General features: G+C 62.8%; 47 protein-coding genes (1 of these 47 running past the window's edge). 17 read left to right on the top strand and 30 right to left on the bottom strand.

From position 1 onward, the window contains the following. The 3 genes from AB4Z51_RS10525 to AB4Z51_RS10515 form a co-directional block, all read left to right on the top strand. Positions 1-870, top strand: partial view of an efflux RND transporter permease subunit gene (locus tag AB4Z51_RS10525; protein WP_441497383.1) — the 3' portion only. 2274 nt of this gene lie to the left of the window's left edge; only the last 870 of its 3144 coding nucleotides appear in the window; the start codon falls outside the window, past its left edge; its stop codon occupies positions 868-870. Further along, positions 857-1273 carry a thioesterase family protein gene (locus AB4Z51_RS10520; RefSeq protein WP_441268480.1) on the top strand — a complete coding sequence of 139 codons (417 nt, stop codon included), beginning with the start codon at positions 857-859 and terminating at the stop codon, positions 1271-1273. Before AB4Z51_RS10525 ends, AB4Z51_RS10520 begins: the two co-directional genes overlap by 14 nt. A gap of 168 nt (positions 1274-1441) precedes the next feature. After that, positions 1442-3406, top strand: coding sequence for an ATP-binding protein (locus AB4Z51_RS10515; RefSeq protein WP_441497382.1), 1965 nt, complete (start codon positions 1442-1444; stop codon positions 3404-3406). A 6-nt stretch (positions 3407-3412) separates the two neighbouring features. On the opposite strand, the gene AB4Z51_RS10510 is transcribed toward AB4Z51_RS10515, so the two are convergent. Beyond that, positions 3413-5704 carry an FdhF/YdeP family oxidoreductase gene (locus AB4Z51_RS10510; protein ID WP_441497381.1) on the bottom strand — a complete coding sequence of 764 codons (2292 nt, stop codon included), beginning with the start codon at positions 5702-5704 and terminating at the stop codon, positions 3413-3415. A 240-nt stretch (positions 5705-5944) separates the two neighbouring features. Between AB4Z51_RS10510 and AB4Z51_RS10505 the strand changes: the two genes are divergently transcribed. Then, positions 5945-7192, top strand: coding sequence for an oxalate decarboxylase family bicupin (locus AB4Z51_RS10505; RefSeq protein WP_085401753.1), 1248 nt, complete (start codon positions 5945-5947; stop codon positions 7190-7192). 95 nt (positions 7193-7287) lie between these two features. Here AB4Z51_RS10505 and cydB read toward each other — a convergent pair whose 3' ends face one another. The 13 genes from cydB to AB4Z51_RS10440 form a co-directional block, all read right to left on the bottom strand. Next, on the bottom strand, positions 7288-8274 hold the full coding sequence (gene cydB, locus AB4Z51_RS10500; RefSeq protein ID WP_441268483.1) for a cytochrome d ubiquinol oxidase subunit II: 987 nt from the start codon (positions 8272-8274) through the stop codon (positions 7288-7290). Between the two features lie 2 nt (positions 8275-8276). Further along, a complete protein-coding gene (locus tag AB4Z51_RS10495) occupies positions 8277-9686 on the bottom strand; it encodes a cytochrome ubiquinol oxidase subunit I (RefSeq protein WP_441268484.1) in 1410 nt (469 codons plus the stop codon). Positions 9687-9704: 18 nt separating this feature from the next. Further along, positions 9705-11243, bottom strand: a complete 1539-nt coding sequence (gene mqo / locus AB4Z51_RS10490) for a malate dehydrogenase (quinone) (RefSeq protein ID WP_441268485.1) — start codon at positions 11241-11243, stop codon at positions 9705-9707. Positions 11244-11285: 42 nt separating this feature from the next. Further along, positions 11286-11690 (bottom strand): hypothetical protein, encoded by a 405-nt coding sequence (locus AB4Z51_RS10485; RefSeq protein WP_166351885.1) that lies wholly within the window; start codon positions 11688-11690, stop codon positions 11286-11288. Then, positions 11687-12112, bottom strand: coding sequence for a hypothetical protein (locus tag AB4Z51_RS10480; RefSeq protein WP_441268486.1), 426 nt, complete (start codon positions 12110-12112; stop codon positions 11687-11689). The genes AB4Z51_RS10485 and AB4Z51_RS10480 overlap by 4 nt, the downstream gene beginning before the upstream one ends. Positions 12113-12125: 13 nt before the next feature. Continuing rightward, positions 12126-13562 carry a class II fumarate hydratase gene (gene fumC, locus AB4Z51_RS10475; protein WP_247308975.1) on the bottom strand — a complete coding sequence of 479 codons (1437 nt, stop codon included), beginning with the start codon at positions 13560-13562 and terminating at the stop codon, positions 12126-12128. A 164-nt stretch (positions 13563-13726) separates the two neighbouring features. Beyond that, a complete protein-coding gene (locus AB4Z51_RS10470; RefSeq protein WP_441268487.1) occupies positions 13727-14392 on the bottom strand; it encodes a YoaK family protein in 666 nt (221 codons plus the stop codon). Between the two features lie 18 nt (positions 14393-14410). Continuing rightward, positions 14411-15247 carry a formate dehydrogenase accessory sulfurtransferase FdhD gene (gene fdhD, locus AB4Z51_RS10465; protein ID WP_247308970.1) on the bottom strand — a complete coding sequence of 279 codons (837 nt, stop codon included), beginning with the start codon at positions 15245-15247 and terminating at the stop codon, positions 14411-14413. 3 nt (positions 15248-15250) lie between these two features. Further along, on the bottom strand, positions 15251-15850 hold the full coding sequence (locus tag AB4Z51_RS10460) for an HdeD family acid-resistance protein (RefSeq protein WP_441268488.1): 600 nt from the start codon (positions 15848-15850) through the stop codon (positions 15251-15253). A gap of 137 nt (positions 15851-15987) precedes the next feature. Further along, complete coding sequence (locus tag AB4Z51_RS10455) at positions 15988-16611, bottom strand: histidine kinase dimerization/phosphoacceptor domain -containing protein (RefSeq protein ID WP_441268489.1); 624 nt, start codon at positions 16609-16611, stop codon at positions 15988-15990. 38 nt (positions 16612-16649) lie between these two features. Next, entirely contained in the window at positions 16650-17150 is a 501-nt protein-coding gene (locus AB4Z51_RS10450; protein ID WP_063986515.1) for a Dps family protein, read from the bottom strand. Between the two features lie 125 nt (positions 17151-17275). Next, on the bottom strand, positions 17276-17839 hold the full coding sequence (locus AB4Z51_RS10445; protein WP_441268490.1) for a cytochrome b: 564 nt from the start codon (positions 17837-17839) through the stop codon (positions 17276-17278). Then, entirely contained in the window at positions 17836-18888 is a 1053-nt protein-coding gene (locus AB4Z51_RS10440; protein WP_085401765.1) for a catalase family peroxidase, read from the bottom strand. Before AB4Z51_RS10440 ends, AB4Z51_RS10445 begins: the two co-directional genes overlap by 4 nt. A gap of 357 nt (positions 18889-19245) precedes the next feature. On the opposite strand from AB4Z51_RS10440, the gene AB4Z51_RS10435 reads away from it, so the two are divergent. Next, complete coding sequence (locus AB4Z51_RS10435) at positions 19246-20139, top strand: SDR family NAD(P)-dependent oxidoreductase (protein WP_441268491.1); 894 nt, start codon at positions 19246-19248, stop codon at positions 20137-20139. A 230-nt stretch (positions 20140-20369) separates the two neighbouring features. Further along, positions 20370-23273 (top strand): ATP-binding protein, encoded by a 2904-nt coding sequence (locus tag AB4Z51_RS10430; protein WP_441268492.1) that lies wholly within the window; start codon positions 20370-20372, stop codon positions 23271-23273. A gap of 258 nt (positions 23274-23531) precedes the next feature. Here AB4Z51_RS10430 and AB4Z51_RS10425 read toward each other — a convergent pair whose 3' ends face one another. Continuing rightward, the gene (locus tag AB4Z51_RS10425; protein WP_441497380.1) at positions 23532-26387 is read right to left on the bottom strand and encodes an ATP-binding protein; all 2856 of its coding nucleotides are present in this window, start codon (positions 26385-26387) and stop codon (positions 23532-23534) included. A gap of 124 nt (positions 26388-26511) precedes the next feature. After that, positions 26512-26793, bottom strand: a complete 282-nt coding sequence (locus AB4Z51_RS10420) for a hypothetical protein (RefSeq protein WP_028153535.1) — start codon at positions 26791-26793, stop codon at positions 26512-26514. Between the two features lie 313 nt (positions 26794-27106). On the opposite strand from AB4Z51_RS10420, the gene AB4Z51_RS10415 reads away from it, so the two are divergent. From AB4Z51_RS10415 to AB4Z51_RS10405, 3 genes are all read left to right on the top strand, one after another. After that, positions 27107-27349 (top strand): hypothetical protein, encoded by a 243-nt coding sequence (locus AB4Z51_RS10415; RefSeq protein ID WP_063984300.1) that lies wholly within the window; start codon positions 27107-27109, stop codon positions 27347-27349. A gap of 380 nt (positions 27350-27729) precedes the next feature. Next, positions 27730-28977 (top strand): ABC transporter substrate-binding protein, encoded by a 1248-nt coding sequence (locus tag AB4Z51_RS10410; RefSeq protein WP_441268494.1) that lies wholly within the window; start codon positions 27730-27732, stop codon positions 28975-28977. A 153-nt stretch (positions 28978-29130) separates the two neighbouring features. Beyond that, the gene (locus AB4Z51_RS10405; protein WP_063984302.1) at positions 29131-29364 is read left to right on the top strand and encodes a hypothetical protein; all 234 of its coding nucleotides are present in this window, start codon (positions 29131-29133) and stop codon (positions 29362-29364) included. 302 nt (positions 29365-29666) lie between these two features. Here AB4Z51_RS10405 and AB4Z51_RS10400 read toward each other — a convergent pair whose 3' ends face one another. Continuing rightward, positions 29667-30560 (bottom strand): helix-turn-helix transcriptional regulator, encoded by an 894-nt coding sequence (locus AB4Z51_RS10400; RefSeq protein ID WP_441497379.1) that lies wholly within the window; start codon positions 30558-30560, stop codon positions 29667-29669. Positions 30561-31156: 596 nt separating this feature from the next. Here AB4Z51_RS10400 and AB4Z51_RS10395 point away from each other — a divergent pair. Next, positions 31157-34057, top strand: coding sequence for an ATP-binding protein (locus tag AB4Z51_RS10395; RefSeq protein WP_441268496.1), 2901 nt, complete (start codon positions 31157-31159; stop codon positions 34055-34057). A 79-nt stretch (positions 34058-34136) separates the two neighbouring features. Continuing rightward, on the top strand, positions 34137-35345 hold the full coding sequence (locus AB4Z51_RS10390) for an ABC transporter substrate-binding protein (RefSeq protein ID WP_441268497.1): 1209 nt from the start codon (positions 34137-34139) through the stop codon (positions 35343-35345). 87 nt (positions 35346-35432) lie between these two features. On the opposite strand, the gene AB4Z51_RS10385 is transcribed toward AB4Z51_RS10390, so the two are convergent. The 7 genes from AB4Z51_RS10385 to AB4Z51_RS10355 all read right to left on the bottom strand — a co-directional run bounded on the left by AB4Z51_RS10385 (position 35433) and on the right by AB4Z51_RS10355 (position 44249). Further along, on the bottom strand, positions 35433-36134 hold the full coding sequence (locus AB4Z51_RS10385) for a hypothetical protein (RefSeq protein ID WP_441268498.1): 702 nt from the start codon (positions 36132-36134) through the stop codon (positions 35433-35435). Positions 36135-36144: 10 nt separating this feature from the next. Continuing rightward, a complete protein-coding gene (locus AB4Z51_RS10380; RefSeq protein ID WP_441268499.1) occupies positions 36145-37416 on the bottom strand; it encodes an efflux RND transporter periplasmic adaptor subunit in 1272 nt (423 codons plus the stop codon). Continuing rightward, positions 37413-40595, bottom strand: coding sequence for an efflux RND transporter permease subunit (locus AB4Z51_RS10375; protein WP_441268500.1), 3183 nt, complete (start codon positions 40593-40595; stop codon positions 37413-37415). The genes AB4Z51_RS10380 and AB4Z51_RS10375 overlap by 4 nt, the downstream gene beginning before the upstream one ends. 139 nt (positions 40596-40734) lie before the next feature. After that, positions 40735-41655, bottom strand: a complete 921-nt coding sequence (gene rpoH, locus AB4Z51_RS10370; protein WP_441497378.1) for an RNA polymerase sigma factor RpoH — start codon at positions 41653-41655, stop codon at positions 40735-40737. 179 nt (positions 41656-41834) lie between these two features. After that, positions 41835-43256: an ATP-binding protein gene (locus tag AB4Z51_RS10365; RefSeq protein WP_441268501.1), complete on the bottom strand. Its 1422-nt coding sequence runs from the start codon at positions 43254-43256 to the stop codon at positions 41835-41837. Positions 43257-43311: 55 nt separating this feature from the next. Next, on the bottom strand, positions 43312-43992 hold the full coding sequence (locus AB4Z51_RS10360) for a response regulator transcription factor (protein ID WP_014496376.1): 681 nt from the start codon (positions 43990-43992) through the stop codon (positions 43312-43314). Positions 43993-44069: 77 nt separating this feature from the next. Further along, positions 44070-44249, bottom strand: coding sequence for a hypothetical protein (locus AB4Z51_RS10355; RefSeq protein ID WP_247308935.1), 180 nt, complete (start codon positions 44247-44249; stop codon positions 44070-44072). 232 nt (positions 44250-44481) lie between these two features. On the opposite strand from AB4Z51_RS10355, the gene AB4Z51_RS10350 reads away from it, so the two are divergent. Both AB4Z51_RS10350 and AB4Z51_RS10345 read left to right on the top strand, forming a co-directional pair. Beyond that, positions 44482-44730, top strand: coding sequence for a hypothetical protein (locus AB4Z51_RS10350; RefSeq protein ID WP_441268502.1), 249 nt, complete (start codon positions 44482-44484; stop codon positions 44728-44730). 291 nt (positions 44731-45021) lie between these two features. Next, positions 45022-45420 (top strand): hypothetical protein, encoded by a 399-nt coding sequence (locus AB4Z51_RS10345; protein WP_441497377.1) that lies wholly within the window; start codon positions 45022-45024, stop codon positions 45418-45420. A gap of 119 nt (positions 45421-45539) precedes the next feature. Here the strand turns inward: AB4Z51_RS10345 and AB4Z51_RS10340 are convergent, their stop codons facing one another. From AB4Z51_RS10340 to AB4Z51_RS10330, 3 genes are all read right to left on the bottom strand, one after another. After that, on the bottom strand, positions 45540-45740 hold the full coding sequence (locus tag AB4Z51_RS10340; RefSeq protein WP_063984312.1) for a hypothetical protein: 201 nt from the start codon (positions 45738-45740) through the stop codon (positions 45540-45542). A 513-nt stretch (positions 45741-46253) separates the two neighbouring features. Beyond that, entirely contained in the window at positions 46254-48077 is a 1824-nt protein-coding gene (glmS, locus tag AB4Z51_RS10335) for a glutamine--fructose-6-phosphate transaminase (isomerizing) (RefSeq protein WP_441497376.1), read from the bottom strand. Positions 48078-48377: 300 nt separating this feature from the next. Then, positions 48378-49364 (bottom strand): aldo/keto reductase, encoded by a 987-nt coding sequence (locus AB4Z51_RS10330; protein WP_175618099.1) that lies wholly within the window; start codon positions 49362-49364, stop codon positions 48378-48380. Positions 49365-49740: 376 nt separating this feature from the next. On the opposite strand from AB4Z51_RS10330, the gene AB4Z51_RS10325 reads away from it, so the two are divergent. Continuing rightward, positions 49741-50748: an NAD-dependent epimerase/dehydratase family protein gene (locus AB4Z51_RS10325; protein ID WP_441497375.1), complete on the top strand. Its 1008-nt coding sequence runs from the start codon at positions 49741-49743 to the stop codon at positions 50746-50748. A gap of 392 nt (positions 50749-51140) precedes the next feature. Next, positions 51141-51377: a DUF6894 family protein gene (locus AB4Z51_RS10320; RefSeq protein WP_028147263.1), complete on the top strand. Its 237-nt coding sequence runs from the start codon at positions 51141-51143 to the stop codon at positions 51375-51377. A 115-nt stretch (positions 51378-51492) separates the two neighbouring features. Here AB4Z51_RS10320 and AB4Z51_RS10315 read toward each other — a convergent pair whose 3' ends face one another. After that, a complete protein-coding gene (locus tag AB4Z51_RS10315; RefSeq protein ID WP_084795225.1) occupies positions 51493-52185 on the bottom strand; it encodes a LuxR C-terminal-related transcriptional regulator in 693 nt (230 codons plus the stop codon). Between the two features lie 581 nt (positions 52186-52766). On the opposite strand from AB4Z51_RS10315, the gene AB4Z51_RS10310 reads away from it, so the two are divergent. After that, entirely contained in the window at positions 52767-53573 is an 807-nt protein-coding gene (locus tag AB4Z51_RS10310) for a LuxR C-terminal-related transcriptional regulator (RefSeq protein ID WP_205124608.1), read from the top strand. Positions 53574-55221: 1648 nt separating this feature from the next. Here the strand turns inward: AB4Z51_RS10310 and AB4Z51_RS10305 are convergent. Then, the gene (locus AB4Z51_RS10305) at positions 55222-56301 is read right to left on the bottom strand and encodes an ATP-binding protein (protein WP_441497374.1); all 1080 of its coding nucleotides are present in this window, start codon (positions 56299-56301) and stop codon (positions 55222-55224) included. Further along, a complete protein-coding gene (locus tag AB4Z51_RS10300) occupies positions 56244-57449 on the bottom strand; it encodes an MHYT domain-containing protein (RefSeq protein WP_441497373.1) in 1206 nt (401 codons plus the stop codon). Before AB4Z51_RS10300 ends, AB4Z51_RS10305 begins: the two co-directional genes overlap by 58 nt. A 24-nt stretch (positions 57450-57473) precedes the next feature. Between AB4Z51_RS10300 and AB4Z51_RS10295 the strand changes: the two genes are divergently transcribed. Then, positions 57474-57671 (top strand): hypothetical protein (locus tag AB4Z51_RS10295; protein WP_441497391.1); only part of this gene is annotated, 198 nt, incomplete at its 3' end.

Raw genomic sequence — 57671 nt, 5'->3', positions numbered from 1 at the left:
CCAGCCTTCCAGTATGGGCCTGACGCGCTCAAGGATATCTACCTGAACTCGGCCACCGGCCAACAGGTACCTCTGAGCACGCTGGTCCACAGCGTCATCATGCCGGCGCCGATTCTGATCAATCACCAGGGCCTGTTTCCCTCGGTGACGATCTCGTTCAACCTGCGACCGGGCGTAGCGCTGGGCGATGCGGTGACGGCGATCCAGAAGATCGAGAAGGACACCGGTAAGCCCGCCTCGCTGTCGACCTCGTTCCAGGGCAACGCGCAAGCTTTCGAGTCGTCCCTGTCCGGCACACCGCTGCTGATCGGGGCGGCGCTGATCGTGATCTACATCATCCTCGGCGTCCTCTATGAGAGCCTGATCCATCCGATCACGATCCTGTCGACGCTGCCTTCCGCCGGCATCGGCGCGCTGCTGCTGCTGCTGGCAGTCCACATGGATCTCAGCGTCATCGCCATCATCGGCATCATCCTGCTGATCRGCATCGTCAAGAAGAATGGCATCATGCTGGTCGACTTCGCCCTCGAGGTGGAGCGCAATCAAGGGCTGAGCCCTGAGGAAGCGATCTACCAGGCCTGCACGCTCCGCTTTCGTCCGATCCTGATGACGACCATGGCCGCGCTACTCGGCGGCGTGCCTCTGATGCTCGGCAACGGCACCGGCGCCGAACTGCGCCAGCCGCTCGGCTACACGATCGTCGGCGGCTTGATGCTCTCGCAGATCCTGACGCTCTACACCACGCCCGTGGTCTATCTCTATCTCGACCGGCTCGGCAATTGGTTCACCAACCGCAAGCCACATGCGGTCGAGACACCCGCCCCCTCCACGAGTGAAGCAGATGCCGGATTGGGCCATGAGTCCGCTTGATCAGGTGAGCGTCGGCATGACGGCGGAAAAGCTGGTGACCGTCACGGCGGAGATGACGGTCGGCCACGTGGTGCCGGGAATGCCTGAGGTCTACGGCACGCCGATGATGATCCTGCACATGGAGATGGCGGCGGGATCGGCGATCCAGCCGTCCCTGCCGACCGGCTATGTCAGCGTCGGGATGATGGTCAACGTCCGTCATCTGGCGGCGACGCCGGTCGGCCGCACCGTGCGCGCGGTCGCACGGGTCGTCGCCGTCGAAGCCAGGAGCGTCGTGTTCGAGGTCGAGGCCTGGGACGGCGGCCGCAAGATCGGCGACGGGACCCATCGGCGCGGCGTTGTCGATGTCGCCGAGTTCGAGAGGCGTTTCGGCGTGACGAGGCCCACCGCGGCGTTGGCTTAAGGTCGCGGAATCCTTCCCGCGGCAACATCCCGGATCTGCGCGCAGGCTCGCATCGCGACGCCGTGCGTTTTGACAAAGGGTCCGCGAAAAAGCAAAAGACCGGTTTTCCACGCTGCGGTACATCGCTTGCATCCCGCGTCCGGACATCCGGGCTCGGGAATTGGTCTCATGCCCGGCGAGTATCTCTTGGACCTCTTCAATCTGCTGGCCCAACTCGGACTCGCTCACGAAGGCAAGGAACCCGCGACGGTCCGTCACACGGGTATGGTCTGTCGCGCATCGTGGCCCGACCATTCGCGCTACGCTCATCCCGCCCTTTGGGTCCTGGGAGGCGTCGCGCTCGGCGTGTTGTCATTCACGTGCTTCCTGCTCGGGATCGACCTCACCACCAGCGCCCTCGCCCTGCTGGTCGTCATTGTCGTGTTGTCGTTGCTTGCGATCGCGAGCCTGGTCAGGCGGCAGCACCGGCTCGAGCGCGAGGACGTCTTGCGGCGGCGTCAGGTCGCCTATCTCGCCGAGGCCCAGAAGCTCAGCCACACCGGCAGCTTTGGCTGGAACGTCGCCAGCGGCGAGCTGTTCTGGTCCGAAGAGACGTTCAGGATCTTCGATCTCGAGCCGACCTTGCCGCCGTCGCTCGACACTATCCTGAAGCGTACGCATCCCGACGATCTCAATGCCGTACGCGAGGCGCTCGATCGCGCCACGAACGACAGGAACGACTTTTCCCTGGAACATCGGCTGATCCTGAGCGATGGCTCGATCAGGCACATTCGCGTGGTCGCCCGTGGAACGTCGGAAGAGCGCGGACAATTTCGGTTCATCGGCGCGGTCATGGATATCACCGCCCAGAAGAAGGACCACACCGAGCTGGAGCGGAGCGAGCAGCGCTACCGCCACCTGTTCGGCCGCATGCCGATCGCCCTCCGTCAGCTCGACGCCAGCAGACTGGTGGTGCTGTTCCGAAAACTGCGAGCCGAGGGCATCAAGGACCTCGGCAGCTATTTCGACAGCCATCCCGACTTTCTCCGGACCTGCATGGACGCGCTCTCGTTTCAGGAAGCCAACGAACGGGCCATCCAGATGTTCGGAGGAGGCGTCGACGGCTATGTCGGGCGTTCCATGTCCGACACCTGGAAGGCACGCCCGGATACGTTTCGGCGGGCCATGGAGTCCCGCTTTCGCGGTGAAACGAACTTCGAGGAAGAAACCAAGATGGTGACGTGGGACGGCCGCGTCGTCGACGTTCTCTTCACCACGGCCCGCGTCGGTCCAATCAATGATCTCGAAATAAGCCTGGTCGCCACGATCGACATCTCGCAACGCGTCCGCGCCCAGGAGAGACTTCGGCAGGTGCAGGCGGAGTTCGCGCATGCGGCGCGCGTCTCGATGCTCGGTGAGCTCACCGCCTCCATCGCGCACGAAGTCAACCAGCCTTTGGCCGCCATCGCGACCAACGCCGCCGCCGGGCTGCGCTGGCTGAACAGGCCCATTCCCGACATGGCCGAGGTCCGCAGCGCAATCGAGAATATGGCCACGGATACGAGGCGGGCCGCGAACATCGTGGCGCGTGTTCACGGGATGGCTTCAAGCAAGGCGCCGGAGCGTGCCGTTCTGTCGCTTGACGATGTCATTCGCGAGGCGCTTCTGTTCCTGCGCCACGAGATGGAATCCCGAGGCGTAACGATCCTGCACCGGCCCGACGCGGAAGCTGCACTCGTGCTCGGCGACCGCACCCAGCTCCAGCAGGTGATCGTCAATCTGGCCATCAACGCCGTGCAAGCGATGGCGCAGGCGGGACGCGACCATGGCAAGATCGTCATCACCACCGCCGCGCAGGACGTGACAACCCTGTGCTGCTCCGTGGAGGACAACGGTCCCGGCATCTCCGCCGAACATGCCGGCCGGGTGTTCGAAAGCTTTTTCACGACCAAGGAGTCCGGCATGGGCATGGGGCTGCCGATCTGCCGGTCCATCGTCGAAGCGCATGGCGGCCGGATCGACGCCGAAGGACTTAGCACCGAAGGACTTGGCGCCGAAGGCCTTGGCACCGATCGCGGCGCCCGGTTCTGGTTTACGCTGCCGATCGCGACGCCGGCGTCATCGCCGCCATCCGGTCGGGACGCCGACGCCTGACCCGCTCTATTGCGCCGGGGCGGTCGAGCGCACCAGGCGGATCGGGATGCCCTTGAATGACGGCGTAAAGCTGAGGGGATCACGGGCATAGAGCGGCACCAGCGGATTGGTCTCCGGATAGTACGCGGCACAGCAGCCGGTCGGAAACGAATACGCCACCACGCGGAAGTTGCGCACGATCCGCTCGGCGCCATCGGTCGACTCCGTGATCAGGTCGACGCGATCGCCGTCCACGAGCCCGCGCTTCTTCAGTTCATATTCGTTGAGGAAAACCACGTCGCGCTGGCCGAAGACGCCGCGATAGCGATCCGACAGCGAGTAGAGCGTCGTGTTGTACTGGTCGTGGCTGCGTATCGTGCTGAGCCACAGGAAATCCGGATCGGCCTGCGGCGGGTCCTCGCCGCAGCCCTCAAACACCAGGAAATTGGCCTTGCCGGACGGCGTTGCCCAGATGCGCTCCCGCGCGGTCGAGGTCAGATGGAAGCCGCCGGGAATGCGGATACGGGCATTGTAGCTCTCGAAGATAGGGAAGACGGCCTCGATCGCATCCCGGATGCGATCGTAGTCGCCCACAAAGCCGTCCCAATCGACCACCGTGCGCTCGCCGAGCGTCGCCTTGGCGAGGCCTGCGACGATCGCGACCTCGCTGAGAAGGTGCTCGGACGCCGGCTTGTTGCGACCGCCCGAGGCGTGGACCATCGACATCGAATCCTCGACCGTGATCGACTGCGGCTCCGATTCCTGAATGTCGATCTCGGTTCGCCCGAGGCACGGCAGGATCAGGGCGGCGCGGCCATGGATCAGATGGCTGCGGTTGAGCTTCGTGGAGACGTGGACGGTCAGATCGAGCTTGCGCAGCGCGGCCTGCGTCGCCTGCCAGTCGGGTATGGCCGCGGCAAAGTTGCCACCCATCGCGAAAAAGACCTTCACTTCGCCGCGGATCATTGCCTCCAATGCCGTCACGACGTTGTGTCCCGGCGCGCTCGGCGGCTTGAAACCGAAGCGGTGCTCGAGGCGCTCGAGGAAATCCGCCTTGGGGGTCTCCGTGATCCCCACGGTTCGGTCGCCCTGCACGTTGGAATGACCGCGAACCGGACAAACGCCGGCGCCGTCGCGTCCCACATTGCCGCGCAAGAGCGCAAGATTGGCGATCTGCTGCACGTTGTGCGCGCCACGCTGGTGCTGGGTAATGCCCATGCCGTAGACAAGGATGGCGCGCTCCGCCTTCATATAGGCGCCGGCGGCATATTCCAGGTCCTCGCGCGTCAGGCCGGACTGACGTTCGATGTCGGGCCATTGCGTTCGCTTGAGATCGTCGATCAGCGCGTCGATGCCCGCGGTGTGCCCGCGAATGAAATCCCAGTCCAGGATCTCCGGCTGCTCGGCCGCAYGGGCGGCCTCGTCCGTTTCGACGAGGATCTTCATGATCCCCTTGAGGACGGCGACGTCGCCACCGACACGCACCTGGAAAAGCTTCGAGCTGATCGTCGTCGACGACAGCGTGATCATCTCAACCGGGCTCTGCGGCGCCTGGAAGCGCTCCAGCGCGCGCTCGCGGAACGGATTGAACGAGATGATCGAGGCCCCTCGGCGGGCCGCGTTGCGCAGGCTGGTCATCATCCGCGGGCTGTTGGTGCCTGGATTCTGGCCGAAGATGAAGATGCAATCGGCCTTGTCGAAATCCTCCAGCAGCACGGTGCCCTTGCCGACGCCGAGCGATTCCGGCAGGCCGACGCTGGTCGCCTCGTGGCACATGTTCGAGCAGTCGGGAAAGTTGTTGGTGCCGTACTCGCGCACGAACAGCTGATAGAGGAAGGCGGCTTCGTTCGAGGTTCGCCCGGACGTATAGAACTCCGCCATGTTCGGATCCGGCAGCGCATTCAGCTCGCGGCCGATCATGGCGAATGCGTCGCTCCATTGCACCGGGAGATAGCGGTCGGATGCGGCGTCATAGGCCATCGGATGGGCGAGCCGACCTACCATTTCGAGATCGTAATCGTTCCAACTCGCGAGCTCCGTGACGGTATGCTCGGCAAAGAATTCGGGCGTGCAGCGCTTCGATGTCGTCTCCCAGGCGACCGCCTTGCCGCCGTTCTCGCAGAATTCGAATGACGAGGTGTGCTTCGGATCTGGCCAGGCGCAGCCGGGGCAATCAAAGCCCTCCGGCTGATTCATCCTGCTGAGCGTCGCTGCACCCTTCAGCGGCGCCCGCTGCACCAGAAGCGCCTCGCTGAGCGCCTTGAGTGCGCCCCAGCCGCCGGCGGGTTCACGGTAGGGACGAACCGATTTCGTTGTCATCTCGATATCTCGCGATATGGCAATTCTCCGGGCCAGTTAAGGATCGTGCGGGCAGAGCCGTCTTTTCAAAACGAAGCCGAATTTCGCAATTGCACATGTTCGGAGCCGGCCGCAGCAGCCAGTGCATTCCGGCAAAAAGAGCGCGTTCACGGAAGCTGAATCGGCGACCGGAAACTAGGTTTGTCAGTTGGAGCCCCGTCGCTACGGAGGGCTTTCGACATTTTTCAGGAGCGACCCAAGATGTTCTCAAGACGTGATTTGCTGGCCATGTCCGCGGCAGGCGCCGCCATGGTCGGCTCCAGCGCGCAGGCCGCAACTTTCGGCAATCCGGACGAGCCGCCGCAAGGCGCCGTGAACGCCAAGAGCCCGGGAAGCCTGTCCGATCCCGGTCCTCAAGATCCGGACCTTGCCAAGCACTTCCCCTCAGCCCAAACCCCGCCCCCGACGGACGTCGGCGGCCTGCCGATGGATTGGGCCTCGTTCAACAATGCGCCGAGGCGCATCCAGAATGGCGGCTGGGCCCGTCAGGTCACGGTCGAGGATTTCGCCATCTCGAAAGAGATCTCCGGCGTCAATATGCGGCTGGCTGCCGGCGGAATCCGCGAGCTGCATTGGCACCAGGCTGCCGAATGGGCGATCCTGACCTACGGCTCCTGCCGCGTCACCGTGCTCGACACGCAGGGTCGTCCCTATGTCGGCGACCTCAAAGTCGGCGACCTCTGGTATTTTCCGCCGGGCGCGCCGCATTCGCTGCAGGGCTTGGGCCCCGATGGTTGCGAGTTCGTGATCTGTTTCGACGACGGCCACGCCAATGAATTCAACACGCTCCTGGTGACCGACTGGTTCGCCCACACGCCGCCCGAGGTGCTGGCGAAGAACTTCGGTGTTCCGGCCGACGCGTTCGCAAAGATCCCGCTGCACAACCGCTGGATCTTCCAGGGGACCGTGCCCGGCGATCTCGCCGCCGATCGCGCAGCCGTTGCGAAGCACGCCGAAGCGCCGCCCTACCCCTTCGTCCACTCGCTCGGCGGCTCGGCCCCGGTCAAGGAGAGCTCCGCCGGCAGCATCCGCGTCGCCGACAGCACGACCTTCAAGGTTGCCACCACCGTCGCTGCGGCGCTGGTGTCGATGCCGCCGGGCGCTGTCAGGGAGATGCACTGGCATCCGAATGCCGACGAGTGGCAGTACTACATCAAGGGCAAGGCGCGAATGACGGTGTTCGACACCGGCCCCAATGCGTTCACGACGGACTTCGCGGCCGGCGACATCGGCTATGTCCGGCGCAATCTCGGCCACTATGTCGAGAACGTCGGCGACACCGAGCTGCAGTTCGTCGGCGTGTTTCGAGCCCCTCGCTACGAGGAGGTGTCGCTCTCCTACTGGCTGACGCACACGCCACCCAAACTGGTCGCCCAGCACTTCAACATCGACGAGAAGCTGATCGCCCAATGGCCGGACAACAGCCCCGGCGTCATGCCCAAATCCTGAACCAGCCTCGCAAGAGTTCTGAACGAGAAAGGCGCCGAAACCGGCGCCTTTCTTTTTATCCGTGACAGCTCACGGCAACTTCGAGCGTGCAGCCGTCAGTAGTGATCGGCAGCAGGGGCCGACTTGCCGCGGAAGACGCGATAGCCGATCGCCACATAGAGCAGCATCAGCGGGAATACGAACAGGCCGGCGCCCCAGAACATGAATGCGAGACTTGCATGGGGCGCCGCGGCCTCGTCGATCGTGACGACGAACGGAATCATGTAGGGCCAGAACGATAAGGCCAGCGTGGCGAAGGCCGCGACGAAGATCAGGGCGACCATATGGAACGGCCAATAGTCGTCATGGCGCAGGATGCTCTTGGCCAGCATCGCGGCCGCACCGGCACCGATCACGGGAAACACGAACAGATAGGGCCGGTCGGTCCAGCGTTGTAGAATCGGAAGATGTTCGACAAGCGCATACGCAAAGACGACGACCAGGAAGACCAGGACGCCGATTGCCAGCGGCGGGATCTGGCGCCGTGCGACATCCCGAACGGGACCGTCGCACTTCCGCACCAGCCAGCAGGCGCCGAGCAGCGAATAGCCGAAGCAGAGCCCGATCCCGCACAGGGCGGAAAAGGCGGTCAGCCAGCCGAGCGTTCCGCCTGTATAATCGCCGTTGGAGAACTCGAGTCCTTCGACCAGAGCGCCGACCATCGCGCCCTGCATGAAGCTGGCGGCAAACGAGCCCACGACGAAGCTGACGTCCCAGACCCAGCGCGAACTGAGCGCCTTGCCGCGAAACTCGAACGCCACGCCGCGCAGGATCAATCCGAGCAGCATCACGAGAACAGGGATATAGAAGGCCGACATCACCATGGCGTAGACCACGGGAAACGAGCCCCACATGATCACGCCCGTGACGATCAGCCAAGTTTCATTGCCGTCCCAGACCGGAGCGACCGTGCTCAGCATGGCATCCCGTTGCGACTCACCCCCGGCCGCCCCGAACAGCATGCCGACGCCAAGATCGAACCCGTCGAGCAGGAGATAGATCAGGATGCTGATGGCAAGAAGGGCAACCCAGTACATCACCATGGCTATTCTCCCGCCCCGAGATAGCTGCGTGCAGCCGGCACCTGATCGGCGAGCGACATCGGCCGATTGGGGACGGGAACGTGGAGCGGCCTGCCGCCGAGTCCCGCCGGGCCGGCACGCAGCAGCCGATAGATGTAATACGTCCCGAACGAGAAGATGAAGGCGTAGACCGCGACGAACAGGATCAAGGAAGTCATCGCAGCCGACGCGGTCAGGAACGGCGTCACGGCGTCCGCAGTCCGCAGCACGCCATAGATCGTCCATGGCTGGCGCCCCACTTCCGCGGTGTACCAGCCGGTGAGGATCGCGACCCACGGCAGCGGGAAGCTGAGGAAGATGCCCCACAGCAAGAGGCGGTTCCGATCGAGCCGGTGCTTGAGGCCGAGCCAGGTCCCGAGCCAGGCCAGCCCCAGCATCACGAAGCCGCAGCCGACCATGATGCGGAAGGCAAAGAACGGGATCAGCACCGGCGGCCGGTCCTGCGGCGCGAAGCTGGTGAGGCCGACCTCTTTCGACGTCAGGCTCATGCTTCCGATGATGCTCCCGAGCACGGGAATCGATATCGCGTATTTGTTCGATTCGGTACTCGAATCCGGGATCGCGATCAGCACCTCCGAGGCCGGCTGCTCGTCATGCCAGCGCGCCTCGATCGCGGCGAACTTGGCCGGCTGGTAATCGTGAACATAGTCGCCGACGAGATGCCCGATGAAGAGCTGGACTGGCAGCAGCACCGCCGCAAGCGCAAGGCCCATCCGCAGCATGACATGAGCTTCGGGGCGATAGGTCCGCCGCAGCAGATACCACGCGCCGGTTGCCGCCACGCAGAACGCGCCGGTCAGGTAGGACGCGAGCAGCATATGCGGAAACCGGACCCAGACCACGCGATTGAAGATGATCTGCGTCCAGTCATCAGGCACGAACTGGTCGTTCTGCAGGACGTAGCCGGTCGGCACCTGCATCCAGCTGTTGTTGACCATGATCCAGAACGCCGAAAGCGTCGTCCCGAGCGCGACCATCGCCGTCGAGAACAGGTAGAACCACGGCGGCACCCGGGGGCGACCGAAGATGAGGATGCCGAAAAAGGCCGCTTCCAGCATGAAGGCGGTGAAGGTCTCGTAGGAGAGAAGCGGGCCCTGGATCGGGCCCGACATCTTCGAGAGCACGCTCCAGTTCGTTCCGAACTGAAACGCCATCACCACGCCGGATACGACGCCCATGCCGAACGCCACGCCGAAGATCTTCAGCCAGAACGCGAACAGGGTCCGGTAGACGGGCTTGCCACTGTACTGGTGCATCGCTTCGAGCACGGTGAGCCAGGCGGCAAGCCCGATCGTGAACGCCGGGAAGATGATGTGGAACGAGATGGTGAAAGCGAATTGCAGCCGCGACAGAAGGAGCGCCGTCGGGTCCATCGAACATTCTCCGTTGGTTCACGCCCGCTTCGCGGCCGCCGGCGCGCGTGCGGCCGGCTGCGGAATGTTGTCGACCTTGAGGACCGCAGCGGTCGCTGCACGAATCTGGCGACAGAAATCCGCATCGTCGATCAGCGACACGCCATAGGACGGGATGATCTGCTTCAGCTTGGGCAGCCAGGCGCTTGCCGTCAGCTCCCCGGCGAAGCACTTCTCGAGCACGCTGATCGCGATGAACGCGGCGGTGGAAGCCCCCGGTGAAGCACCGAGCAGGGCCACCAGCGAATGATCGTCCGCGCCGACGAGCTCGGTCCCGAACTCGAGCAACCCACCACGCTTGACATTGGGCTTGATGATCTGGACGCGCTGGCCCGCGACCTGCAGCCTCCAGTCCTTCGGGTCGGCCTTCGGGAAATATTCGTCGAGTGCGGCGAGCCGGTGTCCCTCGGATTGCAGCACCTGCCCGACCAGGTATTCGGTGAGATCGAAATTGTCGCGCGCCACCGAAAGCAGCGGCTTGACATTGGCGGGACGAATGGACTCGAAGAGATCCAGCAGCGAGCCATGCTTGAGGAATTTGCTCGAGAAGCCGGCATAGGGACCGAACAGCAACGAGTGCTGGCCGCCGATCACCCGCGTATCGAGATGCGGCACCGACATCGGCGGCGATCCGACCGCCGCCTTGCCGTAGACCTTGGCATGGTGACGCTTGTTGATCTCGGGATCATCGCAGCGCAGCCAGATCCCGCTGACCGGGAAACCGCCATAGCCGCGCCCCTCCGGGATGCCGGATTTCTCCAGCAGCGGCAGCGCACCGCCGCCGGCACCGATGAAGACGAACTTTGCGCGCACCGACCGCGTCTCGCCACTCGCGGTGTCCCGCACTTCGACACGCCACCGGCCACCCTGCTCCCGGTCAAGTCCGGTGACACAGCTGTTGTAGTGGACCGCACAGCCCGGCTGGCTGACCAGATGCTTGACCAGCAGATGCGTCAACGAGCCGTAGTCGACGTCGGTGCCGGTGATGATCCGTGTTGCGGCAACCGGCTCGTCGCCACTCCGTCCGTCCATCACCAGCGGCGCCCATTCGGCAATCTGCCTGGGATCCTCGGTATGCTCCATCCCCTCATAGCAATGATGGGCCGACATCGCCTTGAACCGCTTCCGGAGAAATTCGACGTTCTCCGCGCCGTGCACGAAGCTCATATGCGGCACCGGATGGATGAACGCTTGCGGATCCGCGATCGCTCCGCGACCGATCAGGTAGGACCAGAACTGCCGGGACAGATCGAACTCCACGTTGACCTGGAGCGCCTTGGAGATGTCGATGCTGCCGTCGGGCCGCTGCGGCGTATAGTTCATCTCGCAGTTCGCCGCGTGGCCGGTCCCGGCATTGTTCCAGGAGTCGGAGCTTTCCTGCGCGCAATCCCCGAGAATCTCGTACATCTGGATCGACAGGGAGGGCTCGAGCTCCTTGAGAAAGACCCCGAGTGTCGCGCTCATGATGCCGGCGCCAATGAGGACGACATCAGTTTCGCGGTCGGAAGCTGCTGACATGGCTATTTCCTTCGTCGGGTGTTGCTGCTTTGGATGGCTCGATCAGGCCCGCACCGATTGCCGCACCTTGGCGCGGAACGGCACGTCCGCTCCCGGACGCAGGATCACGTAGGCACGGCGCCAGGATGAATCGTCGGTCAATTTCCAGCTATGCCCCGAGCCGGCGGTGTCCTCCGCCAGCAGGATGTTGCCGGGGTGGAGCAGGAAGTGGTGGCCGTCACGCGTCTGGAAATCGAGCGTTCCGCTGAGCGTGATCACCAGCTGCCGGATCGGCGCGGTGTGCCAGGCGAAAGCTCCGCCCGATTCCGTTTCCTGAAAGGAGACGCTGGCGGCATCGATCTTTCCGGTCAGGAAGTCGCCGCGCTGTCCCGGCTCCAGCTCGAGGAAGCCTTCCTCGAAATGCGAGTTGTTGTCCTCTCCGGTCCATAGGCGCACACAGCGGATCATCGTGTCTCTCCTTGCATTGTGGTTGCGCCGCCTGCGCGGCGTCGTTCGGACCGGAACGGCACCTCGGCGTCCGGCTCGAGAACCGCGTAGAGGCGCTGCCATGGTGCCTCGTCCGTCATGGTCCAATTGTGGCCCGTCCCGCCGGTATCTTCCGTGAACAGGACATCGCCCGGGCGCAGCGTGAAGCTTCCGTCCGCCGTTTCGAACCGTAGCGTCCCGCTCAGGGACATGACGAGCTGGCGCGCTGCGTCGGGATGCCAGCCGAGTTTCGGATCTGCATCCGTTTCGTGGAACGAAGCGGCATCGATCCGAAGCTTTGCGCTGAGCGCATCGCCCCTCGCCCCGCGCGCGAGCTCGACGACGCCATCCTCGAAGTGCGACTTGCCATCCGCACCCGTCCAGAGCCTGACGCACCGGATCATTGCCGCCGCCCCTTCAGCCGGCCTTCGCGCCGATTGCGAGCGGCACCTTGATCTCCGCCACATAGGGCTTGACCATCTTTGCGGGATCCACGATGCGGTCGAACTCCGGCTCGGTCACGAAACCGAGCTTGAGCGCCGCCGACTTCAGCGTGAGGTCGTTGTCCATCGCATAGTGCGCGATCCGCGACGCCTTGTCGTAGCCGATCACGGGCGCCAGCGCAGTCACGAGCATCAGCGATCTCTCGACATACTCCTTGATCTTCCTGTGGTTCGGCTCGGTGCCCTCGACGAGGAAGGTGCGGAAATTGGTGCAACCATCGGTCAGGATGGTGACGGACTGCGCGATGTTGTGGATGATCAGCGGCTTATAGACGTTCATTTCCAGATAGCCGCCGGCTCCGCCGAACCCGACGGCGACGTCGTTCGCCATCACCTGCACGGCGATCATCGTCAGCGCTTCGGCCTGCGTCGGGTTGACCTTGCCCGGCATGATCGACGAGCCCGGCTCGTTCTCGGGGATCAGCAATTCGGCAAAGCCCGCGCGCGGGCCGCAGGACATCAGACGGATGTCGTTCGCGATCTTGTAGAGCGACCCCGCGAGCGTGCGGAGCGTGCCGGATAGCTGCACCAGCGCGTCATGCGCACCCTGGACGGCAAACTTGTTCGGTGCGCTGACGAAGGGCAGCCCGGTCAGCCGCGCGATTTCCGCGGCGACCGCCTCGGCGAAGCCCGGCGCGGCATTGATGCCGGTGCCGACGGCCGTGCCGCCCAGGGCGAGCCGGAAGACCCCCTTGAGCGCGTCGTCGATGCGGGCCAGATCGTCGGCGAGCATGCCGGCATAGCCGGACCATTCCTGCCCGAGCGTCAGGGGGGTCGCGTCCTGCATGTGGGTCCTGCCGATCTTGACGACGTCGTCCCACTGGCTCGATTTTGCCGCGATTGCGTCGTGCAACGCCTCGACCGCCGGAACGAGCCGCTCCGTCACGTTCATCGCGGCTGCGATGTACATGGCCGAGGGAAAGCTGTCGTTCGAGGATTGCGACATATTGACATGATCGTTCGGGTGAACCGGGTGCTTGCTCCCGAGCGGCGTGCCCGCAAGCTGGCAGCATCGGTTCGAGATCACCTCGTTCACGTTCATGTTGAATTGCGTGCCGCTGCCGGTCATCCAGACGTGAAGCGGAAACATGTCCTGATGCTGGCCGGAGAGGATCTCGTCGCAGACATGCGCGATCAGCTTGTGGACCTTRCCGTCGAGACGGCCGCCGGCGCAATTGGCGTTCGCGGCCGCCTTCTTCAGGATCGCGTAGGACTGGATCATCTCGCGCGGCATCAGGTCCTTGCCGATGCTGAAATGCTCGAGCGAACGCTGCGTCTGCGCCCCCCAGAGCTTATCCGCGGCAACGTCCACTTCACCCAGGCTGTCCGTCTCTTTGCGAAGGTTGTTCATCCGTGCCTCTTGGCAGTTGACGTCGAAAGGCCATCTCGGCGCTGTTAGAAAGTGTATGCACCGCATGACGCGCATGCTTCCGTGAATGAACGTCCTTTTGCCGAATGGCATGGTGCGCGCTCCGCACCGTCAACGAGCAAAATCATGGGACGTGGATCGACGGTTCAGCTTCGCAGCTGTGGCCGGCAGAGCCAAAGAACGCTCACCGAAGATGCGATCGGCAGGACAAGGCCCCAGGCGTGCAGCCATTTCGTCACGCAGGCCCCGATGGCAGCCCCCGACAGGAACATCAGGCAGACCAGAAGCATGACTGCGGTGCCGCGCGCCGCATCGCGATCGGACGCAACTGATTGATCGAGGGCACGGAGCATGTTGCCGGTGACGGTGACGGTGAGATATTTCCAGCGCTCGACCTGCCTGAAGCTGGCCGACTGCAGCGCGGCGCCGAAGGAGATTCCGAGGATCGTGATCATGTCCGGAATCTGATGATACAACAGCATCACCGCGACCAGGCAGACGATCTCTCCGGCGAGGCAGAGCAGCGGCGACTTGAGGCGGATTGCCAGCGATGCGCCGAGCAGAAAGGCGGCAAGCGGAAGAAGATGATGGGTTGCCTGCCGCCATTGCCCGGACATGGCGTCGATGCCGAGGAAGATAACATTGCCGGTTTGCGAGCTTGCAAACACGCCGCCGAGCGAGAGCCACGTAAAGGCGTCGAGAAAGCCGCCCGTCATGCTCAGAAGAGACGCCACGAGAACCGATCGCTCCGGAGCATGGACGACGCTTCCGGTCTCGGCGACCGGTTCCGGAGATACGGCTTGCATCGCCATGTGCGTCGGCCCGCGAGGTCAGCAGCCGGCGTGCGTTGCGGCCTCATCCGGCAGCAGAACGCGACGCGGGTGCGTGAATACGCCGTATCCGTCATCGCGAGCGATCGCGAGCAGCGTGATCCCCGCTTCATCCGCGGTCTTGATCGCGAGTGCGGTGGGTGCGGATACGGCCACGATGACCGGTGCGCCGAGCATCGCCGCTTTCTGCACCATCTCGACCGAAACGCGGCTGGTCAGCAGTACCGCGCCATCGCACGCCGATCTCCCCTCGCGTACGATCGCGCCGGCGAGCTTGTCGAGCGCATTGTGCCGGCCGACGTCCTCTCTGACCAGGCCGATGCCGGCCCGCGGATGCCAGAAGGCCGCCGCGTGGACGGCCCGCGTTTGCTGATTCAGGATTTGGTGCGGAGAAAGGGCCTGCATGGCGCCCAGCAAGTCGCGCGCGTGAAAAACGATGCCCCGGCCCTTCACCCGCGCCGGCGCGCGGCGAGCCTGTTCGAGGCTCTCGATGCCGCATAGCCCGCAGCCAACGGGGCCGCTGATGGTTCGGCGCCGTGCAGCCAGGGATGCCGCGCGGTCACCATCGAGCCACATCCGAACCTCGACGCCGAGATCGTTCGGGATCAGCTCGATGCTGCTGATCTCGCTCGCACGTTCGACGATGGCCTCGGTGAGGCTGAAGCCGATACCGAAATCCTCCAGATCTCCCGGCGTGCCCATCATCACCGCCTGGGTCGAGCCGTTATAGGTGAGCGCAATCGCGGTCTCCTCGGCAACCAGCCGCGAGGTCGACTTCGTCTGACCGCCGCGCCAGGCAATCTCCCAATGCCGGGTGAATGTCGAGCCTTTCGCCATGACTCATACCGTCGCCGGCTGGGACGAATGGCGGGACGCGCGGCTCTTGAGCGCGACCCCGAATGCGATGAATCCCCATCCCTGGAAGATCAGGTCGACGACCAGCATCACACCAAGCAGCCACAAACCGATGGCGGGCCAAGCCGCAACCAGCATGACACCGACGCAGAAGGTCAGGACGCCCGCAGCCACGATCCAACGCCAGCCCGCGGCCGGCCGGATATGGAAACCGGCCCAGATCCTTGTCACCCCGGCTACGACCAGGAAGGCACACACTGCGAGAGACAGCGTGAACGAAGCCAGGATCGGATCGTAGAGTATGATGGCCCCGGCGGCCGCATAGACGATCCCGGCCAGCAGCCAAAGCAGGAATCCCCGCAAGCCGCGCACCGAAAACGCTTGCACGATCTGGAAGATGCCGGCGACCGCCATGGTGGCGCCGATGACCAGTACGGATGCGAGGGTCGCCGCCATCAGATTGGCAGATGCAACACCGCCGAGGATCAGTTCGCCGACACCCAGCGCAACGAACCAGCCCCATTTTCCGGTGATGGCGTGGATGGCCCATCCGAGCGAGGCCTTCGAGTTCGACATGTCCGTCATGGCTTGACCCTTGTTCGCACGACGATCCGCAGATCATGAATAGGGCAAGCGTATCGAGATCTGTCCCAAGTCATCTTTCGAGGACGCAGCGATATTATTTGATCCGCACGATACGGACCGTTGCGCGAGGATCGCGACTAGCGCGGGATGGTCACGACGGTCCTGAACCCGTCGGAGCCGCCGCGGACGTCGATGGTCCCGTGCAGACGCGCCGCAAGCGTCTCGACGATGGAGCGGTCCTCTTCCCGGTACCGACTTTCGTCGGACGAGCCGTTGTCCATGATGCTGCACGCAACCGACGTCGCAGTGAGCCATACTTCGAGACGAATGGCGCCTGCTCCGCAGTGGGATACGTGGCGCACCGCACCGGTGATCAGTTCGAAGACGATCATCCCCAGCAGCCAGCAGCGCTCGGAGCTCATCTGCAGTGGATGCAGCAGCAGCGAGAGCGCAATACCCTTGCCTTCGAGGCTCGAGCGGCTGATCGAGCGGCACAATTGTTGAAGATAGGCCGCCAGATCGACGGTGGTGGTGAACTGCGGCATTTGCAGCGCATGGTGAAGTTGCGCGTGACCTTCCAGCCGGTCCTGCACGGAAGCGAGGGTCGCCCTCGCTTCGATGCCGTCGCAACGATCGGCCGCCTGCGCCACCAGATCAATGGCCGAGGCGAGCTCGTCGTCGATCCGGTGCGCGAGCTCACGCAGCAGCAGGCGCTCCGCCTTGACGCCGCCATCCGGCAGGAGTTCCGAGAGGCTGCTCATCCTTCACCCGCCTCCCGGCCCAACGGCGTGCTTTGCACTTACGGGTTCTGGCCGCTTCGGCCGGTCTCGTAGAGGAACCAGATGCGCCGTTCCGTTTCGTCGATCCAGTTTTCCAGCACGCTCGCGGTGGCGACATCGCCGTATTCGTCGCAGAGCTCGTGGACCCGGCGCATTTCCCGCGTTAGCTGCTGGTTGTCGCTGCGCAGCTCGGCGAGCATGTCCTGCGGATCGACATAGTCGGCATCGTTGTCGAGAATGCGCTGCTCGCGCGCGATGTGGCCGATCGAGCGTAGCGTCGTGCCGCCGATCTTGCGTGCGCGTTCGGCGATGTCGTCAGTCATGGCGAAGATTTGGTCGGCCTGCTCGTCGAGCATAAGGTGGTAGTCGCGAAAGTGGCTGCCCGACACGTGCCAGTGGAAGTTCTTGGTCTTCAGGTAGAGAGCGAAAACGTCGGCGAGCAGCGCTCTCAGCGCGGCTGGAACGTCCCGGTTCGCATTCGCTCCGAGATCCGTCGGGCTTTGGAGGTCTGCTTTGGTCATGGTCGGCATCCTTGTGTTGGAGGTTGGAAACATCTAACCGCGCGGTGCGCGAGGAATCTTTCCAGCGCGAAAGATCCTTTTGGGATCGCACGCCTGCGAGGGGCGCCCGCCGGCGCGTAGCGGGTTCATTTCGCTTGTGTCACCCTGTCCCACAGCGGCAGAAGCGACATCGATGCGAATACGCCATCGCGACGGATCAATGCGTGGAATAGCCCCGCCGCCAGATGCAGCAGCACGAGGGCAAAGAACGCGAAACCCAGATAGACGTGGGCATTCCAGAGCAGCGTGTGCATCAGGTCGCTCTGCGGCAGCAGCGCGGGAATTCGGATCCCGCCATACAGGACGACCGGATAGGCCGCGGCCCAGAGCATGCCGAGACCGAGCAACGGCATGACGATCATGAGGGCATACAGGAGCTGATGCGACAATCTTGCTCCAAACTTCATGGGTCTCGAAAGATCGGCCGGCAATGGCGGCGCACCGTAATGCAGCCGCAACGCCAGCCTGATGAGAACGAGGACCAGCAGGATGACGCCGATCGTCTTGTGGACCAGGATGAGCGGCAGATATTTCGGCGCGACCGTGGAGACCATGCCGACGCCAATGAACAGCATGGCGAGGATGCAGACCGCCATCAGCCAGTGCAGAACCCGCTGGATCAGGGCAAAACGATGAGGAGCGCTGGTCATGGCTTGGCGGTCCCGGTTCGCGGATAGTCCCTGGCTTCGGCCGCGCGCAGATCGTAGGATTTGCGGTAGACCGATGAGCGTGCAGCCGGGAACGGATCGTCCGACACCCGGATTCCCTGTGGCAGGACCGCCGGATCGAAATTGATGTCGCGGCACGGTCCATCGCGCTCCGGCTCGATCCGCTGCACGATCAGCGTTCCGACCTCCACTTTGCGACGGTTCTCCGGCCAGGCCTTGCTCGGATCCGCGGTCGGGTCGCCCGGATCGGCGACGGTCGTGACCATGGTCCATCGCAGTGGACCGGCGGTCCGGACCCGTTCGGTGATCTCCTGCTCGAGATAATCCGGCCCGCGCTTTTCGAGGTCGGCCTGCGAGATCGGAATGGGTTGCGCCGAGGGCAACAGCGACCATCGCACGGTGTGGTCGCCGCCTCCGGCGTCCGTGAAGACGAAGCTGTTGAGACCGTTATAGGGCTCCTCCGCATAACTGCCGGTCCAGGGCGCCGTCTTGGCCCAGGCCGCGAAGGGGCCGAATTCCGGGTTGGCCTGAATGAATGCCTTCATCGCCTCCGGATCCTTCTTTCCGGATGCGATCAGCAGGTCGTGAAATGCTTGCGGCGTGGAAACCGCAAAGACCGGCGGGTTGATCATCGCCATGCGCCACTCTTCGCCGTCTGCCGTCGTGATCTGCAATCCCAGGCCGCGGACGCGCACGGTCGCATCAACCGCGTTCGGATCGGCCGTGCCGAGATTGAAACGGCCCAAGGCCGGATAGTGCCCCTGCGCGAAGACCTTGGCCCGGGAGAGCTCCGCACCGTTTCCATTCGCCTCGAATGTCCCGGTGAAGCAGATTCCCTTGGCATGATTTCGCCGGTGCCCGAGCGGCGGGCCGCTCGGAGGCGTCAGCGCCGCGATCATCCGTTCCGGCGTCAGACGCCCCGGCGAGAGCCATCCCGCAGTGTATGCGAAGGCAGCCGCGCCGCCGCCGACCACGGCCGCAATCAGGACGAGGGACCCAAGCCCCGAACGTGGTAGCTTGCCTTGATTCATCCGGTCTCCTTTGCGATGCGCAGACCGCCTGGCGATCGGGTGCGCGCGGCGCTCTTTCGAGCGACGCAGCCTCCTTGTAGCCGGCGGCCAAGGCCCGATCTTTTCGAACCCACCGCCAATTTCGCGAAGGCACGCCTGAACTGTCTTCGGCGTTCGCCGGACCGGATCCAGCTTCGGGCATTCTCGAAATTTTTCGTGCAATTTGACAATCGATCGTGATGCCCGAAAAGACCCACCCTGCGCCCCGCCCTATTCCAGATGCGCTTCGCACGATGGCGGCGGTCGACTCCCGAACGATGGACCGTGTCGCGACGGGGCCGCCAGCGCCGCAGTGGCTGGAATGCGATTGGGAATCGAATGAGCAAAGTGATCATCGTCACGGGTGCTGCAAACAGCATCGGACGAACCACCTGCCGGCAACTGATGCAGGCAGGCCACACGGTCTACGTTTCAAGCCAGGAAATGAGGGGCCCTATTGCGCAAGGGATCGAGGAGGCTGGATCAAATCCCGGCCAGCCCGGCGCCGATCTCCGCACGATCGAGTTCGACGTCTCTTCGGAATCCTCAGTGACCTCGGCCGTTGAGACCATCATCGCCGAAAACAGCCGCCTCGACGTGGTCGTGCACAATGCCCGGCAAGTCGTTTACGGACCCGCAGAAGCCTTCACGCCGGAGCAGCTCGCCGAGCTCTACGATACCAACGTCCTGATCGCACAGCGCCTCAATCGCGCGGCGTTGCCACAATTGCGCAAGCAAGGTCAGGGCTTGCTGATATGGATCACGTCAAGCAGCGCACGGGGCAGCTCGGTTCCGTTCCTCGGCGCCTGTGCTTCAACGGAAGCCGCCCTGGATTCGCTGGCACTCAGTTACGCCGGCGAACTCGCGCGTTGGGGCGTCGAGACGACTATCATCGCTCCCAGCGCTCTCGGACCCGGCCACTATGTCCGATCCGGCCGGCCGCAGGATACTGTTCGAGCGGAAGAATACGCGGATGGTCCAACCGCCGACGTGAGTGAAATCGCGCTTGCGGGACTCGCGCAGCTTTCGCCGAAGGATACGGCTCCACAAGATGTCGCAAGCACAGTTGCGAATGTCGTGAACATGCCGTTCGGACAACGTCCGCTGAAAGTTCATTTCGGCCCGGATGACGATGGGGCGGCAGCTGTCGACGCCGTCGCCGACCGCGCTCGCACGGAACTGTTCCGCCAGATCGGCCTGGAGGATCTTCTCAAGCCCGTGTTGATCCGATGAGATCACCCATTGGCGGAGATTTCCCCAATCGACGGTCGTTTCCTGAAAAATCAGGACTCTCCCCGGAGTTCCCTGCCCTCCGGACGAAAGTGATCGGCGACATCCATCGGTGATCCTTTACCGCGATACGGCCGGATGTTACGTTTGAAGCTGCCACCGCGGTCACACGTTTCGGCCCGAGTTCAAGTCATAGAGTACGACGAGTCGGTCGTCGGATTTGATATTTCCAAATGGTCCACCGCTGGCAGAGCAACGCCACAACAAGCACGACCGGACCCTCTCTCCAGGAGAGCTCCGCTCAAGAGATTTTCGTCTTTGGGCCGTTTCGTCTGGACGCCTCGCAGAGACGGATCGAGAAAGATGGCCATCCGGTCCAACTGTCGGCTCGCGCATTTGACCTTCTGCTGACACTGATCCGGCATGCGGGCGACGTCGTCAGCAAGAGCGATCTGATAGCCAGGACATGGCCAGGCTCCCGCGTCGATGACAACAGCCTGCGCGTCCATATCGCAGCACTCCGCAAGGCGCTCGGGGACGGCAATGCCGGCGCCAAATATCTGAGCACGGTCTCGGGACAGGGTTATTGTTTCGTCGGTTCGGCCGCGAGCCCGGAGCAGAATCAACCTGCACCGACCAAGCCTGTTCGCGCGCACAACCTGCCGGCACATCCCTGGCAGATGGTGGGCCGCGAGCAAACCATCCAGGATATATCGGAAAGGCTCAAAGCCCAGCGTTTCATCACGGTCGTCGGCCCAGGCGGCATCGGCAAGACGACGGTCGCAGTTTCCGCGGGCCACGCCCTTCTCGCGGAATTCGCCGGCCAGGTTCACTTCGTCAGTCTCGGCGAGACTCGCGATGCCGCTCTGGTGCCGGCCATTGCAGCATCTTCGCTCGGGCTGCGGGCGCGATCGGACGATCCCTCAAACAACCTTGTGGCATTCCTGCGCGACCGGCGGATGCTGCTCATTCTGGATTGCTGCGAGCATGTCGTCGACGCCGCGGCGGCGCTGGCCGAACGGCTCTACCAGGAGGCACCGCAGCTGCACATCATGGCCACGAGCCGGGAGCTGCTGCGGGTCGAAGGCGAGCACACATATCGTCTCTCGCCTCTGACAAGCCCGCCGGAAAATGCCGTTCTGACGGCCGAGAGCGCGATTGCCTACCCCTCCGTAAAACTCTTCGTGGAACGCGCGGCCGCAGCTGGAGGTGGGTTCGGATTGACGGATGCGAACGCGTCGGACGTCGGCAACCTCTGCTGTCGGCTCAATGGCATCCCGCTCGCGATCGAGCTCACCGCCGGCCATGTGACCGCCTACGGCGTCAAGGCCATGGTCCAACTCCTCGACAAGCACTTCAATCTGCTGTGGGAAGGACGACGCACGGCGCTGCCCCGGCACCGGACGCTTCGCGCAACCATCGAGTGGAGCTACGATCTTCTATCCGGGCCCGAACGGGTGGTTCTCAGCCAGCTATCGGTGTTCGTCGGCAGCTTCACCGCCGATGCCGCCCGAGCGATCGCCGGCAGCGATCCGACCAGCGACGACACGACCATGGCTGGGCTCGACAACCTCGTGGCCAAGTCGATGCTTGCCCTGAACCAGGGCTCGCAATCGATCCGCTACAGGCTCGCGGACGCGACGCGGGCCTACGCGCAGGAGAAGCTCGCCGCCAGCACCGACGCCGAAATCGTGCCGCTACGCCACGCATCCTACTTTCGGGATTTGCTTGAAAAGACGGCCGACGAGCCGAATGAAGGCCTGTCGTCGATGGCCGATCAATTCGGCGACATACGCGGCGCGCTGGCGTGGTGCTTCTCGGATCGAGGCGACCGCAGAACCGGCGTCGGCCTCGCTGCCGCAGCGATCCCCCTGTTCTTCAAGCTGTCGCTCTTCACCGAATGCCAGCTCTGGGTCACGCGCGCAATCGAAGCGCTTCATGAGACGGGCGGAAGTGTCAGGCACGACCTCGCACTTCATGCCGCGCTGGCGTCTGCCCGGATGCTGACGGGACAAATCGACGAATTGGGCGTCGGCTATCTCGACAGAGCGGTCGGGCTGGCCGAGACAATTGGCGATGTCGCCGGCCAAATCCGTCTGATTGGCCGACTGCATCTGCTCCAACTGCTCGTCGGCAATTTCGACGATGCGCTGGCCACCGCAAAGCGCGGCGAAGCGATTGCCCTCGCCGGCAACGATTCCGTCGGGGTGGCGCGCATGCGCATGTTGCTCGGCACGTCGTGCCACTATCTGGGCGAGGTTGCCGCGTCTCGCTCGTACGTCGAAGCGGCGCTGTCCCATCCGGGCCTGGAAGGCGACTCCCGTGGCGGCCTGACGTCCGATTACCCGAGGCGTCCTCAAATCACCCTCGCCCGCATCTTATGGCTCGAGGGACATCCCGATCAGGCCACGGCGACGGCGCGCCAAGCCATCTCCGATGTGATCGCCATCAACCATCCAACCATATTGTGCATAGCGCTGCCCTGGGCATTCGGCGTTTTCCTTTGGAACGGGGATGTGGGTGTGTGCGAAGAGCACATTGACAGGCTCCTCGTGGAGACCCGCAAGCACAATCTCGCCACCCTCCAGACGGTCGGCGACGCCATGAAAGGGATTGCGCTGTTGGCCCGCGGCGAAAGTGATGTCGGGCTGGCCATGCTGAACAGCTCCGTCAAGAAGCTGCAGAGCCAGCGCTACGGCGCGGCGGCCGGACTTTGCGTGCCGCTCGCGGAAGCTCTGGCGGCGACGGGTCGTGGAGATGAAGCACTCGACATCCTCGATCAGGCGATTGCCCGGGGTCGGCGTCGCAACTTCATGGTGGAGATGCCGGACATGTTGCGGGCAAGGGCAGAAGTGCTGATCCGTAAGGACAATCCCGACTTCCTGGAGGCGGAGCGGAGCCTGGCGCAGTCACTTGACCTGGCCCGACATCAGGGGGCGCTCGGTTTTGAGTTGCGCACGGCAATCGGTCTTGCAGGGCTATTGCGGCGGCGGGGCCGCCGCAGTGAAGCGCAAGACGTGCTTGCGCCCATCTATGGACGATTCACCGAGGGGTTCAATACGCCCGTCCTGAAAGCGGCCAGCGAATTGCTGGCCGAATTGGCGTCCCCGCCTTCGGGCTCGCTCGCCGCGAGTTGATGGCTCTGACAAACTCGCGAGGGGTGCGCCAACCTGCAGTGGCCAGGTCGCGCGGCTGGCCGCGATGCCGTGCAATCCGAATAGAAGCGCGCGGCGTGGAAAGACCGCGTCGAGGGGCCGGCGCATTCTACGTCCGGCAATAGGACTTCGAAGCCAACGTTCTGGAGCACGGGGGATGCGGCGCTCGCCGAGGCCGCACCTGCGTCCGATGACATGTATCGGACGCCCCCCCCGGGGCATCCTGGAGCACCGCCCGTACTATGAGGTCGAAAACTCCGTCATCATCGCTCTCGCGAGCCTGAGATCCGTGGTCTCGAAACCCTCGGTGAATTTGCCGTACACAAGAGCCAGGATTTGGTGCGCATCGGCGGGACGGCCCTGACTCGTCCTCAACCGTGCCAGGCTGATGGCCGCCCTCAGCTCCCAGAACAGCGCACCTTGGCCGCGCGCGACTTCGAACGCCTTGTCGAAGCACTGCTCGGCGGCGATAGCCGAGCGACGCTCGCCGGGATGCCGGAGCAACTCGCCCTTGATGCGCCAGAGCTCGGCCGCGTACCACCGCTCATCCCTCGCCTCGCAGCGCGCAAGCGCCTCGTCCGCGGTCGCAAGCCCCAGCGATACTTCGCCGACCTCTCCGAGACATGCCGCCAGTTCGCCGAGAGGAAGCAGGAAGCGCGGCAGGAAACGCGCCTCGCCCGCAAGCTCGAGCGCCTTGCGCAGCAACGTCAGTCCGGCGGCGACATCGCCACGCCGCGCCATGACCATGCCCCTGAAGGCGCGCGCCCACACGTTCCACAGACGGATCGGATGACGTTCGGTATGCTCCAGCAGCATGGTGCAATAGCCTTCCGCGGCATCGAGATCGCCGGCCAGGAAGGCAATCGGACAGGCACCCTGGCCAAGCACGCTGCAGAAGGTCAGAGCGTGACCACTCGCACGGCCCTCCTCGACATTGCGCTCGACGACGCTGAGTGCCTGATCCGCCAACCCGAGAAGCCACAGGATGCGCGCCTGGAAATAGCGTGCCGAGGCTCGCAGGTCGAACCTGAAACGGATCACCTGCGGCTTCGCCGCCAGATCGGAGAGGCGAGACAAGGTTCGCCCGATGTGATGATGCGCCAACCGCTGGTCACCGAGGTAGTGCAGCGTGGTGGCAAGCAGCCGATCACCCATCATCCGGTCGACCGAATTTTGGGAATCGGCCACGATATCCGCGAAGCGGTGCGCGAATTCCAACGCCTTGCGGAATTCGCCGTTGTTGAATTGATCGATGCAGAGCCCCCAAAGCGCACGCAACAGATAGTCGCTGTCGCCGAGCTGCTCGGCCAGCTGCAGGGTCGCCGCCCAGGCCGGACCGGCCTCTCGAGCCCTGCCAACGCCGTACATCAGTGACCAGCCAAGCGCGGCCGATAATTGCATGCGGAGCCGCAAAGCGCCCGCGGCGCTGCCGTCGAGGCTGGCCAACGCCAGTTCGGTCCGCTCGCGGCACTCGGCGAGGAGCGACAATTGTACCCATAACGGGACGGCCCCTGCGGTCAGCGCCACTCCGATCTGCGCATCTCCGTCGGGCGAGAAAGCCCAATCGAGGCTGGATCGTACGTTGTCGATGTGCTGGCCATAGAAGCCGAGCCACTCCGCCTGCGGCTTCACTTCGCTGTCAGCTTCCGCATTCGCAAAGAACCCGCCATAGTATCCGGCCTGGCGGCGCGCGACGCCGGGAAATTCGCCGCTGGCGTGAAGCTTTTCCAGCGCATAGGCGCGCGTGGTGTCCAGCAGGCGATAGTACGGGCGCTCGCCGCGAATATCCGCAAGGACGAGCGACTTTGCCACCAGGTTGGCAAGCTCCGCGGTGACATCGCCCATCCCTTCGCCGGCGACCGCGATCACGGCATCGAGTAGAAACTCTCCGGCAAACACGCCGAGCCGCCGCAGAACCCGCGCCTCGGCGTCCGGCAGTAGATCGTAGCTCCAGTCGAGCGTCGCACGAAGCGTTTGCTGCCTGGGCAACGCAGTACGCCGGCCGGTCGTCAGAAATTTGAACCTGTCGTCGAGAAGTGCCGCGATCTTCGGCGGACTGAGCATCACGGCGCGTGCCGCCGCGAACTCGATCGCGAGCGGAATGCCATCCAGCCGGCGGCAGATGGCTGCGACGGCATCGAGGTTCTCTTCGTCGAGCGCGAAGCTGGAGCCCAGCGCTTTCGCTCTGGTCGTGAACAATTCCACCGCCGTGTAGGCCGATGCGGCGTCAGACCCGAGCCGGACTTCGGGCGGCACCCCCAGGGGCGGAACGCGATAGACATGTTCGCCGTCAATGCGCAGCGCTTCGCGACTTGTCGCCAGGACGATCGTTCCGGAACACTGGCTGACGATCGTCTCGGCCAGTTGGGCCACGGTATCAACGACGTGCTCGCAATTGTCGAGAATGAGCAACAACTGCCTGGCTCCAATCGCGCGCGCTATGGAGCCCGGGGTGATCTCCTCCCCTTCGAGCTTGATACCGAGCGTGCTGGCGACGGCCGAGCACACGAGCTTGGGATCGGGCAGCGAGGCCAATTCGACCAGCAACCGGTCGGCCGCAAAACCGGCTGGCGGCGTCCTGGCAGCTTGTAGTGCAAGGGCCGTCTTGCCGATCCCGCCAGGCCCGACGAGGCTCACGACGCGATAAGCCGACAGAAGCTCCCACAAACGCGCGACCGCGGTGGTGCGGCCGATGAGAACGAATGATGCATTGGGAATGTTGGTCGACGGCAGTGGCTGGGGTGCGGCAGATTGTAGCGGGGCATCCATCTGCCGGGTCCGCCATGAACCCAGCAGGCGATAGCCCCGGCCGACCGTTGTCGCCAGCATGTCACGATCCGAACCAAAGGCCTTCCGGATCGCCGCGATATGGACCCGAAGTGCACTCTCCTCGACGAAGACGCCGCGCCAGACACGCTCTGTCAGGTCATTCTTGGTGACCAGCCCGCCTTCGGCCTGAGCCAATTCCGCAAGAATCTCAAAGGCACGACCGCCCAGAGGAACGGACTCTCCCATCGAGCGCAGTTCGCGTCTGGCAAGATCGATCTCCCATTCAGCGCAGGCGTAGACGGGGCGCTGGTTTGGCTCGGCCATCATCGGCATAGCCCCAGGCGGTTGTTTGATCTTGCGCCCAGCGTATCACCAACGCTTTCAAAATACACAATCTGTCCGGCGACCAAGGCCGCCAGACACTCGCCGCAAATATCGCAATGCTCGCACGTCAGCAGCCGCGACAGATGGATCCTTCCAGCATCTTCTCGACCCGTGCGTCCTCCTTGTCGATGGTCGCATCCGAGCCGAGCAGCGGTCCCTTCGTCGGATGACCAACCCCCTCCGATGACGGGAGCGCGGTGCCGAGCGAGTTCGTTCCCGGCGCAGCAGCGCTGGTACCGAGCGCGCCGCCGCTCTCCATCGACATGTGAGATCCCATGCCGCCGCGGGCAGATGCAACGCCCGAGAGCGCAAGGCTGGCAACGACGCAGAGAAACCAGAGCAGTCTCATGGCTCACACTCCTCATGTTGTATGACCTGCACCTTGAACTGGGCGTCGCACACGATTCGACCATGCACGATCGCGCGAGCAACTATGACAATTGTGACAGAGTTCGGCTTCGAAGACGCATCAGACCTTCGTAACCGCGCGCTCTGCCTGATATTCCCGTCATCTTCTCGCAAGAGTGATGCGTGACAAGCAGGGTTTTCCGGCCGGACTGCCTATATAGCCCGGTATAGAAAGCAATTCCGGAAACGCCATCAGCCGAGCAGCGATCATCGCCAAGCGACTCTCCGCACGTCACGAACAATGGAGATTCGCTATGAGTGCATTCAAAACCCTGATCGCCGCAGTGCTGCTCTCAACGGCAACGATATCATCCGCCTCCGCGGCCTGGTCCTTTGCCGATCAGGAGCCCGCCGCATTTGCATCAATGTATCCCAATCGCGACGTGCTGAATGGCGGCGCATTGACGCCGGCAGGGCGAATGGGTCTCGAGCGGTCCGGTGGCGCGGCTCCGGTGTTCGGAGCGGGCCACATCTACAACCGCCACGGGCATCGGTGAGCGGCGGCAACACGCAAAGGCAAATTGCCGCGTAACCATGCCTGTCCGTGACCCCGCTCGGCGTGCGACCGCGCCACGCGGCGCACCCCGCGGGTCCGGAGCCTCGATCGATATCATCAGCTCCGAACGTTTGTTCGCGACGACGGCGTAGAACGCTCCCCCAGATCGGGCGCCGGTGACGGGTCAATTCTACGCACACCATTGTAAAACTTCACAGTTCTTCAGCTTCTGTAATCCGGCTCGCGTCGGGTCCCGCGCTACACTCCGGCTATCGACTGTTGGACGAGCAGGCCCCCCATTGGCGCCATACCGCCGCCCGGCAGGCACGATGACCAGCAGCGCTATGGAGGCATCGCTTGATCACCGGTGGAAGTGGCCATTTGAGTCCCGACATTGCGAGGCGCCTGCGAAAACTGGCGATCGTCGCCGTCATATTTGCGGCCGGCGCAGCCAGCGCCTCTGCGCAACAGCGATACGATCCCGGTGCGAGCGACACCGAGATCAGGATCGGCAACATCATGCCCTATAGCGGCCCGGCATCGGCTTACGGCATCATCGGCAGGACGATGAGTGCGTATTTTCGCATGGTCAACGACAATGGCGGCATCAACGGCCGGACAGTCGAGTTCATCTCCTACGACGATGGCTACAATCCGTCCCGAGCGGTCGAGCAGGCACGGCGGCTCGTCGAGGCCGACGAAGTGCTCGCGATCTTCGCCCCCTTCGGCACCGCGAGCAACGCCGCCATTCAAAGGTACATGAATAATCGCCACGTGCCGCAATTGTTCGCCATTTCGGGAGCATCTCGCTGGGCTGATCCCGTCCACTTTCCGTGGACGATCGGCTGGCTACCGAGCTACCGAACCGAGGCACGCATCTACGCGGACTATGTCCTGACGCATCACCCTGGCGCCAGGATCGGCATCCTCTACCAGAACGACGACTTCGGACGCGATTATCTGGCTGGCCTGAAGGAGGTGCTGCAAGACAGGTACGCGCAAATGGTGGTTGCGAGCCTGCCATATGAAATCAGCGAGCCGACAATCGACTCGCAGATCGTGGCGATCAAGGCGGCCGCCCCCGACATTTTCATCAATGTCGCCACGCCAAAATTCGCGGCTCAGGCGATCAGGAAGCTCGCCGAGCTGGACTGGCATCCCGTCCACATCATGACGAACGTCTCGGTTTCGGTCGGCTCAGTGTTGAAGCTCGCAGGACTGGACAACGCGAAGGGAGTCCTGAGTGCCGGGTACCAGATGGACGTGACCGACCCGCAGTGGGACTCATACCCGGGCATGCAGCATTTTCGCGCGTTCATGGCGAAATACTATCCGGACGCAGATCGATCCGAAAGCGGCCCGCTGGTGGCATTCAATATGTCGAGCGCGCTCGTTGAGGTGCTTAGGCGCTGTGGCGACGATCTCACGCGCGAGAGGATCATGCAGGTGGCGACGAATCTCGACATCGAGGGGGCGGCCTATATTCCCGGCGTCCGGGTCAAGACATCGCCGACGGACTTTCGCCCGATCGAGCATCTCCAAATGATGCGTTTCACCGGCGAGAAGTGGGAATGGTTCGGTCCGCTCATGAATGGCCATTCGGACCGGATAACGCTTTCGCCCGACTAGCGAGCAATCGCTTTCGAGATGAAGCGCGGGCGCCAACTTCGTGCAAAGGCGAAAATGATCGTTCAATTGATACTGCTCATCCGACACACGCGTACACATGTCTGGCAGGCGAGCCGAGGCGTTCCCGGCGTCGCTTTGTCAAGGAGACGTGCAATGACTACACTGAAGCTCTTGTCGGCGGGACTGATGGTTTCGGCCATGATCGCCTCCCCCGCGATGGCTCGCGAAGGCAACAACCAGGCGCGCCGGACCAATGACGACGCCTATGCGTCGGTTCAGCGCGTTCCGGTGACGTCCAAGCGCAACTGTGTTCGCGCTCCCGACGTCGGTGCGTATGCGAGCGACCCCTGGCGTCGGCCTCCGTGCGAGCCCAAGTCGGGCTATTGAGCACGCCAACCGGAGCGAGCCCCCTTGCCGCAAGGCAATCGTCAGCGCGGACTTGAAGAGGTTCATCTCCGCGCTTCGGGGGCTTCCATCTCACGGACGTGACTGGAGGAAGAATGGCGGCCCTATGAAGCCCCGTTCTTCCGACCGGCCATGTCTGAGACGCATTGATCCGTACCAACGCCGCGGCCCGGCATCTGCAGCGGATCCGAGAGCGATGCCAGCTCCATCGCAGAATTCACCAACCTCGCCACTGCAGTCTCAGGCCCCACGGGGGCGAGGCCTACTCGCTCGAGGCAAGGGCATCAAAGATCGAATCCAGCCGCAGCGGCATCTCGCCATCGACTCGGCGTGTCACCCGCGAAGCGCCTGAACGTCGTCGTGAAGTGGGCCTGGCTCTGAAAACCCACTGTGAGCGCGACCTCAACAATCGGCATCTCCCAGTCCCGCAGCAGATCCTTGGAGCGCTGTATCCGGTGCCGCAAGATATATTCGTGAGGCCTGCAACCCGTCGCGGCGCGGAACTGGGCGGCGAAATGCATCCGGCTCAGGCCCGCGGCCGCGGCAAGATCCGCCAGCACGATTTTCTTGCGGAAGTGAGTCTCGATATAGTCGAGCACCCGCTTGAGCCGCCACTTCTGCAATCCCTGGACCGGCCTTTCAGAAGTGCATTGGCCGACGCGGGCTCGCTCGTCGAACCTCGGCTGCGCCTCGGACCGCAAGGCAAGGAGTCGGGCAATGACGGCAAATCGCAGGGCGTCGACGCAAAGGGCGCTATCGGTGGCTTTCAATCGCTCCATCGCGACGAGAGCTTCGGACAGGCGCTGAACTACCGGATCGTCGTCACAAATGGGCGCAGTTGTCAGAGAGCTAGGTGCAGTCATGGCCGCGCGTTGCCACGGGATTTCGACGCGCAGCCAGCCGGTGTCGCGCGCCGGATTACACGAGGATATGCTGGAGCTGCGCCGTGGCTGCCCTTCGATCGCAATGACCAGGCCGAGCCGCTCGAAGGCAATCGTCGTTGCATCAAGGGGGGACAGATCGTCCCTGCGCGAAACGGTGGTAGGCGCGATGACCTTCGGAAGCGGCGCGATCGAGGCCATTGCGATGGCCGCGCGGAAATCTGTTTCGTCCGCGGTGACGGTCGCCTGGGTGTCGCCATGCTTCGGTTGTGGCGACAGTAATAATGGCTGAGACATGATCTTACTCTGGCAAGGACAATCCAAACGATGATGCCCCATTCCGGCGAAGCGCATCGATCGCAGAGTAAGGTAGCAAGCTATGGCCCGATCGCGAGTGAAGAGGCGCAAAATCAGGAAACTTCAGGCTCTCCGTCGCCGACATGCCGACACCGTCGAAGCGATGCGTCGTGCCATCGCTTCAAGCGAGATGCCGCGCGATATCCTGTAGCTCGCGATGTGAACAGGTGTCGCTTCGACCGTTCGATAATGAAGAGACCAAGCAGGCCGCCGAGCTTCTGAACCGTCGCGACGCGAAATCCCCTGCCCTGTGTTGCTGTCGGGATGTGCTGCACGCTCCTTCCGGCCCGCTCTCCCATTTTGGCACTCCCATTCGTCCTCACGAATTCGTGTGCAAGCAACGAGCGTTTCGGACGCCTGCATCGAGCCATGGCGAACAGCCGGCTACTGAGAAGGTCGTCTTGACACCCCAACGGCCTCCCTTGTACGACACCTGGGCATACTGACGCTTTCAGAATCTTGCCAGGGGCGGTGATCTTTGGGGGTCACGTCACTCTCCTAGATTGCGGCAGTGAAGCTGATCCACGGACCCCCTTATGTCGCCTTCGCCCGCTGTACGAACCTACTCTTTCGGTAACTGGCTCATCGATTGCCAGCGGAGAGAGCTGAAGTGCGACAACATCACGGTCCCGATCGGAAGCCGCGCATTCGAGATTCTCGAGAAACTGGCGGGTTGCGCCGGTCACCTGGTGACCAAGGATGATTTGATCGGAAGTGTCTGGTCAGGCCTGGCCGTCGAGGACAACACGCTACAGGTCCATATCTCCGCCGTCCGCAAGGCGCTGGGCAAAGATCGCGATCTCCTCAAGACGATCTCGGGCCGTGGATATACCCTCGCCGGGACCTGGCGAAGCGGGCATTTGGATCAGCCCGCAGCGACATCGGTATCCGTCCCGGCCATCGAATCCTTTTCGAACAACCTACCGAACACGCGCGCTCCTCTTATCGGGCGCGAGGATTGCCTGAGCGAAATTGCCGAACTTATGTTCGCATATCGGGCCGTGACTTTGGTCGGCCCGGGAGGCATCGGGAAAACAAAGCTGGCCATCGAACTTGCGCGCCTGGTCGCATCCTCATTCGATGGTGCGGTGGCGCTGGTCGAGCTCGCGACCTTGCATGATCCGGCACTTGCGACATCGACCACCGCGCGTGCACTCAAGCTTGCCCTGAGTGACAAGGAGGTTTCGGCCGCCTGCATCGCGCAGGCTATCGGGTCACGGCGTCTGCTTCTCATCTTGGACAATTGCGAGCATGTCATCGACATCGCTGCACAGATCGCGAGTGCTGCACTTCGCTATTGTCCCAATGTCACTATTCTTTCGACGAGTCGGGAAGGCCTCCGCATCGATGGCGAATACGTCGCGGCCATCCCGCCGCTGTCGGTCCCGGACTCTGGTTTGCGTGATCCCGGTGTGCTGTTGCAGGCAAGCGCCGTGCAGCTCTTCGTCGCTCGCACACAGGCGCTACGCGCGAACTTCTCTCCAGGCGCGGACGATCTGCTGAAAGTGGCTGCCATCTGTCGCCGGCTCGACGGAATTCCGCTCGCGCTGGAATTCGCCGCGGCTCAGACCGCGAATCTTGGGGTAGACACCGTCTTGCTGCGCCTGGACAGGCGAATGGAGTTGCTGAGCGGCGGCCGCAGGGACCAACTGCCGCGGCACCAGACCCTGCGAGCGACGCTGGACTGGAGCTACGATCTGTTGTCGCCCGACGAGCAAAGGCTGTTGTGCTGGCTCGCGGTGTTTCCGGCAGGTTTCACACTCGATGCGGCCATTGCAATGATGGACGACGCGTTGTCCCGGTCGGACGTCATCGAAACACTGTTCAATCTGGTCGGAAAATCGCTGGTCTCGCTCGATCCCTCCTTCGAAGGGCGGTGGCGTCTGCTGGAGACCACCCGCGCCTATGCTCTGGAGAAGCTGGCAGAAGCAGGGCTCTGCGCGCAGGCCAGCAGACGGCATGCGGGCTTTCTCAGGCAGCTCATCATGCCACCTGGCGATGCCTCCCCCGCCTCCGACGATCTCACTCGCCTTGCCCAGGAAATTGGAAACGTGCATGCGGCGCTCGACTGGGCCTTCGCACCCGGCGGCGATGCCGCGCTCGGCGTAGAGCTGACAGCCGGCTTTGTGCCGGTGTGGATGCAACTGCTGTCCTTCATGGAATGCTCGACCCGGATCGAGCACGCTCTCGCCCATCTTGACGGAGAGCTGACCTGCAATCCAAGGCTCAAGGCGCAGCTCTATGTCGCGCTGGGGTTCGCGCTTCTCAATACGACAGGCTCGGCGGAGCGCATGAAGGCGGCTCTGAACATCGGCCTTGCGCTCGGCGAAGAGCTGTCCGATCTCGAGCTTCAGCTCAAGGCTGTTTGGACGCTGTGGAGCTATAATCTCAACTCGGGCCAATACGACGCGGCCAAGAGTGTCGGAGAGCGATATCTGGAGATCGCCCTTCGCACGGGAAACCCCGCCAACGAGACGGTCGGCCGCCGCCTGATCGGCGCCGCCACCCATTTTTACGGCGCGCAGGAGGAAGCTCGACGCGAACTGACCCTGTCCCTGGACCACTCGGCTCACGGATTGAAGGACGGCGCGAACCAGATGTGGTTCCTGCTCAACCAGAGCGTCCTGGCAAAGGCCATGTTAGCCCGCGTGCTGCTGCTCCAGGGAAAGATCGCCCAGAGCAGATCCCTGGCCGCGGAATGCCTCGAGGAGGCGCAGCGTGAGAAGGACAAGCTCGCGATCGCTTACGCGCTGCGGAACGCCGTGTGCCCCATTGCGCTGATGACGCATGATGTCGCCACTGCCGATCAGGCGATAGCGTCTCTCCTCGAGCTCGTCACGCGCGAGGGAATAGCTTTCTGGACGAGCTGGACGTCCTGCCTGAAGGGGCAGTTGCTCGTCCTGCAAGGCAGACATCACGATGGAATAGAGCTGCTGCGCAGCGGACTGAAAGCGCGGGCCGAGAACGGCTGGCTGATGCGCAATCCCGAATTTCTCGGATCGCTCGCCGAAGGACTGTTCGCGGTCGGCGAGACTGCGCAGGCCTTGGCCGCCGTGGAAGATGCCCTGGCCATCTCCCGGCAAGGCCAGCAATTGTGGTGCCTTGCTGATCTGCTGCGGATCAAGGGCGAGATCCTGCTGGCCGATGGCTCGTCAGATCGGTCCCGCTCGGAAGTCCTGTTCTCCGAGGGCCTGTCCGTTGCCAGAGAGCAGCAATGCCGCTTCTACGAGCTGAAGGTCGCGGCAGCCTGGGCAAGGATCATGGCAGCGTCGGACCGCCAGCAGACCGCGCTTGATCTCGTCGGTCCGGTCAGCGCGCTGTTCGATCGGGAGGTCGATCTTCCCGCGCTCGCCTTTGCGCGCGGTCTCGCTGCAAGTCCCGGCATCTCGATTTCGACATGCGGCGACGACCGGCCCCCGTCCTGCACCTGCCACTAGGTTGCTGATCTTTCGACCGGCACGACATGTCCTGCAGCGCTGGACCAGCCCTCACAATCAATCCTCCGGATCGTACCAGATGAGTATCTCTCGACGACAGGTCTTAGGCAGTGTTGGCGCGTCGGTGTTTTCGCCCGGCATCATCCGCGCCCAGGGCACGAGACCGATCAGGATCGGCGAGATCAACTCCTATAGCAGCGCGCCCGCGTTTACCCTGCCCTATCGTCGCGGCTGGCAGTTGGCGGTCGAACAGCTGAATGCGAGTGGAGGCCTGCTCGGGCGAGAGCTGCAGGTCATCAGCCGGGACGACGAAGGCAAGCCGAGCGTCGCGCTGCGTGCCGCCGAAGAACTGGTGCGGCGGAATGAAGTCGATCTTCTGGCCGGCGCATATCTGTCGAATGTCGGACTGGCGATCAGCGACTTCGCCCGGCAAAACCGGATCCTCTTCGTGGCGAGCGAACCGCTCACCGACGCCCTCGTTTGGGAGCAAGGACATCGATATTGTTACCGGCTCCGCCCCTCGACATACATGCTGGCAGCCATGCTGGTGGAGGAGGCAGCTCAATTGGAGGCGACGCGGTGGGCGACGATCGCCCCGAACTACGAATACGGGCAGTCGGCCGTAAGATGGTTCACGCAGCTTCTGAGCCGCCGTCGTCCCGACGTCGAGTTCATCAACAGTCAGTGGCCGCCGCTGGGTGCCATTGATGCCGGCGTGGTCGTCAACGCTCTCGCGCAGCAGAAGCCCGAAGCGATCCTCAACGCCACCTTCGGACCCGATCTCGCCAGATTTGTCCGGCAAGGCAATGATCGCGGCCTGTTCGAAGGGCGACACGTCGTGTCGTTCACGACCGGCGAACCCGAATACCTTCTTCCCCTCGGGCAGGACGCACCGGAAGGATGGATCGTGACCGGCTATCCGGTGACCGAGGTCTTGGATCACGCCAACAACGCCTTCATCTCGGCCTATTCCGCACGATATGGCGAGGCTCCCACGATGGGATCCGTGGTCGGTCACGCCTTGATCAGCTCCATCGTGGCGCCGATCGCGAAGCTCGGGAGATTCGATACCGAGGCGATGGCCGACGGCTTTGGCAACGTCGGCTTCGAAACGCCATTCGGCCCGGCGATTTGGCGTTCCATCGACCATCAGAGCACCATGGGGACCTTCGTCGGCCGCACCACTGTACGGGGCAACAAGGGTGTGATGGTGGACTGGAAATACCGGGACGGTGGAACGATGCTGCCGCCCGACGCCGAAGTTTTGAAGCTACGCCCGGCAACGTGAAGCGCTGGTACGGCCAAGGCTACGCCAGCCGACGTGTCATCCCCCGATCCGCACCCGGTGCGACGAGAGTCCTGTAGCGGCGTCGTCTCAGCATCCCGGCGGCAAGATCGGCGACACTCCCGGCGTTGGCGCCGCGCCTGAGGCGTTGGCCGGCAACACAGTCGCAGGCGCTGCGAGGTTCATCGAGACTCCCTCCGCGCAGGCCGTGCTGTTCGGGCTCGGCATGACGGCGGCATTCGGATCGATGCCGGTGCCGCCGGCGGCGCTGGTGTCCGCCAGGATCGTGCCGGGCGCGAGACTGGACGGCACTTGCGGGATCGAGAGCGGCAGGGACGCAGCGCTTGTCGCGAGCCCTCCCGGCGTCGAGCTGCATGCGACCGTCGTCCCCGTTCCCGCCGGTGCCGCTGCGGGAATCGTTCCGATGGAGCTGCCGGTTTGGCCTGTGACCGGCAATAGCGGAGCGCCGATGCCTGACGCTGACGAGCCGATGCTCGATACGATCGGGGTCGCCGGCACCGGCATCGGAGACGTCGATGGCGTGGCGCAGACGACGACCGTACCCGGCGTCGTCGGATCCGAGGCGAGCGGAACAGGCGCCAGCGTCGTGTCGGGAGTGCCAGGCTCGGTTGTTGCGGAAAACGGACCCGGACTATTGAGCGGCGAGGTGACGATCGCACCCGGTACGGTTGGAAGGCCCATCGCCGTGGTGCCCATCGTTGAGACCTGCGCCTCACTCGAAGAACAGCCCAACAGCAGGGCGATCGTTGTTGCGAGCACGATCCGGATCATCTCTATGCTCCTAACTGACCTCGACCTTGCGAATGGTGACCTTGCTGCCCTCCGCCAGGTTCACCGCCGGATTGAGCACGACCTGGTCGCCGGGCTGTAGCCCCTCGCGCACTTCAATTGTGGTGCCCAAGTCCCGCGCGATCGAGACGTGCTGCAGATGAACGGTGCCATTCCGCACGACCGCGACATGAAGACCGTTCTGATCGAAGACGAGCGCATCGGACGAGACGGTCATCGACGGCGTCTTGCGTGGGATCGACAGCTCGACCGTGCAGTAAATACCAGGACTTAAGGCACCGTCCGGATTGGGCACGTCGATCTCGGTCAGCAGAGTTCGGCTTCCCGGCTGCAATGCGCTTGCGATGCGCGTGACTTTCCCCGGAAACGTCCGCCCCGGAATCTCGGGGACGCGAATATCCGCGTCGACGCCCGGTCCAACTCCGAAGGCCTCGTCCTGCGGCACGAAAACCTGGGTTCGGATCACATTGGAATGCATCAGCGTGAACATGAAGGTCGACCCGGCCTGCACCAGGCTGCCATTGTCCACGTTGCGCTGTGTGATCACGCCGTCGAACGGCGCCACCACGCGCTGATAGGCCTTCTCCTGCTGGAGCACCCGAATCTGGGCTTCCTGCGCTGTGATGTTCGACTGGGCGACACCGACGGCCGCCTGCTGTGCACGCAGGGTGAGACGATCGTTGTCGCCCTGCTGTGCCGTCAGCCAGCCTTGCTTGACCAGATTGCTGTCGCGCGCATTGGTGACGTCGGCAAGCTCCCGGCTCGCTTGCGCCTGCTGCAAGGCGGCCTGGTTTTGGGCCAACGTCGCCTGGGCCTGGGCGATCTGCTGGTCGAGCTCCGGAGCGGTGATTGCCGCGAGAAGATCGCCTTTCTTGACCCGATCGCCGATATCCACGTAGCGCTTTTCGATATAGCCACTGGTCCGCGCGAAGATATTAGCTGCCTCGAACGCGGTCGTCGTCGCCGGCAAGGTAACCTTCATCAGATCGCCGCTGGGCCGGACCGCCGCCACCCGCACTTCCGGAATGGCGGTTCTCACCTGCTCCGCCACTGCAGCGACCTCACGCGCCGCCTGATAGTGCCGCCAGCCGCCAATGCCGAGACCGCCCGCGAGCAGCAGAAGCATCCCTCCTCCGAGCAGCGCGCCGCCGTAACGGCGTCCGGATGGCGCGGCCTTGCCGGGGAGCTCGACGATGCGGCGGCTCTCCGCATCGGGCGGGTCCCTCGCCTCGTCGTCATTGGTCCGCACACGAACGTCGCTCATTCCGGTTGCTCCTCGAATACGCCGTGGTGAGGCTTGCCATCGTTACCTTTGCGCAGCATGGCAAAGAGGTACGGCACGATCAGCAAAGTCGTCGGGGTCGCGAACAGAAGTCCGCCGATCACCGCGCGCGCGAGCGCGGCGTTCTGCTCCTCGCCCGGACCTCCGAGCGCCATCGGGATCATGCCCACGATCATCGCGGCAGCAGTCATCAAGACTGGACGGATCCTGGTGCGGCCCGCGCTCAGCGCCGCCTGGAACGCGGAATGTCCCTTCAATTGCTCATCACGCGCGAACGTCACGAGCAGGATCGAATTCGCGGAGGCAACGCCGACCGCCATGATCGCCCCCATCAGCGAAGGCACGTTCAGTGTCGTTCCGGTGATGAACAGCATCGTCAAGATGCCGCACAAGGTCGCCGGCAGCGCCATGATGACGACGAAGGGATCGCCGAAGTTCTGGTAGTTCACGACCATCAGCAGGTAGACCAGGATGGCGGCAAACAGCAGGCCGATTCCGAGATTGCGGAACGACTGATTCATGCTCTGGATCTGTCCCAGGACCTGGATCGAATTACCCGGCTGGAGCTGCTTCTGGAGTGTGGACGTGACCTTGTTGATATCGGCCGCGACGCCGCCGAGATCGCGACCCTGGACGCTCGCATAGACGTCAAACACCGGCTGGACGTTTGCCTGGTTCGAATTGGTGGGGACACTCCCCCGCTTGAACGTCGCGACATTGCTGAGGAGGCCGGGCACCGTCTGCCCGCTCGCGGCAAGCGAGGCCGACACCGGCGTATTTCCCAGTGCGTTCAGCGAATTGGCCCTGTATTCGGGCGTCTGCACGGCCAGATAATACGGGATGCCCGACGTCGGATCGGTCCAGAAGTTCGGCGAGACCTGAGCCGACGAACTGAGGCTGACATTGATATTGGTCGCCACCGTGCTGGCGTTGAGCCCGAGCTGCGCGGCCCGCGTGCGGTCGATGTCGGCATAGAACGCCGGAGCATCGACTTCCTGCTGCAGATGCGCATCGACGACACCGGGGATCGCCGCGAGGCTCTTCTGCAGCTCCTTGGCCACGGCCAGATTGTTCGCGCCGTAGCCAACCGTGCGGACATCGATCTGTGCCGGAAGACCGAAGTTCAGGATCTGCGTCACGATGTCGGCCGCCTGGAAATAGAACGTGTCCTCCGGGAACGCCGCCGGCAGCACCTGGCGCAGTTTCCTGACGTAGTCCGCGGTCGGCTTGTGTCCGTCCTTGAGCGACACGAGAATGGTGCCGTCGTTCACACCGATCGTCGAGCCGTCGGTGAATGCGAGATTGTAGGGACGCGCCGGAAGCCCGATATTGTCGACGATCAGCGCCCGGTCCCGCTCTGGAATCACTTCACGGATCATGTCTTCGACCGCCTGGAAGATCGCTTCCGTCTTCTCGATGCGGGTACCCGCGGGCGCGCGAACGTGGAGCTGGATCTGGCCGCCGTCGATCAGGGGATAGAAGTCCCTACCGACATAGACGAACATGGTGGCCCCAAGAGCAAGCACCAGCACCGCGACGACCGGCACGACAACGCGACGCCGAAGCAACGTCAACAGCAGGTCGGAATAGCCGTTGCGCAGGCGTTCGAATCCGCGGTCGAACATCGCCGAGGCGCGACCGAACATGCCCGACGGGCTTCCGCCCTCGCCATGGCGCCGTTCGCCTTTCAGCAGCAGGCCGATAGTGATCGGCGTCAGCGTTCGCGACAACGCATATGACGCCAGCATCGCGAACACCACCGCCAGACCCAGCGGGGTGAAGAGGTATTTGGCCGGCCCTTCCAGAAAGACGACCGAGGTGAACACACAGCTGATCGCGAGCGTGGAGACGAGCGTCGGCACTGCGATTTCAGCCGCCCCGTGCAGCGTCGCATCAGGCAACGGCATGCCTTCCTCGGTCCAGAGCCGGTGCGTGTTCTCGATCGTCACCGTGGAATCGTCGACCAGGATACCGACCGCGAGTGCAAGCCCGCCGAGCGTCATCGTGTTCAAGGTCTCGCCGAGACAATACAGCACGACCAGCGAAGACAGCATCGCCAGCGGGATCGAGATCAAGACGACCAGTGTCGATCGCCACGATCCCAGAAACAGCAGGATCATCATTGCAGTGAGGCCGGCCGCGATCGCGCCCTCGCGCAGCACGCCATCGACCGAATGGGTGACGAAGACCGACTGATCGAACAGCTCGTTGATCTTCAGCCCTGCAGGAGCCGACGCGCGAATCGAACTCAAGGCCTTCTTGACCCCGTTGACGACAGCGAGCGTCGAGGCATTTCCGTTCTTGATCACGCTGAGCAGGACGGCGCGATGACCGTCCTCGCGCACGATGTTCTGCTGGACCTGGGAGCCGTCCCGGACCTGGGCCACGTCCTTCAGGAAGATCGTGGCCCCGTTCACGAACTTGACCGGGATCATGTTGAGATCCTTGATCGAGGCCGGCGTGGCGTTGGTTCGAACGGTGTACTGGGTGTCGCCGATTTTCGTCGTCCCGGTGGGCAGCGTCAGATTTTGGGTGTTCACCGCATTGACGATGTCGAGCGGCGTCAATCCGCGCGACAGGAGCTTGTTCGGATCGATGTCGACCATGATCTGGCGGTACTTGCCGCCGGCAGGCGTGGGCAGCGTCACGCCCGGAACAGGCGCCAATTGCTGCCGGATACGGTAGATACCGAAATCGTATAATTGCTGCTCGTTCAGACTATTGGACTCGAGGCTGAGCTGCAGCACCGGCACGCTCGATGCATTGAACTGCACGATGATTGGCGGCTGAATGCCCGGCGGCATCAGAGCGCGGATGGCGTTGGTTGCCGAGACGATCTGCGAGATTGCGAGGTCGAGATTCACGTCCGGCTGGAAGTAGATCTTCTGAACCGACAGGCCGTTGAGAGTTTGCGCCTCGATGTTCTTGATGCCGCTGACATTGGCGCTGATCGAATACTGGCTGTAGGTGCTGACCCGCTGCTCCATCTCGGGCGTAGACAGGCCGGTGTAGCTCCACACCACCGTGACGACGGGAATGCGGATCTCCGGAAAAATGTCCGTCGGCATCGACCAGATCGCGATGCCGCCGAGAAACAGGATCAGTGCCGCAAGCACATAGAACGTGTGCGGAAACCGTAGCGCGAAGCGAACAATTCCCATGGTGGTTCTGCCTGAAGCAAGTTGCGCGGGATCATTGAACAGATGAGGACGGGAGAGCATCCGTTCAAATGAAAACGAATTCAGATGCTCCGTGGCAGGACAGACATCATTCGTACCGGCATCACCGCTTCTCGATCGCTCATGGAGCGGTGAGCTCCCGCGGTCGTGAGCCCGAGGCGCCGTCGGGGCGCTTGCGCGCCGCATCCTGCGCGGCAAGAATTGCGGCTCGCCTGACCTTGGCAAAGGCGCGGATCTCGATCTGCCGAACCCGCTCGCTGGAGATCGAAAGCTCGAAGCCGAGTTGGTCCAGCGTAACCGGGCATTCCGCCAGCCGCCTTGCCTCCAGAATATGACGCTCGCGCGCCGTGAGCATGCCCAGCGCAACGCGCAAGGCGTTGGTACGGCGCTCCGTCTGCTCATGATCGGCGAGCACCGTCTCCGCGTCGATCGCCTGATCGACCAGCAACGCTTCCCATTCGGTTCCCTGCTCGTCGTCGCCAACGCGCGCGTTCAGCGACATGTCACCGTTCAGGCGGGAATCCATCTCGATCACCTCACGCGCCGTGACGTCGAGCCTTTCCGCGATCGTCTCGGCGACATCGGGCGTGAGCGCCGCCATCGCGCCGCCCGCGGCTTTCCTCATCTCGCTACGGAGCTTGAAGAACAGCTTCTTCTGCGCTGCCGTCGTGCCGATCCTGACCAGAGACCAGGAGCGCAGGATGTATTCGTGAACCGAGGCCTTGATCCACCAAACCGCATAGGTGGAGAACCGCGCACCGCGGCCGGGTTCGAAGCGTGACGCCGCGATGACGAGGCCGAGATTTGCCWCCGCAATCACATCGGCCAAGGGCAGACCGTACCCCTTGTAGCCGCGCGCCACCTTGGCTGCGAGCCGGAGATGGCTCGTGACGAGCGCGTTCACGGCACCGCGGTCCCGCGTCTCCTGCCAGCGGCGCGCAAGCTGCTGCTCGTGACCGGGCTCAAGCAGTTCATAGCGCTTGATGGCGGCGGAATAGGCGCTGAGAAAGGGGAGCGATGGGGCTCCGGCCGCGACAGCCATGGCACCATTCCTCGCGACTTCGTGGCTCTGCATCTGTCACTCCCACATACGAAACCGGCAAGCGGACTCTAGGAAGCCTCCGAAGGAGGAGGCCACTGAATTGAGCGTAACAAACCTGAATTCGCCTTCAGACATTCGGCATGTCCTGGCATCGTGAACATCGCGCATCATGAGGGGCATCACATCTGATTGACGGTTGCGAGAGTTGGGGTCCGGGACCGGCATGCGGCGGCTTTGCTCGCCCTCCCGGTCCAGGCAAGGATCTCGATCCGCCCGCCGGGAGCCGGACCGATGATCAATCGAAAGCCATGCAGCTTGACGATGGCAGCCACCAGGCTCAGTCCCAGCCCGACCCCCGGCGTATTGCGCATCTTGTCGGAACGATAGAATCGCCGCAGCACCGCTTCGCGCTCCTGCGTGCTGATGCCGGGTCCGGTGTCACTTACGCGCACGAGCGCCGTGTCGTCTTCCGACACCAGTTCGAGCCTCACCTGGCCGCCGGGCGGCGTGAACTTGACGGCATTGTCCACGAGATTTGCCATCGCTTCGAACAACAGGTCCCGATCGCCCCACACCTGCACATTGCGATCGATGACGACGCCAAGCCCGATGCCCTTGTCTTCGGCGATGGGCTCATAGACGTCGCACACCTCGCGCAGGATCTCGTCGAGCGCAACGTTACCGAAACCGGCGGTGCGGCGGCTGTTCTCGATCTCGGTGAGGCGCAGCAAGGCGGTGACGATCGCGAGCGACTGGTCGATTCCGGCCATTGCCTTGTCCGTGACCTCCTGGAGCTGCTCCAGGGTGGTCGCATGCGTTCGGCCGCGCTCCAGCGCCAGGCGTGCGCGCGTGAGCGGCGTCCTGAGATCATGGGCGATATCGTTGCCGACACCGGCAAGCGCGTTGATCATGGTCTCCATCTCGGCGAGCATGCCGTTGACGATCCTGGCCAGTCGCGCGAACGGATCGTCGGAATTGTCCTCCGGAAGCCGCTCGCGCAACTCCCCGGCCACGATCCGCTGCACCCGCTGGTTCACCTCCTCCACGCGTCTCTGCGCGCGAACACTCAGCCACGCTCCGGCCAGCAGACAGAGGCAGAACGCCGGCAGCAGGCCGAGCGCGAGTGCCTGCCCCACGACACTTGAGATTTCGCGCGTCTCATCGACATTCCGTCCCATCACCAGGACATCGCCGTTCTCAAGACGCCTGCCCACGACCCTGATGACCGGTCCGTGGACCGCCGATTTCTCAATGAGGTCGAGCCGCACACCCTGCGCCGCTCCGCCGAGATCGAGTGCGCGCGGCAAGCTGTCGATGTTGCCGGCAAGCCGGGTGCCGGCAGCATTGAAAAGTCCCGCGTACTGCACGCCCCTGGAATCCTGCTCGAGATGATCGGAGATCGCTCCAATGCGGCGCCCCGACGGCAAATCGGCGATGAAATTGATCCGGGTCATGATCATGCGGTCGGATCGCGCGATCAGATAGTCGTCGAGCTTCCAATAGGTGAACGCGAACAGCCCAACTACGAACAGCGCAAATGCGGCCGCCACCGCCAGGGCCCAGAGGAACGTGTTCGAACGGATGAACTGAATTTGGCGCATCGAACCGGCACTCTTCGTCCGAGATGTGCTCCGCGAGCCCCTGGGTTTCGCGTCTCTATGCGCGCGAACGCAGAATGAAGCCGGAGCCGCGAACATTGTGGATGAGCTGCGTATCGCCGGGACCATCGACCTTGTGGCGCAGCCGGCCCATATGCACGTCGATCAGATTCGTCGTTGCCGGAACGAACTTGTAGTTCCAGACCTCTTCGAGCAGCATCGCGCGCGTGAGCAACTGATCGCTCCGGCGCATCATGTATTCGAGCAGGCGGAACTCGCGCGGCAACAGATCGATCTCGCGCTCGTCCCGTCGCGCGGTCCGCTCGATCAGGTCGAGCTCCAGCGGCCCGACATGCAACGTGGTCTCGCGGCTGTCCATCGGACGGCGCAGCAATGCCTCTATGCGCGCGACGAGCTCGATGATGGCGAACGGCTTGGTGAGATAGTCGTCTCCCCCCATGCGCAATCCGCGGACCCGATCGTCGACGGCGCCGAGCGCACTCAGAACCAGCACCGGCGTCCCGACCCGATCCTTGCGCAAGGCCTCGATCACGGTCAGTCCGTCCATTCCGGGCAGCATGCGATCGACGATCATGGCATCCGGACACGCCGCGCGCGCCCGATCGAGACCGTCGACGCCGTCAGGGGCCCATTGGACCTCAAAACCGCGATCGGCGAGTTCGGCGACGATCACCTCGGCGGTTTCGGCATCATCTTCGATCAGAAGAATCCGCGTCATGATCCTGCTCCCACGTTCTGCGAGGCGCTTCGGCCTGCGGCGCGGGAGCACGGGCTCGGCGGTCCGGAGCGTCATGTTCAATGCCCGCCCGCTCTGGACGCGCGGCGCCGCGCCAGCCTGCCATAGGCCACTCGTTGTCTGACGAGATAGTCCTGCGGAGCATGGGGCACCACTAAATAGCGATTCAGGAAGCGCGCCGAGCCCGTCGCCAACAGGGCCAGCGCGATGGCCATACGTCTCGCTGTCGTCATGATCATCTTCCGCCTCCATTCTGAACTGCGCTTTCATGAACATATGCCTGCGATGCGCTCCCCGTTACTCTCAAGGCAACGGATGTTGCGCATTCGCACGATCGTGCTTGCAGCGCCGCGCCGGCTCACAGGCCGTTGAAATCCGGTGAGCAATTCGTGCATTTGGATGACGCCCGGCCGTCCATACGTTGATGGTGAGCCGCTTGGTCGGCCTGATGTCATCAAAGGAGAAGCCGAAATGACCACTCTCAAACTCTTGTCGACGGGATTGATTGCAGCCGCCTTGCTCGGGGGACCCGTCATGGCGCGCGAGCACCATTCCGTCATGCGACAGCCCGCGATGACAACCGATACGGCCGCGTCGGACGCGCCCTTCTATCAGCAGGGAGGCCGCGTCTGCGTTCCCGCGCCGCGCGTCGGCGCTTTCGCGACGGCGCCGTGGACCGGCAACAACGTGCCTTGCGAGCCCGGCACGGGCAGCTTCTGATTGCGGCATTTCCTTGGCCGGCCGGGCGCCTCGGTCGGCCGTTCCTCATCGAACGACGGGGGCGGGCTGGAACGTTCAGCCCGCCCCCTTCTGTGAGCCGCGGCCCCCGCGGCAGGGTCAACTTCCCTACCGGTGCGCCTCGTTCCTGAAGTCGAATTTAGTGGGATTGCCGCGCATCGCTCCTACCTCTCCTTTCATCACGAGCCTTGTCATCAGGAGCTTTTGGCGACGGCACGACGCGGAAGCGGACTGCATGGATGACCAGGCAGATCGACACGAAAGGAGTGTCCCATGAAACGAGCAATCATGATTTTAGCAACGGCGGCGCTTGCCTCGACCCTGGCCATCGGCGCGGCCGAGGCGCACGGCGGTGGCGGCGGCGGTGGCCACGGTGGTGGCTTTGGCGGCGGCGGCCACGCCAGTTTTGGCGGTGGTGGCTTTGGCGGCGGACATATGGGCTTCGGCGGCGGCGGCGCGCATTTCGGTGGCATGGCGCGTGATGGAGGCTTTGGCGGCGAACATCTCGGATTCGGCGGTCATGCCGGCAACGGCGGCATCAGCCTGCGCCAACATGCGTTTCACCGCTTTGGTCGCGATCGACCCGGATACGGATTCTACGGCGCCTATCCAGATTGCTACGATTGGTACGAGTTGCACCCCGACCAGCCGTTGCCGCTGAGCTGCAGCTAGTCAGCACACACAGCGCTCCGCCGTCAGTCCAGACCGACCGCGGAGGTTGCGGCGCCGCCCCGCTCACGACTTGGCCGAGCCTCGCTCGGCCATTTTGCGATGCTGGTTTGCCAACAAGTCTAGGAGGGGCGGAAGCCCGGAGGCATCGTTCGCCAGACTTTGTCTTTGAGGCAATAGGCACGGGCGCCCTCGGGAATATCTTCGGCGGCGCCGCCCTCATGTTGCTCGTAAAGGAGCGCCGGGAACAGCCTCCCTTTGATGACTTTGATCATATCACCGCGTCGAATGTCCGCGCCGGCCGTTCCCGTCAAAACCGACATGATCCCTCGCGAAGCGCACGTAGCATGCCAAACGAGCTCGTCGACCGGACGGGCTTGTCTGAAGCTATCTCGAAGCGGAACGGTCTTCCAATAACCCGAAAGGACTACTCCCTGAACGGGCTGCCCTTGCCGCCTGATGCCGAAGAGTCTGCGAGGATCCCGCTGCGGAGCGCGCGCAAGGCGGCTGGTTCTGAGGAGTTGCGTATCTCAAGTCCGAACCGCACCGCCCCGGGAAACCCCACTCGCTTCGCCGGATGGAAGCGGCCCCCTAAGTCCTAGCTCGTTTCTTGGCAGCAGCGGCCCCGCCAACGCGGTTACAATATAGCGGGGCCGCCTGCCCTGCGAACGTCGGTGCTTAACCTGGGCCCGAAGGCCACTAGATTTTACCCCGAGCCGCCGAGAACGCGGATTGGTCGAAAGAGGCACCCATTTCGGAGCGTCCCGGTCTGTCAGACCAGCATCCTGCTTTCGACAGCACCTCTTTCTGAAGCGGAAGTGGCGCGACCGGACCGACTATTCGACGGTCACGGACTTCGCGAGATTCCGCGGCTGGTCCACGTCGGTCCCCATAATCGCGGCACTGTGATAGGCAAGGAGCTGTAGCGGCACCGCGAGAGCCAGCGGCGCCACGATCGGGGGCATATCCGGTAAGGACAGAACCGAGCAACCACTGGACGCGGCGAGTGAAGCACCTCTCTCGTCGGTCAAGAGGATGATGCGGCCCCCACGGGCGATCACCTCCTGCATGTTCGACATGGTCTTTTCGAACGTCGCGTCGTACGGCGCAATGACGATGACCGGCAGGCCCTTGTCGATCAGCGCGATCGGTCCATGTTTGAGCTCACCGGCCGCATAGCCCTCTGCGTGAATGTAAGTGACCTCCTTGAGCTTGAGGGCCCCCTCCAATGCGAGCGGATAATTGGTGCCCCGGCCGATGAACAGGGCGTCTCTGGCCCTGGCGATCTCACGCGCGAGCTCATGGACTTTCGGCTCCAGTTCGAGCGCGCGGGCCATATAGTCTGGAATCTCGGCAAGGGCCCTGACGAGTGAGCGCTCGTCTTCGGCCGAGACCACACCGCGACTGCGACCGGCAGCGATTGCAATGCAGAGCAAGATTGCCAGCTGACAGGTGAACGCCTTTGTCGATGCGACCCCTATTTCCGGACCGGCCAATGTGGGCATTACGATGTGGCTTGAACGAGCCATCGTCGAGGTTTGCACGTTGACGACAGAGAGAATACGCTGGCCGTGGGTCTTGGCGAACTCCAACGAAGCGAGCGTGTCGGCCGTTTCCCCAGATTGCGACACGAAAATCGCCAGATTGCCCGCGCCAAACGGAACATCGCGATAGCGGAACTCCGAAGCAATATCGATCTCGACCGGGAGCTTGGCGTAGCGCTCGAACCAGTACTTCGCAATCAGACCGGCGTAGAAGGAGGTCCCGCAAGCTACAATCGACACGCGATCGACTGTCCCGAAGTCCACGTCCACGCCTGCCGGCAACCTGATCCTCCCGTCGGGCGCGATATATTGCGCAAGCGTCTGCCCAACCACCTTCGGCTGTTCGTGAATCTCCTTCGCCATGAAGTGGCGATGCTCGCCCTTGTGAACAATCACAGCAGCACCAGCGATTTTGGCCGACGTACGGCGCAGGCGCGCGCCGTTCACGTCGATAAACTCGATCTGCTCCCGGGTCACGACGGCGAGGTCGCCGTCCTCAAGGTAGGCGACAATGTCCGTCAGAGGCGCGAGCGCCATCGCATCCGACCCCAGGAACATTTCGCCGCAACCGTAGCCGACAGCAAGCGGCGAGCCCTTTCGGGCACCGATCAGGAGATTGTCGTGCCCCTCGAACAGGAAGGCGAGCGCGAACGTTCCGCTCAAGCGCGGGAGCACCTTACGCACCGCTGCGACCGGCTCGTATCCGTTCTTCCGCTCGCGGCTAACGAGATGCGCGACCACTTCGGAGTCGGTTTCGGTCGCAAAATGTGCACCGGCCGCTTTGAGGTCATTGCGCAATTCGCGGTGGTTTTCGATGATCCCATTGTGCACGATCGCCACACCGTCAACCATGTGAGGATGCGCATTCGTCTCATCGGGACGGCCGTGCGTCGCCCAGCGCGTGTGACCAATTCCAATCCGCCCGGCAAGCGGCTCCGAGTCGAGCCGAATCTTGAGGTTCACGAGCTTTCCGACCGCACGACGTCGCGTCAGCGAACCGTCCTCGAGAGTGGCAATACCGGCCGAGTCATATCCGCGATATTCAAGCCGCTTCAGCGCATCCAAAAGGAGAGCAGAAGCAGGACCCCGCCCGACGACACCAACAATTCCGCACATGGCCTCTCTCCGAGCATCTACCAACGACCCCACGAAGCGCGCCGCCCGGCGCAACCCCGATTGGGGCAACCTCCTTAATGCGACGGCAGCGGCCTGGCCCCCTCACCTTCGGCCTGACCTGCTGCGCATGCTTCAGCGAGACGCTCAAGCTAGCCGCCTCCCGGCCGCCCGCGCGCCTGTCGAACATCGTCGACAAGATTGGCGAGTAGTATCGTGGGACGTGAATTCTAACACACGCGGCCGCCGATTGTATGATGATGACGGAGTAGACCTCATGCCCATTGGCTCTGCACTTGATCGCTACACCGGCACACGCTTGACCAATCGTTCGGTTTGCCGCGGCCCGTTCGAGAGCTCGGCGACGATGCGATTGAGCAGATGAAGCGCCGGGATTTGCGCTGACCGGCGCAGATTGAACGCGAGATGCTCTTTCCGAAACATCGAAAACAGTGAGACTCCTGCCGAGTTCGTTGCCAGCGCATAATCCACGGCGAAGGCAGCGGCGATCTCGGTGAGGTCGCCCCGGTATCCCATCTCGTAAAGGCCGTTCAGTATTTCCTTCTCCGATCCCAGCCTCGCGACAAGCGGATCGACGCTCGAAAATGATCCATACGTGACAAGCGTCCTGCGCCGCGCAATCTCCGTCGATCTCTGAAGATTCGGCTCGAGCGGATTATTCGCTATCTGTATCAGCCGGTATGGTAGCGATTCATGGAGGTCGTCAATTCCGCCCTCGTTATTGCCCGCAATCGAAATGGCGCGGGCCTTCCCGTCCTGGACGATGCGCTCGACCGCTCGAATGATGTCTTCGCGAACGACCTCTTCGCGGGTGGGACGGTGGAGAGCAAGCACATCTACATAATCCGTGCGGAGTCGCCTCAAGCTGTCCTCGATGCTCGTCCTGATCAGCTCGGCCGATAGCGGCACTTTGAAGGGCTTCGATTTCATTGCGGAGAGGCGCGGTTGGATCCCGGGAAACACCGCAAGAGCGGCGCGCGCGATCGGCTTCAGGATCCGCTTAACGGCGGAGGTATCACGCGGGCGCATCCCGACCTTTGTGCAGATATGGACGCTGCCGCGCTTGCTGGATACGAACTGGCCCAAAATAGACTCGGCCATCCCATCGCCATACGAAGGCGCCACGTCGTACCAGGTTATTCCGGCGTCGTATGCGCGCTCGAGCCCCTCGATCCCCCTGCGAGCCCCAACGCGCCCCCCGAGCGACGCGCAGCCGAAACCGATGCTCGATACATTCGCGCCGAGAGCATCAACACGGACCATCTTCATCGCAAGCACCCCTGACCACGCCGTTTGCGCTCAAGTCACCGACGTCGATCGTTCGACAGCGCGTACTCCAAGCCGACGGCCACGTCGGGCAAGCCCGCCGCCGAAACATCTCTGCAGGTTTGCCTGGCTTCATCTTCATGCAAATGGATGATGACGGGGTTCGCTCGGACATTACATACGCTACGCCCCTGGAATTTGAGACAGTGGCGGGGATGCGCGGAGTAGTCCGTTCGAACGGCTGCTGGCAGCTCGGCTCCGCCGCCATCGTCAGGTGTGCTCATTTGCGCAATCGAGATGCGGCGCGATTGAGAGTTAACTTTCTGCGATCGATGGCACCTTCTTCGCCGTTCGAAACTCCATCTAACTTGGACAGCGAATGTCATCTCGCTCAGAACAAGTTGCCGACGACGTTCTGGTGACCGGAGCTGCTGGCTTCATCGGTTTTCATGTCGCCCGTCGGCTGCTCGACGAGGGACGCCGGGGCGTCGGATTGGACAACATCAACAGCTACTACGATCCCGCCTTGAAGCGCGCGCGTCTCGATATTCTGCGCCGCGATCCGCGTTTTTCCTTCGTGCAGATCGATCTTGGACATCGGTCGACGATGGCCGAGTTGTTCGCAAAACATCGTTTTGCGAGAGTGGTCCATTTGGCCGCTCAGGCCGGCGTCCGGCATTCGATCGATCAGCCGCACGCTTATGTCGACGCCAATCTTGAGGGGTTCCTCAACGTCCTCGAAGGCTGCAGGCATAACGCCTGTGGTCATTTGATCTACGCATCGTCATCGTCCGTGTACGGCGCCAATGCCGAGTTGCCATTTTCGACCCGGCATAGGGCCGACCACCCCGTCAGCTTCTATGCCGCGACGAAGAAAGCCAACGAGCTGATGGCCCATTCTTACAGCCACCTGTACCGGCTCCCGGTCACCGGCTTACGATTCTTTACGATCTACGGCCCGTGGGGCCGGCCCGACATGGCGATATTCCTGTTCGCCGACGCGATCGTTAAAGGCAAGCCGATCAAGCTCTTCAACCATGGCAAGATGCGGCGCGACTTCACCTATGTCGACGACGTCACGCGCGTCATCTCGCGGCTGATCGAGCGCGCTCCGGAGGACAACGCCGATGCGGCGGGCGCACCGGCCAAGCTCTACAATGTAGGCAATAACCGCCCGGAAGCGCTGATGCACGTCCTCGAATTGATCGAGAAAGAGCTGGGACGAACCACGGCGAAGGAAATGCTGCCAATGCAGCCTGGGGATGTTCCGGAAACGTTTGCCGACGTTGGCGATCTCATGCGCGATACCGGCTTTTCGCCCTCCACCCCTATCGAAACCGGCATATCCAATTTCGTCCGCTGGTATCGCGACTACTACCGGATATGATTTTTCGAGATCATCTCCCCAAGGGTCAAACCGTCCGCTCCCGATCGATCGGAGTATCGGTTGCAACTTCTGCGCGGCGGTGATGGACGACCAGGCGGGACTTGCGAAGAAAAGAGCGCGGCCCCGGCGGGGGCATTGGGGATTCGCAGGGCCGGGGCCGCAACGCTGCGCCGAAGTGGGCTCCGTCGACGCAACATCATCGTAGTCCTCGAGAAGCAATTGTTCATTCTGAATTCGTGATCATAGAGATCAACGTCGGGGTACCCATCAATGATGATTGAGCCCTCCTAGAATAGCCGCTTGCTATGCGCGCCCCTGCGATGCGAAATCTTGACCGTGATGCGGGGGGCTCGCTGCAGTCATCGGAATGTTCGCGTTGTCCGGAGACATCCATGCCGCGGTATTTCTTTCATATCCACGACGGTCATTCAGTGCTCGACGATGTCGGACTTGATCTCCCCGACATTTCCGCGGCACGGACCACTGCGATCGAACTGAGCGGCGAGATCCTCAAGCACGACGTGATGGACCCACTCCTGCATTACATTTCCTGGCAGGTGGAAGTCAGCGACAGCCCCGAGCTTGGCGGCCGGTCGCTGTTCGTTCTTCAGTTCTCCATCGAGGGATAAGAGACCGAAAACGCAGCTTTGCCGGCGCTTGCGCAATCTGAAGGTGCAATAGTCGCTCGGCTGGGCTTCGGCGAAATGCCCGCATATCGCACTGCAAACAGTGCGAGATGATGTCTTAGCGTTCCCCGGGCACCGGATCCGATCCAGCATGCGCCGGTTTGTCCTGCGCCGAATTGGCGCGGTCATCCTGCGAGATGGCGAGGGCCGCAAGCGCAGTGCGATTCCCGATTTCAAGCTTCTGGAAAATGTTGTGGAGGTGAACCTTGATGGTGCCGTCCGCAATGTTGAGCCGGCGGCCGATTTCCTTGTTGGACAGGCCACGAGAGACCAGGCGCATGATCTGCCGCTCGCGCTCGGTGAGCACCGCGAGCGCACTTTCCGGATTCGGACTGTGCTCGCGAGGCGCGGCCTGATCGGTGGGTGATAACGGAACAACGGTCTGACCGTTGGCAATGTCTCGCAAGCCTTGCACCACGGCTTGGCCTGTCATCTCCTTGAGAAGGACACTGTACCCGGCGGGGGCGCCCGCCAACACAAGATCATAGTCCTCGCTGGGCGCGAAGAACACAAACCGCGTTGGTCGGCTGTCCGAATGGCTGAGCGAATTGTTCATCAGCGCGGTCAGCTCCGGCATTGCCGCATCCATGATCGCTATGTCGGGCGCAAGCGTCAAAATTGCCTGGATGCAACTCGCAGCATCGCCGCAGGATGCAACGACCTCAAAATCGGATTCTGAACCGAGAACACTTGCGAGACCCTGCAAAACCATTGGGTGTCGGTCTGCAATCACTACAGTCGCACGACGCATCGGGCGCTCCCTAACCTGCCGCCCCCAAAATTCCCGCGATTGAAGCTACAGGCCCCCGCCCTTGCCGCTCCAACATCAATTGATCACCAACAAATAAACTTCGAGCAATTCCCTAAAGTATCATTTGGCGTAGCGGACCTATGAGGCAAATAACCGCACGAGTCTGTGATCGCAATATACATCAAGTTCGCCGGATCAAAGGGCCGTATGAACCCGGTGGTCACGGCTCACAACCGCTGGAGAGCAGTCTTGCCACTTGGCAAGTTCGAAAGCATCGCGATGGAGCAAGGCTTTCGCGAACGGATTCACCCGCTCAGGGCGAACATTCAAAGGTTGAATCAGTATTCTCTTTCGCCCCCAAGTCAATCTCTGACGGCCGTTCACCAACAGCTTGAGGACCCATCGGCCTATAACCAAAGGTATATAGGCAAAATCGAAAGATCGAATCTAACCTTCAGTAATTATTAACTAAACGGCGCCCGGCTTCTGTAAATCAGAAAAACCGGGCCATGAGACGCTTTGTTCCTTTTCCTGCGTGTTTCCATTCAAGTTGTGTCATTGCGTTGGTTGCGGAGGGTAAGATGAGGAGGCGGCAATCCTGCAAAGTTGTTTTGATCGGACGAAATATTTTGCTGCGAGAGGGAATTTCTCAAATACTGCATGCGGCAGATTTTCAAATTGCGGTCTCGGCCTCGAGCACCGATGAAGTTACAAGCACACTCCAGGCACATCAGCAGCTCCTGTTTGTGATTATCCACAGCACCGGCGAATTCGATGCAGCCATGAAGCACATCGGGTTTGTAAGAGAGCACTATCCGGACGCGCGCGTCGCGATCGTTTCGGACCACTACCGGCCGGATGAGTTGATCGCGGCCTACAAGGCCGGCGCCAGCGGCTACTTCGTCGACGTCAATTCATGCGACGCTTTCATCAAGTCCATCGAACTCGTGACGATGGGCGAGACGGTGTTTCCACCGGCTTTCCTGTCATTCGTGCTCGATAGCGGTTTCGATCGCGAGCCTCAGCTTCAGCCAGCGATCGAAGAGCGATCAAATCTCCTCGTTGCGGCCGAAGAACGGATAGCACCTCATCTGTCACCGCGAGAGCGGGCGATTCTCTCCTATCTGATCGAGGGCAATTCCAACAAGTGCATTGCRCGAAAGATCGATATTGCCGAGGCGACCGTGAAGGTTCACGTCAAGGCGATCCTGCGCAAGATACGGGTCCAGAACAGGACGCAGGCCGCAATTTGGGGAATGAACAACGGATCACTGGTGCGGGTCTCGAATGGTCACGCGCTGCCGTTGTCAATCGATCGGGAACCTACGCTCAGCCTCGTGTCAAGCGACCGCGGACGTCACGAAATCGACGCCTCAGAGCCGGACTAGCCTGGCCGATCGGCCTGACGCCCATCACGCCCTCAACAAATCCCGGGCGGCCCCTGTACGCGCCGCCCAGCTAGCCGCGCCGGACTGATCTATCGATCGAGAGGATCAGAGCCTGCCCGTGCATCCGCAACATTTCGAGACGTCTCCTGCATTCAAATGATGCGCGTTGCGACTCAGCTAGAAAGCATCGGCGACCAATATTCCTGGTCGCCGCAGGAGCCTGGCCATCCGGGACGAGCCGTTTGCCGATACATCGCAGATCCCGACGCTGCTTCTATCTGGACGCGCAAATACAAGCACGGCCCGCACCAGCTCAACCAGCAGCCGCAGTTCCTGGCGACGAAAATTGCGGAAGCATTAGGTGCCGGCATGCCTTGCCTCTAGCGCCGTGGCTGGAGAGCTCTTTTTGATAGCGCGCGCGAATCGAATTTGTCCCACCCGTTCGCTGTGCCGCGCGCTGGCGATTTTTCGAGTAGAATCAGCTCATTTGCTGCCGAGGACGTCATCTCAGGGTCGGCCCAAACGAACCTCAAGTTTCCGCCGGGTTCACGAATTCAGGTAAAGCCGGCAGCCGGTCCTCGCTTATCTGGAAAGACCGGGACCGTGGTTGGGGCCGGATACTATCCGAAGAGCCTCCGCGTCATTCTGGACGGATCGAAGGGACCAATTACTCTTCACGTGGACTACGTGGCCATGATCGACACGTGAAGCGGGCGCAGCGTTCACGGCCCCACTCGCGGCAGAAGGCGCTCTTCAACGACGCGTTTTGAGTTACTCCAGAAGTATAGCCGGCCCCTGATCCAGCATTGGGCCGCTCTTTTGACCCATTTCAGCCAATCTTTGTTAGTTGCTCGTTGCTCGGGGCAGGATCCATCAATCCCGGAGCCTGCGATGTTCAAGCAAGTTATTTCTGCGTGCTGCCTCGTTGTGATCACCTCGCTCAATTCCGATGCACGACCCTATCGCATGCAGCACGCCTCTGAATGCAACGTCACCATGCCATGCGACTTCTCGAACTACGCGCAAATCCCGAACCAGCGAAGAGAGGCGCGAGACTCATTGCGGATACACCGAACCAAACAACTCTCCGTCGTCGCCAATACAAATATTGCGGCGTCTGATAGTCCCGTCAGCACTCGGATCGTTGGCGGCCGCCCCGGGGGCTGCCCCTCCTCATTCTGCGGTTGTGCCGCAGCCCTGCGCCTGTTTGGTCGCATCGTTCCGGAATTGAATCTCGCGGCAAACTGGCTGAGATTTCCGCGTACGTCGCCGGCACCAGGAATGGTCGCGGCAAGACGCGGGCACGTTTTCGTCCTCGAGCAGCACATCGGGGGCGACGTCTGGATGGCGTACGACGGCAACTCAGGTGGACGCGCAACAAGAATACACGCGCGTTCTTTGAGGGGGTACACGGTTGTGAATCCGCGCGCGACGCCGACTTGAATTTAGCCCTTTATCGAATCGGCAACACAGTTGCCAAGCACCGGCATGCTTTCACCGGGACAGCGGCAATCTCTCGTCGCTGAAGCGCCGTTATTCTCTCCGGTCGAAGCACGATCTAATGGCTCAACGCAATCATATTGGTTGGTCGCGGAGCTGGAGGCAAATGTGCTGGCGGCACCGATCGGCGGCCGTCAGCCCGACACCGTCAGGCGACGACAGATCTCGCGCTCTCCCGCTCTCGCATCGCTCCCTCGATAGCCTTCTCAAGGGCAGCCTGATCGAACGGCTTCGACAGGCGGCGCAGATTGGAACGCGCGTCGATGGGAAGCTCCGCATACCCGGTGCTCAGGAGGATGACCGTACCGGGACGCTCCACGACCACGGCTTCAGCAAGCTGCAGGCCGGTCATGACCGGCATCGCAAAGTCGGTGACGACGAGTTCGATGGTCTGCGTGCGGCGGAGGAGATCCAATGCCTCTTCGCCCGAGCGTGCCTCGACCACCGCATGCCCGAGATCCTCCAGCATTGCCGCCGTATTCTCGAGCACGAGAGGATCGTCGTCGACCAGAAGCACAGAAAGCCGGCGGTCGGCCCGAAGCATGGGTGCCGGGGACTCCGCGCGCGGTGCTGGCAGCGCGGCCTCCTCCTCGGCCACCGGCAGCCAGATCTCGGCCGTCGTGCCCACCCCAAGGCGGCTCTTCAAGACGAGCCTGCCGCCGGACTGCTCGGCGAGGCCGTGAACCATCGATAGTCCGAGCCCGGTGCCTTTGCCGATACCCTTCGTCGTGAAGAACGGCTCCTGAGCGTGCTTCAGCGTTTCCTCGTCCATGCCGCAGCCGGTGTCGCTCACCGAGAGCGCGACGTAGCGGGGAGCGCCAGCTTCGTGCTGCTCGTCTCGGGCGGAGATGGTTATCAGGCCGCCGGCCGGCATCGCATCACGCGCGTTTACGGCGAGATTGAGGATGGCCAGTTCGAGTTGGTTGGCGTCAATCTTTACGTTTGGCAGGTCCAGCGGAAAGAGTGTGTCGATACGGACGCCTGCCTCGAATTTCAGCAGTGACGCCATGCCCCGCACCAGTGCGGCGATATCGACGACAGCCGGCTTGAGATCCTGTTTGCGAGCGAAGGCAAGCAAGCGCTGGGTTAGCAGAGCGCCCCGCTGCGCGCCTTGCATCGCGTTGTCCACGAGACGCTGTATCTTCGGATCGTCTGTTTGCAGGCGTTTTTTCAGAAGCTCAAGGCTGCCCAGAACGGCGGCGAGCAGGTTGTTAAAATCGTGGGCCACGCCGCCGGTAAGCTGACCTCCATTTTCTGCGACAGCGTCAGCGCTTCGCGTGCCCGATCCAGCGCGTCCTGTGCCCGCCTCCTCTCGCTGATGTCGCGCACGATCTTGGCAAACCCAGTGATCAAGCCGCTTTCATTCCGTACCGCGACCAGGGTTGCCTCTGCCCAGAAACGGCTGCCATCCCGGCGCACGCGCCAGGCTTCCACTGCTGACTTGCCGTACCGCTCCGCCTCAAGGAGAGCACGTGCTGGCGCCCCGGACGCGCGGTCTTCGTCGGTATGAAGGATCGCGTAGCTGGTCCCGACGATGTAGTCGCCATAATCCATCAGCCGGCGCGCGCCGAGATTCCAGTTTCCCACGGACCCATTCGGCTCGATCATGAACATGGCGTGATCGGCGATGCCCTCCACCAGGAGCCGAAAGCGTTCTTCACTTCGCCTCAGCGCGCTGGCCTCGCGTTGGGCGCGCTCCGCCGAGGCCCGATCGTAGACGGCAGCGGCAATCCCGAAGCTCAGGATCAGGATGGTGGCGCCGGCGAGCAGAAATGCCAGCGGCGCCCGACCCACGAAATGTCCAGCGTGTCCCGCCATGGTGTTCGCAGGCTCGAACGAGGCACCTTCCATAGCTGCGTAATGCATGCCGGAGATCGCGAGACCCATGACAAGTCCTGCAAACAGCCGCTGCGTCGCACTTGTCTTGCGAAAGGCGAGCGAGAGCGCCACGACCGAAGCGCACATCGCGATCACGACCGAGAGCACGACCCACCGAGGATCGTACGCGACGGATGCCGCCATTCTCATCGCGCCCATGCCCGTATAGTGCATGCCGGATATGGCGAGCCCCATCGCAAGGCCGGACACCAGGAGCGCCTGCGGGCGTCTTCCGACCGCGGCAAAGGCCGCGGCCGCGACAACGATGGGGACGACAAGCGATAGAAAGGTGAGGATTGGATCGTAGGAGATATCGACCCCAGGCAGCCTGAAGGCCAGCATGCCGACGAAATGCATGGACCAAATGCCGCCGCCCATGGCCGTCGCCGCGGCTGCAAGCCAAGCCGGACGAGCCCGCCCGGACGCGGCACGCATCCGGGTCGCGAGGTCGAGCGCTGTGTAGGAGGCGAGCGCGGCGATCAGGATCGACAGCGCCACAAGAACGGGATCGTGAGAGGCCGTATGGTGATTCATTTCCACCAGATGGTAATGGAAATCTGGGGCAAATTCACCCTAGCACTACTTTGGCAGAATGTGTTTGCGCCCCTGTTTTTCAAGGATTTGCTTTCGGCAATATGGGCACTGCTGAGACGGCGGCCGAAGGATGAGATCGACGATGGCGTGACGTACGGCGGGCATGGTTGGCTGGGGCGGAGGCCC

The sequence above is a fragment of the Bradyrhizobium sp. 2TAF36 genome, from assembly GCF_052114925.1.
Lineage (GTDB): Bacteria > Pseudomonadota > Alphaproteobacteria > Rhizobiales > Xanthobacteraceae > Bradyrhizobium > Bradyrhizobium barranii.
This window is presented reverse-complemented; position numbering and strand designations above follow the sequence as displayed.

Coding starts and splice junctions, on each gene's coding strand:
- AB4Z51_RS10520 (WP_441268480.1), top strand. CDS start 857: ATGAGTCCGCTTGATCAGGTGAGCGTCGGCATGACGGCGGAAAAGCTG.
- AB4Z51_RS10515 (WP_441497382.1), top strand. CDS start 1,442: ATGCCCGGCGAGTATCTCTTGGACCTCTTCAATCTGCTGGCCCAACTC.
- AB4Z51_RS10505 (WP_085401753.1), top strand. CDS start 5,945: ATGTTCTCAAGACGTGATTTGCTGGCCATGTCCGCGGCAGGCGCCGCC.
- cydB (WP_441268483.1), bottom strand. CDS start 8,274: ATGGTGATGTACTGGGTTGCCCTTCTTGCCATCAGCATCCTGATCTAT.
- AB4Z51_RS10495 (WP_441268484.1), bottom strand. CDS start 9,686: ATGGACCCGACGGCGCTCCTTCTGTCGCGGCTGCAATTCGCTTTCACC.
- mqo (WP_441268485.1), bottom strand. CDS start 11,243: ATGTCAGCAGCTTCCGACCGCGAAACTGATGTCGTCCTCATTGGCGCC.
- AB4Z51_RS10485 (WP_166351885.1), bottom strand. CDS start 11,690: ATGATCCGCTGTGTGCGCCTATGGACCGGAGAGGACAACAACTCGCAT.
- AB4Z51_RS10480 (WP_441268486.1), bottom strand. CDS start 12,112: ATGATCCGGTGCGTCAGGCTCTGGACGGGTGCGGATGGCAAGTCGCAC.
- AB4Z51_RS10470 (WP_441268487.1), bottom strand. CDS start 14,392: ATGGCGATGCAAGCCGTATCTCCGGAACCGGTCGCCGAGACCGGAAGC.
- fdhD (WP_247308970.1), bottom strand. CDS start 15,247: ATGGCGAAAGGCTCGACATTCACCCGGCATTGGGAGATTGCCTGGCGC.
- AB4Z51_RS10460 (WP_441268488.1), bottom strand. CDS start 15,850: ATGACGGACATGTCGAACTCGAAGGCCTCGCTCGGATGGGCCATCCAC.
- AB4Z51_RS10455 (WP_441268489.1), bottom strand. CDS start 16,611: ATGAGCAGCCTCTCGGAACTCCTGCCGGATGGCGGCGTCAAGGCGGAG.
- AB4Z51_RS10450 (WP_063986515.1), bottom strand. CDS start 17,150: ATGACCAAAGCAGACCTCCAAAGCCCGACGGATCTCGGAGCGAATGCG.
- AB4Z51_RS10445 (WP_441268490.1), bottom strand. CDS start 17,839: ATGACCAGCGCTCCTCATCGTTTTGCCCTGATCCAGCGGGTTCTGCAC.
- AB4Z51_RS10440 (WP_085401765.1), bottom strand. CDS start 18,888: ATGAATCAAGGCAAGCTACCACGTTCGGGGCTTGGGTCCCTCGTCCTG.
- AB4Z51_RS10435 (WP_441268491.1), top strand. CDS start 19,246: ATGAGCAAAGTGATCATCGTCACGGGTGCTGCAAACAGCATCGGACGA.
- AB4Z51_RS10430 (WP_441268492.1), top strand. CDS start 20,370: ATGGTCCACCGCTGGCAGAGCAACGCCACAACAAGCACGACCGGACCC.
- AB4Z51_RS10425 (WP_441497380.1), bottom strand. CDS start 26,387: ATGATGGCCGAGCCAAACCAGCGCCCCGTCTACGCCTGCGCTGAATGG.
- AB4Z51_RS10420 (WP_028153535.1), bottom strand. CDS start 26,793: ATGAGACTGCTCTGGTTTCTCTGCGTCGTTGCCAGCCTTGCGCTCTCG.
- AB4Z51_RS10415 (WP_063984300.1), top strand. CDS start 27,107: ATGAGTGCATTCAAAACCCTGATCGCCGCAGTGCTGCTCTCAACGGCA.
- AB4Z51_RS10405 (WP_063984302.1), top strand. CDS start 29,131: ATGACTACACTGAAGCTCTTGTCGGCGGGACTGATGGTTTCGGCCATG.
- AB4Z51_RS10400 (WP_441497379.1), bottom strand. CDS start 30,560: ATGTCTCAGCCATTATTACTGTCGCCACAACCGAAGCATGGCGACACC.
- AB4Z51_RS10395 (WP_441268496.1), top strand. CDS start 31,157: ATGTCGCCTTCGCCCGCTGTACGAACCTACTCTTTCGGTAACTGGCTC.
- AB4Z51_RS10390 (WP_441268497.1), top strand. CDS start 34,137: ATGAGTATCTCTCGACGACAGGTCTTAGGCAGTGTTGGCGCGTCGGTG.
- AB4Z51_RS10385 (WP_441268498.1), bottom strand. CDS start 36,134: ATGATCCGGATCGTGCTCGCAACAACGATCGCCCTGCTGTTGGGCTGT.
- AB4Z51_RS10380 (WP_441268499.1), bottom strand. CDS start 37,416: ATGAGCGACGTTCGTGTGCGGACCAATGACGACGAGGCGAGGGACCCG.
- AB4Z51_RS10375 (WP_441268500.1), bottom strand. CDS start 40,595: ATGGGAATTGTTCGCTTCGCGCTACGGTTTCCGCACACGTTCTATGTG.
- AB4Z51_RS10365 (WP_441268501.1), bottom strand. CDS start 43,256: ATGCGCCAAATTCAGTTCATCCGTTCGAACACGTTCCTCTGGGCCCTG.
- AB4Z51_RS10360 (WP_014496376.1), bottom strand. CDS start 43,992: ATGACGCGGATTCTTCTGATCGAAGATGATGCCGAAACCGCCGAGGTG.
- AB4Z51_RS10355 (WP_247308935.1), bottom strand. CDS start 44,249: ATGATCATGACGACAGCGAGACGTATGGCCATCGCGCTGGCCCTGTTG.
- AB4Z51_RS10350 (WP_441268502.1), top strand. CDS start 44,482: ATGACCACTCTCAAACTCTTGTCGACGGGATTGATTGCAGCCGCCTTG.
- AB4Z51_RS10345 (WP_441497377.1), top strand. CDS start 45,022: ATGAAACGAGCAATCATGATTTTAGCAACGGCGGCGCTTGCCTCGACC.
- AB4Z51_RS10340 (WP_063984312.1), bottom strand. CDS start 45,740: ATGTCGGTTTTGACGGGAACGGCCGGCGCGGACATTCGACGCGGTGAT.
- glmS (WP_441497376.1), bottom strand. CDS start 48,077: ATGTGCGGAATTGTTGGTGTCGTCGGGCGGGGTCCTGCTTCTGCTCTC.
- AB4Z51_RS10330 (WP_175618099.1), bottom strand. CDS start 49,364: ATGAAGATGGTCCGTGTTGATGCTCTCGGCGCGAATGTATCGAGCATC.
- AB4Z51_RS10325 (WP_441497375.1), top strand. CDS start 49,741: ATGTCATCTCGCTCAGAACAAGTTGCCGACGACGTTCTGGTGACCGGA.
- AB4Z51_RS10320 (WP_028147263.1), top strand. CDS start 51,141: ATGCCGCGGTATTTCTTTCATATCCACGACGGTCATTCAGTGCTCGAC.
- AB4Z51_RS10315 (WP_084795225.1), bottom strand. CDS start 52,185: ATGCGTCGTGCGACTGTAGTGATTGCAGACCGACACCCAATGGTTTTG.